This is a genomic window from Mesorhizobium sp. ESP-6-4 (genome assembly GCF_020164735.1).
GTDB lineage: Bacteria > Pseudomonadota > Alphaproteobacteria > Rhizobiales > Rhizobiaceae > Mesorhizobium.
Genome location: NZ_JAIUGS010000014.1, coordinates 56173 through 110798, shown reverse-complemented (window position 1 = coordinate 110798; position 54626 = coordinate 56173). Strand labels below are relative to the sequence as shown.

Here is a 54626-nt window from a genome sequence, read left to right as displayed (position 1 = left end):
TCACCGTCACCGTCATTGCCAATTTCGCTGCCATGGCCATGGGCCCGCCGCCCGCCTGGATCGTCTATTCGCCGTTGATTCCGCTTTTCCTGCTGCTGTTCAGCGGCCTCTATATGTTCGTGCTGCCCTATGCCGCCAGATGGCGCGGGGAGCCGGCGGGCGAGCGCACGGGATCGGCCTGATGGCAAAGACGAAATCGAAGGCTGCCGGATCCGCGGACGCCAAACCTGTCCTGCTTTCGGGCGGCAACCCGCAGATCGCCAAGGGCTATGGCGATGCTCCGGTGCAGGCCTATATCGCGGCGATGCCGGGCTGGAAGAGCGAAGTCGGGCGCCGGCTCGACCAGCTCATCATGCAGGCCGTCCCTGGTGTGCAAAAGGCTGTCAAATGGAACTCTCCCTTCTACGGCATGGAAGGCGAAGGCTGGTTCCTCGGCATCCATTGCTTCGCCAGATACATCAAAGTGGCGTTCTTCCGCGGCCTGTCGCTGAAGCCCGTGCCGCCTGTCGAATCCAAGAGCAAGGACACACGCTATTTCCACATCCACGAGAACGAGCCGATCGACGAGGCGCAGTTCGTCTCCTGGGTGAAGCAGGCAAGCCGGCTGCCCGGCGAACGGATGTAAGCGCACGAAAAATCAAGCGCCATCTCCCCGAAAGGGCCATGGTGGCGATCTCTTATCCAGCATCGAGGAGAACCGGACATGCAACAAGGCGACGTACAGGACGGCAAGTCTGCGTCCGAACTGATCGACGGACGGATCAAGGAGTTGGGCGACTGGCGGGGCGAGACGCTTGCCCGGCTCCGCGCTCTTATCAGGGAGGCAGCGCCCGAAGCCGTCGAGACATGGAAATGGCGCGGCGTCCCTGTCTGGGAGGATGCCGGCATGATCTGCACCGGCGAGACTTACAAGGCCGTCGTCAAGCTGACCTTCGCCAAAGGCGCGGCGCTGCCCGATCCCAAGAAGCTCTTCAACTCCAGCCTGGAAGGCAACACCCGGCGCGCCATCGATTTCAAGGAAGGCGACAAGATCGACGCCGACGCCCTGAAGGCGCTCGTCCGCGAGGCCGTTGCGCTCAACAAATTCAAGACCAAGCGCTGAGACGAGACTGTCGCGCGGCGCTATCGGATTGATGTTGCCGGCTTTTTCTTCCGCGCCCTCGCACCGTAACCGATATTAGGCACGAAATATCGGCATCAAGCGTGTAAGCGTCCTTCTGTTGCTGAGCAATAACTCATGAAACAAATACTGGGCAAATTTATCGACCGTTAATCCAGGCACGTTATTTGGATTGATGTCGCCAGTAACCGGACGACATGTGGGGAAGAACATCGTCTCAACCGGCGGATGAGCCAGTCGGACAGACACCGAGGGGGCCTGCGCACGCGCCATGGGAATGGGATGAAGCTCTCATCGACCGATGCCGCCCCGCGTCTCATCGGGCTGGTCTGGCCCTTCGTCGCGGTCGTCCTGATCCAGGCGCTGATTGCGACCCTCAGCCTCCACACGTTGTCAGCCGTCCGCGCCTATGTCGGCGGCGAAAGCCAATGGTCGAAGGGGCAGAAGCACGCCATCTATTTCCTCAGCCTTTATGCCGACACCGGCCGGGAAGAGTATTTCAGCGAATATCGTCAGGCCATCGCCGTGCCGCTGGCCGATCGCGCCGCGCGGCTTGCGCTCGAACAGGCTGAGCCCGACACGAATGCGGCCAGGCTTGGCTTTCTCGGCGGCAACAACCATCCCGACGATGTCGCCGGCCTGATCTGGCTGTTCCGGAATTTCCGCGGCGTCAGCTATCTCGACACGGCGATCCGCCACTGGACGGCTGCCGACGAGATGATTCTCGCCATCCAAAGACTTGGCGACGACATGCATCGCAGGCTCGAAAAAGGGCCGCCATCGTCAGCCGAGATCGCTCTCTGGAAAGTGCAAATCCACCAGATCGACCACCGGATCGGGCCGCTCGCCAAGGACTTTTCGGACAGTCTCGGCGAGGGATCGCGCTTCATCAAGACGGCGCTGACGGCGGCCAATCTCGCGACAGCCGCGCTGCTTATCCTGCTCGCCGTCTGGCGCACGCGAAAGCTGATGAAACAGCGCCAGGCATTTCAGACAGCCCTCAGCGCCGAGCGCGAGCGGGCTCAGATCACATTGGCCTCGATCGGCCAGGCTGTCATCAGCACCGATGCCAAGGGGCGGCTGGACTATATGAATGCCGGAGCGGAAAGGCTGCTTGCCTGCTCTTTAGCCGCCGCCAAAGGCAGATCGGTCGCCTCGTTGTTCCGGCTCGTGGACAAGGACAGCGGCGTCGAGGAGACCGATCTGATCCCGCGCCTGCTGGCGGGCGAGCCGCGCCGCTCCAATGTTCGCCCGCAGCTTCTGGAGCGCCCCGACGGTTCGGTCGTGCCGGTGGCGCTGAACGGCGCTCCGCTGATCGTTTCCGGCTCGATCCTGGGTTGCGTCCTGGCCCTGCAAGACATGACGCGCGAGCAGGACTATATCGAGCGCCTGTCGTGGCAGGCATCGCATGATGCGCTGACCGGTCTCGTCAACCGCCGCGACTTCGAGAAGCGTCTGGCGAGTGCGATCTCCGAAGACCCGGAGAAGTCGCGCCGGCACGCGCTGATGTATCTCGACCTCGATCAGTTCAAGCTGGTCAACGATACCTGCGGCCACGCCGCCGGCGACCAGTTGCTGCGCCAGATCTCGGCGCTGCTCGCCAACGAGCTGCCGCCCGGCGACATCCTGGCGAGACTGGGCGGCGACGAGTTCGGCGTGCTGCTCTTCGATTGCGATGCCGATTGTGCCGCCGCCACCGCCGAACGATTGCGCGCCACGGTCCAGGATCTGCACTTCTCCTGGGAAGGGCGTCCCTTCAACATCAGCGTCAGCATCGGCATGGTCGAGGTCGCCAATGTCGGCATGACGCTGGAGGAGGTGCTGCGCGCCGCCGACGTCGCCTGCTACATGGCCAAGGAAAAAGGCCGCAACCGCGTCCAGCTCCACAGCGACGGCGACAGGGCGCTGCGCGAGCGCTTCGGCGAGATGGCCTGGGTGCAGCGCCTGCATGCCGCGCTGGATGAGAACCGCTTCCGGCTGCATGCGCAGGAGATCGCGCCGCTGCGGGACGATGCTGCCGAGCCGGGCGCGCATGTCGAAATCCTGCTCAGGCTGACCGACGAGGACGGCAGCTTCGTCACCCCGCAGAGCTTCATTCCGGCGGCGGAGCGCTATGGACTGATGCCGGCGATCGACCGCTGGGTGATACGCAACGCCTTCGCCATATTGGCGTCGCGACGCACCGATCCGCGCGCGACGCCGATATCCACCTGCGCGATCAATCTCTCCGGCGCCACTTTCGGCGACGAGACGTTTCTCGGCTTCATGCGTGAGCAGTTCGCCGCGCACGCCATTGCGCCCGAAACGATCTGCCTGGAGATCACCGAGACCAGCGCCATCGCCAATCTGACCGAGGCCATGCGCTTCATCGCCGATCTGCACGGGCTGGGCTGCCGCTTCGCGCTCGACGATTTCGGCTCCGGCATGTCGTCCTTCGCCTATCTGAAACATCTGCCGGTCGACTACCTCAAGATCGACGGCGGCTTCGTCAAGGACATGCTCGACGACCGCATCGACCGCGCGATGGTCGAGATGATCCATCACATCGGCAAGGTGACGGGAAAACGCACCATCGCCGAATTCGTCGAAAGCGATGGCATCGTCGAAGCCTTGAAGGCGATCGGCGTCGACTACGCGCAGGGCTATGCCATAGCGAGGCCTCAGCCATTCGACGCGACGACGGTGCTGGGCAGCCATCCAGGTGCAAAGGCGGACGCGTGGAACGGAGTGGCAGGGGCCTTGCGCCGCAAGGCGGGTTAAGCGCTTTGCTTTCCGGATCCGGCCTGCCGTTCCAGCAGGATCGTCGGCTTCTCGTGGTAGGTGGTCCGCAAAATTTCTTTATAGCCGTTCCTTTCGGCCACCTTCTGCGAAGCGCCGTTTTCCGGATCGATGATGCAGACCGTTCTTGCCTGTCCGAACGCCTCATCGCTCCAGGCGACGATCCGCCCCACGACTTCGCTCGCAAGCCCTTGGCCATGCGCCTCCGAGGCCAGCGCCCAGCCGGCCTCCGGCACGCCTTCGAGAGACGGCACGATCTCGCGCTTGAGGTCGTGGAAGCCGGCCTCGCCGATGAAGCGCCCCGTCGCCTTGTCCTCGATCGCCCAGAATCCATAGCCGATCAGCGACCATAGGCCGGCATGGCGCAGAAAGCGCATCCAGCTCTCCTCGCGCGTGCGCGGCTTGCCGCCGATGAAACGGGTGACGGCAGGCTCCGCCCACATGGCGGCATAGGTTTCGAAATCGTCCAGCCTGTGCGGCCGCAAAACGGTGCGCGCCGTTTCGAGAAGCGGCACGCCGGCTTCCATCTTGATGCTCATGGCATTGCCCTTCATTGACCCGACAGCGCTTAGCAAAACAGCACGCTCGATCAAGAGCCAGGCCATTGCGTTGGCTCTTCCAGCCATAACGGCCATGGCACGGCTGCATCGCTATGGGCTTTTCGCCCGGCGATGCTAGTTTGCGCGCGAAGCCGACCGGAAACGCAAGTCGACCGAAGGAAGAACCATGGACACCACAGACCTGTTGCTGGCGATCGCGCATCACCTTCTGGTGTTCTCGCTGGCCGGCATCATCGGCGCCGAGTTCGTGCTGGTGCGCGGCGATTTGGCAGCGGCGACGCTGAAGCGCCTTGCCGGCATCGACCGTCACTACGGCGTCATTGCCGCGCTGATCGTCATCGTCGGCATCTGCCGGGTGTTCTTCGGGCTGAAGGGCTGGGAATTCTACGTCTACAATTGGGTGTTCTGGGCAAAGATGGCGGCCTTCGTCATCGTCGGCCTGCTGTCGATTGTGCCGACCATGCGCTTCCTCTCCTGGAACAGGCAGGCGAGCGGCAATCCGTCTTTCGCGGTGCCGGCGGCGGAATTGGCCTCGGTGAAGAACTATGTCCGCGCCGAGGGCTTTATCTTCCTGCTCATTCCAGTTTTTGCCGCGGCCATGGCGCGCGGCTACGGATATTAAAACTTTACTGAGTCAGACGGCCTCGACCGGAAACGTCTCATCCAACGGCGCGATCGGCACCAGCGGGGCGGGCACGTCGGTGGTCTTTTCCTTCGACTTGCAGATGTCGGCGATGACGCAGACCGGGCAATCGGGCTTGCGCGCCTTGCAGACATAGCGGCCATGCAGGATCAGCCAGTGATGCGCATGGCGCATATATTCGGCGGGGATGACCTTGAGCAGCCCCTGTTCGACCTGATCCGGCGTATTGCCGGGCGCCAGCCCGATACGGTTGCCGATGCGGAAGATATGCGTGTCGACCGCCATGGTATGCTGGCCGAAGGCGACGTTGAGCACGACATTGGCGGTCTTGCGCCCGACGCCCGGCAGCTTCACCAGCTCGTCGCGATCCGGCGGCACCTGGCCTGCATAATCGTCGATCAGCGCCTTGGACAGCGCGATCACGTTCTTGGCCTTGTTGCGCCACAGACCGATGGTGCGGATATAGTCGCCGACCTTGGCCTCGCCCAATGCCAGCATCTTGGCCGGTGTGTCGGCCGCGGCGAACAGCGCCTTGGTCGCCTTGTTGACGCCGGCGTCCGTCGCTTGCGCCGACAGCACCACCGCGACCAGCAGGGTGAAGGCGTTGACATAGTCGAGCTCGCCTTTCGGCTCAGGCCGCTGCACGGAAAAGCGCCGGAATATCTCATGCACCTCGGCGGGGCTGTAGAGCGACCGCGTGGCGGCTTTTCGCGGCCGTCGACCAGGCGCCCGTCCGCCGCCCGGGATAGCGGGCTGAGGTTTTTTGACAGCTGCGGATTTTTTCGACTTGGGAGGCGCCATTTCCCTCCTATAATATTCCCTCATGAGCGACACAAACGCCTCGTTCCAGGCCGACGAGCCATTTTTCCAGGCCTTGCTGACGCCGCACCGCTCGCTCGGCCGCACCGGCTTCCTGATCCTGATGGGAGCGCTTCTGTTCGGCTGGGCGGTCACCGGCGCGTTCTTCCTGGCGCATGGCGCCTGGCCGGTGTTTGGCTTCTTCGGCCTCGACGTGGTCGCCGTCTACATCGCTTTCCGCGCCAATTACCGGGCTGCGCGCGCCCGTGAGGAAATCTCGGTCTCGCGCACCAGTCTCGACATTCGCAAGACAGCGCCTTCCGGCCGCTCGGAAAACCATCGCTTCAACCCGTTCTGGACGCGGTTCTCGATCGCCCGCCATGCTGAAATCGGCATCACCAAGATGGCCGTCGAGGCGCAAGGCAAGAGTGTCGCGATTGGCGGCTTCCTCAATCCCGACGACCGCGAAAGTTTTGCCACCGCCTTTTCGCGCGCGCTGGCGACCGCCAAGACGCGCTGATACGTCCAGTGTCTTCGCCCGGATGCAAATCTTAGCCCGAGGTTGCCGCCGACCTTGAGCCTTGAGAAATCATAGTCGATCCTGCGCACCGCCTCGTCGGCAAAGCGATCCTGGAGCAGCGAATTGGCCAGCCGGCTCTCCAGCGCCTTGCCGTAGAGCGTCATCAGCAAGGTCTCTCTTGCCCCGGTCAGATCAACCTTTTCGACGGTCATGATCGTCCTCTTCGGCGCGAAGCTGACTCTATCTGGGTGCGGATGGCGGGAAGGCAAGTTTCGGGTGGTGGCAAAGCTCTGGAGGACCGATATTCGCGGTCAAGGAGATATTGCCATGAACGCTCAGATGACCATGAATACGCGGATGAAACCAACCGCGATCCTTGAGAACGACATCACGCCGGAAGGCAGCGACTACGACGTCGTGCGCCGCGCCATCGAGAAGATCAGCCTCGACTATCGCGACCAGCCCTCGCTCGAGGTGCTGGCCGAGGAAGTCGGCGAGACGCCGACCGGCCTGCAGAAACTGTTCACGCGCTGGGCCGGCCTGTCGCCCAAGGCCTTCCTGCAGGCGGTGACGCTCGACCACGCGCGCAGGCTGCTCGATTCAGGCATGCCGCTCCTGGAGACCTCGTTCGAGCTCGGCATGTCCGGTCCCGGCCGGCTGCACGACCTCTTCGTCACCCATGAGGCGATGTCGCCCGGCGACTATAAGACCCGGGGCGCGGGTCTCACCATCCGCTACGGCTATCACATCTCGCCTTTCGGCATCGCGCTCATCATGGTCACCGACCGGGGCCTGGCGGGCCTCGCCTTCTGTGACGCCGGCGGCGAGCGGGCTGCCTTCGCCGACATGTCCGGCCGCTGGCCGAACGCGACTTACGTCGAGGACATGTCCGCCACCCAGGCTTACGCCGCGCGGGTCTTCGACCCGACGCAATGGCGCGCCGACCAGCCGCTGCGCGTGGTGATGATAGGCACTGATTTCCAGCTTCGCGTCTGGGAAGCATTGCTGCGCATCCCGATGGGTAGGGCCTGCACCTATTCCTCGATCGCGGCAAGCATCGGCGCGCCAAGCGCGAGCCGGGCCGTGGGCGCGGCGGTGGGCGCCAACCCGATGTCGTTCGTGGTGCCCTGCCACCGGGCGTTGGGCAAGTCCGGCGCGCTCACCGGCTATCACTGGGGCCTGACGCGCAAGCGCGCCATCCTCGGTTGGGAAGCGGGACAAGTGACGTCCTGAAAAACAATCGATTTTTTCGCGCCTCCTTGCGAAAAACCGCGCATCAAATATAAAGCGGCACAAGCCAAACAAATAAACAGCCTTGTTCATGAAATGCAACCGGCGACAACCTCCGGTTATCGCCGCTTTCTTTGAAGTTGCTTTCCGTTGTTATTTCACTTAACGCTAAATTAACCACGATAAAGAGAAGATAACCCTACATTGAGCCGCATTATCCGGCTCGAAAGCGGGGTCTCAATGAAGTTCTTTCGCGCCGTCATGGCTGCGAGCGTGCTCGCCGCCTGCGGCGGCCAGGCAGCATCGGCCGCCACCACCGGAAATGTGCTGTTCAATGGTACGATCACCGCGACCTGCACGGTCACGATCAACTCCAACGGTACGATGACCGTCAGCAGCAATCTTCAGTCGCTGAGCTCGCATAATGCCGGCGGCTCAGCCGGCAGCGCTCAGGTCGATACCACGGGCGGCGTCTCGCTCAGCGTAGACCCGGTAACCACGACGACCGTGCCGGCTTCGGACGTTACGGCGACGACATGGACCCCCACCTTCGCCACTTCCGGCGCCCAGACGATTGCGGAAACCGGCACTGCGACGGCCCTGACGGTGCCAGGCACATCCACGGTCGCCGTCAATCTTTCCGGCACCAAGAGCGGCACGAACCGCTTCTCCGCCGGCAACTACCAAGCAACGGTGACGCTGCGCTGCGAATAGTCTTGTCGCGAAAGGAGTGATCCTTGAGAACGATTGCAATTCTGGCGGCGGGCCTGACTGCCGTGCTGTTTCCCATCGCCGCGACCGGCCAGTCGATGACGCCGATGCGGGGTGAGGTGCGATCCTTCGCGGATGCCTTCGCCGTTCGTGTCTTCCCAGGCAACCCGTATAACCAGCGCATACGTGTCGAGGTTCATGTCTATGACCAGGATTTCCAGCCGGTCGACGCCAAGATCACGCCAAGCGCCTTCCTTCTGGCCGGCCAGGCGTCGCGTCCGGTTCTGGTGGTCGTCCCGTTCGACGGCGCGAACGAGCGCAAGGTGCGTATCTGTACCGAGAGTATCCCCTTTCCAAGCGAGCAGACCCAGATAAGGGCACAGATATGCGGAAAGTTTTTCGGGCATCGCAGGTTCTGACCTTGTCCCTGCTGTCCGCCTTGGCTGTCGTAAGTCAGGGGCTTGCCGAGGACATCCTGAACCTGAATCAGAACCAAACCGGTTTCAGTCTGCCCGGCGTCAGCCTGCCTCAGGGCCAGGACGAGGTTCATGCCAGCGACGGCACGACCTGCCGCTCAGCCGTCTCCGGCAGCGGCGCCTATCTCGACCTCGGCGTCATCCGGGGCAACAACAGCAGCAATCAGGCCAATAGCGACATCGCAACATACGGCCGCGTGGTGATCCCGATCGGGCGGACGCCGAAACGCGTCGATTGCAGCCGCCTCTACGAGCTGGAAGTCGAGCGCCTGCAGCTTGAATTGAAGCTCCTGAAAATGGGCCTTGGCGCCGATGGTCAGACAACGGGGAGCACGACGGGCATCGCTGCCACGGCTTCCGAGGCTCCTACGGCTCGCTCGGCCGCATCGGCGGGATGGGCCAACGAAGGCTGGAGCATCAGAGGCACGACCGGCAATGAAAAGAAAAAGAAGAGGAAATAGCCGCGCGCTGCTTACGACGGCAGCGCTTGCCGGCTTCTGTCTCCCAGCACAGGCGGCGATCATCGGCACCTGCACCATCATGATCGGTGCCTCGGGAACGATGAAGTCGAACCCCTCTATCAACATATTCGGTTCCAAGCAGGCGGGCGGGTCGAGCGCCGGCGCCACCGTCATCGCGAACTCGACGCTGTGTTCGATCCTGAACCTGCTAGACTGCTATACCGTCTCCGCGCCGGCGCCGATCGCCTTCACCTCGGCTCCGAGCGGCGGCGACACCGACGTCTCTTTCGCCTCAGTCTTCCGCCTCGACGGCTCGGGGCTGGATAACCCAGGCGGCTCGCCGCAGCGGCTGACCAACGGCACCCATACCATCCAGGTCGATCTGACCGCCACGAAATCGCCGGGCATCTTCCCGGCCGGCAGTTACCAGGCGGAGGTCACTGTCCGTTGCGAATGATGCTGTGGGCCAGACCGCGCCAGCGACGACATGATCTGGCAACCGGCGGGCTTTGCGGCTAGCTTCGCGCCCAGCCTGCAATTCCAGGGGAAAAAACACGCCATGCATTTCCCCTGGAATTGCGCAAGAAAGCAGAAGTCTTGGAGCAGGTCCGCCTTTCAGCACAGGCTGACCCGCCTCACCGGGAGGCAGTTTTTTGATTATCGTTGTCGGTTCGATCAACCTCGACCTCATCGCCAATGTCGACCGCTTGCCGGAACCCGGCGAGACGGTGCGCGGCTCCGGCTTCTCCACCGCGCCCGGCGGCAAGGGGGCCAACCAGGCGCTGGCCGCGGCGCGCGCCGGCGCGCAAGTGCGCATGGTGGGCGCGGTCGGCAAGGATAGTTTTGCCGCCGAGGCGCTCGCCCTTCTCAGGGCCGGCAATGTCGATCTGTCCGGTGTCGGCGAGAGCTTCGCCTCCACCGGCACGGCGTTGATCCTGGTCGGCGGCGACGGCGAAAACGTCATCGCCGTCGTGCCGGGCGCCAATGATTCGGTTGTGCCGGGCGATGTCGCCAAGGCCTATCTCAAGAAAGGCGACGTCGTGCTCCTGCAGCACGAGATCCCGTTGCAGACGGTCGAGGCCACGCTCGACGCGGCGCGCGCGGCGGGCGCCGTCAGCGTGCTCAACACCGCCCCCTTCCGTGCCGAAGCCGCCGACCTCCTCGGCAAGGCCGACTATGCCGTCGCCAACGAAACCGAGTTCGATCTCTATGGCGAGGCGCTCGCGCTTTCGGGGCGCGACCGCCCGGCCCGCATGCGCGACTATGCCAAAAAGACAGGCCGCATCATCGTCGTCACGCTCGGAGGCGACGGGGTGCTGGCCGCCACACCGGGCGATTTCCTTGCCGTTCCGGCGCTGAAGATCACCCCGGTCGACACGGTGGGCGCCGGCGATACGTTTTGCGGCTATTTCGGCGCCGGCCTGTCGTCCGGTCTCTCACTTCAGGATGCGCTCACCCGCGCCGCCGCGGCCGGGTCGCTCGCCTGCCTGAAGCCAGGCGCGCAACCGGCGATCCCACTGGCCAAGGATGTCGACGCGACTTTGGCGGGCACCCGTTGAGCGATGCGCCCCGTCACAAAACATGCCGTGCCGCCGGCCGGCGATATCTTCCGCCTCTCCGCCGTTGAGCTCGCTGAAGGCATCAGACGGCGTCGCTTTTCGGTTCGCGAGGTGGTCGGCGCGTTCCTCGACCGCATCGAGGCCGTGAACCCACAGGTCAATGCCATCGTCTCGCTGCGCGAGCGCGCCGATGTCCTTGCCGAGGCCGGCAGGGCCGATGCTCATCTCGCCCGTGGCGGCGAGGCCGGATCGCTGTACGGCCTGCCGATCGCCATCAAGGACCTTGCCCAGACCAAGGGGCTCAGAACCACCTTCGGCTCGCCGATCTTTGCCGATTTCATTCCCGACACGGATGACTTCTTCGTCGAGCGCGTCCGCGAGGCCGGGGCCATCATCATCGGCAAGACCAATGTTCCGGAATTCGGCCTCGGCTCCAACACCTACAATCCGGTTTTCGGGCCGACGCTCAACGCCTTCGACCCGGCGCTGACCGCCGGCGGCTCGAGCGGCGGCGCGGCCGTGGCGCTGGCGCTCGACATGGTGCCGGTCGCCGACGGCAGCGACTTCGGCGGTTCGCTGCGCAATCCGGCGGCCTACAACAATGTCTACGGCTTCCGTCCCTCGCAGGGCTTGGTGCCTGCTGGCCCGGACGTCGATGTCTTCCATTCGCAGATGGGCGTCGAAGGGCCGATGGGCCGCAACATTCGCGACATCGCGCTGCTCCTCGACGAACAGGCCGGCTATCACCCGCATGCACCGCTTTCGCACGACAAGACGGGCTCGTTCCTTGAAGGTTTGCGGACCAAAGCGTCAGGCGGCCGCATCGCCTGGCTGGGCGACCTCGGCGGTCGCTTGCCGACGGAGCCCGGCGTGCTTGACCTTTGCGAGGCCGCGCTTGCCCGCTTCGCCGATGCTTCCTTCCACAGCGAGGCCTTGGTGCCGGATGTTGACTTCGAGGCGCTGTGGCAGGCTTTTGTCACATTGCGCCAGGCGAGCAGCGGCTGCGGGCTGAAGGCGCATTACGACGATCCGGCAAAACGCAGGCTTCTGAAGCCCGAGGCTGTCTGGGAAGTGGAGCAGGCGATGCGCCTGACCGCGCCGCAGATCCATGCCGCGACTGTCCGGCGCACGTCCTGGCACAGGACGTTGCTTGCGCTTTTCGAGCGCTTCGACCTCATCGCCCTGCCGACCGCTCAGGTCTTCCCGTTCGACGTGACCACCCACTGGCCGCGCGAGGTCGCGGGGCGGACCATGGACAGCTATCACCGCTGGATGCAGGTCTCTGCCTTTGCCACGCTGGGCGGCTGCCCGGCGCTCAACGTGCCGGCCGGCTTCGACGGCAAGGGCCGGCCGATGGGCATGCAATTGATCGGCCGCCCGCGCGGCGATCTCGCCGTGCTCAAGGCCGGCGCCGCCTACGAGGCAACCCTGCCATGGGCGGCGGGAGCTGCATGACGGGCCGCCCTGCCCGGCCAGCTTGCGCCAGCGTCAATCCCGTGCATTGATCGCGCTCCGCCCAAGTCGGCGCTGTCCTGTTCGAGAGAAATCATGTCGCTGGAACTCTACGCCACCTACGTCGTCGCCTGCATCGTCATCATCCTGGTGCCGGGACCCACGGTCACGCTGATCATCGCCAACAGCATCCGCCACGGCTCGCGCGCGGGCTTGGCCAACGTCGCCGGCACCCAGGCCGGCCTTGCCATCATGATCGCCATCGTCGGCATCGGCCTCAACACGCTGATCGCCGGCATGGGCCACTGGTTCGAATGGGTGCGGCTGATCGGCGCCGTTTATCTTATCTGGATGGGCGTGCAGATGTTTCGCGCCAAAGGCGCGCTGAACCCCGACGGCTCGGCCAAAAAGCCGCGCGGCGGCTTCTTCCTGCAGGGTTTTCTGGTGGCGATCTCAAATCCGAAGACTTTGGTGTTTTTCGGCGCCTTCTTCCCGCAGTTCATCGCGCCGCAGGGCAATTATACGCTACAGATTGTCGTCATGGGCCTGACAGCGATGATCTTCGCTGCCATGTCGGACTCGACCTATGCCCTTGCCGCAGGCCGCGCCGGCCGGCTGCTGTCGGCCAGCCGTGTCAGGCTGATGTCGCGCATCAGCGGCAGCTTCCTGGTCGGCGGCGGACTGTGGCTGGCGTTCTCGAAGGCGAAGTGAGCACCTCTCCCTTCTCCCCTTGTGGGAGAAGGTGTCGCCGAAGGCGACGGATGAGGGGTGTTCCAGGGAATGCCGACGTCTCACTCCGCTGGAGCACCCCTCATCCGTCTCGGCGCTTCGCGCCGATCCACCTTCCCCCACAAGGGGGGGAAGGAAGAAGCGGCCCTTATAGCCGCCCGAGCCGCTCCACCAGCAGCGCGAAGAAGCCGTCATGGTCGATGTCGCGCATCACCATCGCGTTCTTTTTGCGCTTGGCGACGCCCCACCAGTCGATCACCGTCATGCCCATGGTGAGCTCGGAGGTCGTCTCGACGCTGACATTGCAGTGGCGGCCCTTGAACAGCTCCGGCTTGACGAGATAGGCGATCACGCACGGGTCGTGCAGCGGTCCGCCCTCGGTGCCGTATTTTTCCTCGTCATAGCGCTCGAAGAACTCCAGCATCTCGGCGGTCGCGGTGCCGACCTTGGTGCCGAGCTTGCGGAAGGCCTGGATGCGCTCGGACGTGGTCAGCGCCTTGTGGGTGACGTCGAGCGGCATCATCACGATCGGAATGCCCGATTTGAACACCAGATCGGCGGCCTGCGGGTCGACATAGATATTGAATTCGGCGGCCGGCGTGACATTGCCGCCCTCGAAGAAGCCGCCGCCCATCAGGACGATTTCCTTGATCCGCGGCGCGATCCTGGACTCGCGGATCAGCGCCAGCGCGATGTTGGTGAGCGGTCCGAGCGGGCAGAGCGTGATGGTGCCGCTTTCCTCGCGCATCAGCGTCTCGACGATGAAATCGACGGCATATTGTTCCTGGAGCGGCATGGTCGGCTCGGGCAGCTGCGGGCCGTTCAGGCCGGTCTTGCCATGCACCTCCTCGGCGGTGACGAGTTCACGCGCCAGCGGCCGGATGGCGCCAGCATAGACCTTGATGTCGGGCCGGCCGGCCAGCTCGCATATCTTGCGGGCGTTGTTCTGGGTCAGATTCAGCGGCACGTTGCCGGCTACCGCGGTGATGCCGACGATCTCCAGCTCGGAACTGCCGAGCGCCAGCAATATGGCGACGGCATCGTCCTGGCCGGGATCCGTGTCGATGATGATCTTTCTGGACTGGGGCATTTCAATTCCTTTTGGGAAGTCTTTTTGGGCGGGTTTTAGAGCATGGTTCCCGAAAGGTGGGAACCGGTTTTCGGACGAAATCATGCTCCAATGAAAGGCTGGATGAAGATGACGGTTCGACGAAACGCCATCCTGATTTGGCGGCTTGAACTTGATCACGCGACGGACCATATCAAGACCATCGGGAAAAATGCCATCCGGGTTTTTCCAGTTTGTGTCGCTCTTCAGAGGACAGTGTAACAATGAGTCGAATGACGCCTTTCTCCAGCCCGCTTCTCCTGGGTTTTGATGCCATGGAAAAGACGCTTGAGCGTCTGGCGAAGTCCGGCGACAGCTACCCTCCGTACAATATCGAGCGCCTCAATGCCGCCGACGGCAAGGCCGAAAGGCTGCGCATCACGCTTGCGGTTGCCGGTTTTGCAGAAAGCGACCTCGATGTCACCACGGAGGAAAACCAGCTGATCGTGCGCGGTCGTCAGACCGACGACACCGAGCGCGAATTCCTGCACCGCGGCATCGCCGCGCGCCAGTTCCAGCGCTGCTTCGTGCTGGCCGACGGCATGCGTGTGATCGCGGCGGAACTGAAGAACGGTCTGCTGTCGATCGATCTCGATCGGCCGGAGTCCGAGCGGATGGTACGGAAAATAAACATATCGGTGAAAGACTGACCTTTGCCGATGGCTCTATGCGAGGCGGCCGATCCTGGCGTCCTCGCGCCAAGGAGGCTTGAAATGACCAGAACTGACGAAACGATCACCATGACCAGCGGCGAACTCGCCCATCTCGGCGAAGGTTCGGTCGCTTATCTCAGGAAAGTGTCGAGCGACGACCTGCGCGGCCGCTTCCCCGGCCTCGGCGAGATCGCACCCGGCCTGGAGCTGTGGGCGCTGTTTGCCGCCAACGGCCAGCCGATTCTGCTTTCCGACGCCCGTGACCGGGCACTGGCGGGTGCGTTGGAGAACGACCTGACCACTGTCGCCATTCACTAAGGCGATTGCTGGCAGTCTGAAATGGAAAGGGCCGCTCCCGGCGGCCCCTCTAGGGTTTCATCCCAAAAACCAGGTTCGATCCCAAAACGTCAGGCCGCGTGCGAGGCCTGCGTATCCGACAAGAGCGCGTGGATCGCCACCGCGTCGCGCGTGCCCCTGATCTTGGCCACCGTGTCGGCATCGCGCAGCACGCGTGCGATGCGCGACAGCGCCTTGAGATGGTCGGCGCCGGCACCTTCCGGCGCAAGCAGCAAAAACACCAGGTCGACCGGCTGGTCGTCCAGCGCCTCGAAATCGACTGGCGTTTCCAGCCGGGCGAAGACGCCGGCGATCCGCTTCACGCCGGCGAGCTTGCCATGAGGAATGGCAATGCCGTTGCCGACGCCGGTCGAGCCCAGCCGCTCGCGCTGCAGGATGGTGTCGAACACCTCCCGCTCCGGAATCCCCGAAATCGCCGCCGCCCTCTCCGACAGCAATTGCAGAAGCTGCTTTTTGGAATTCGCCTTCAACGCCGGCATGATCGCCGGAACGCTGATGAGATCGCTGAGATCCATGCTTGAAAAATCCCTTGCTCGCCTGCCGCGCCAGTCGTCGCCCCCTTGCGCGGTGGCTTTTATCCTTGCGCGACTTTGGTCGTCGACGGATCGATCCAGCCGATGTTGCCATCCGGCCGGCGGTAGACGATGTTGAGATGGTCGGTTCCAGCGTTGCGGAACAGGAAGACCGGGCTGTCGCTGTTGTCGAGCTCGATGACCGCCGAAGCCACCGACATGGTCCGCAGCGTCAAGCTTGATTCGGCGACGATGACCGGAGCGAAGTCCTCCGGAATGTCTTCCTCGTCATCGGTGAGGGGAGCCATCACGGTGTAGGCGATGTCGGTCGGCTCTTCGCCATTGCCGTTGCCGGTGTTGCGCGACTTCAGCCGGCGCTTGTAGCGCCGCAGCCGCGTTTCCAGGCGGTCGGCCGCCGCCTCGAAGGCAAGCGTCGGGTCCTGGGCGTCGCCGGTCGCCTGCAAAGAAGCGCCGGAATCGAGCCGGACCATGCAGTCGGCGGAGAAACGCGACCCCGATTTGATGACCGTGACATGTCCTGAAAAACCCCGATCGAAATATTTCTCGATCGCCTCGCCGACCCGGTCGTTGATGCGCGTGCGGAACGCATCGCCGATGTCCATGTGTTTTCCCGAAATGCGTAGATTCATCTGAAAACTGACCTTCCTTGCTCAGGCTTCAAACTGTTCCCGAGTTTATACCCGTGGTGCGCGCGCACAAGCTTTGCAGCGGCATGCGCGCCGATTTTAGACCCGAACTTTCCGGTTGATCACAAGTCGCCTTCTTGGCCGTCCATGGCCGTGTCTGACGGACCCATTCGCTAGCGGGCATCACCGCCCTGCTCCATGCGGGCGGGCTTCTAGACACTTCATTGCGGCTTGTCAATGAAACTCGGGAATTGTGGGAAATCAGCACCGTCTCGCACCGGCCAGGGCTTGTCGAGATTCGCATCGGCCTAGCGGCCGGCGTTCGCGAGCGCCCGCTTCTCCCGCCGCCGCTGCACCGACGAGGGAATGTTCATGCCTTCGCGATATTTCGCGACGGTGCGGCGCGCGATGTCGACCCCGCTTTCCTTGAGCATGTCGACGATGGCGTCGTCGGAAAGCACGTCGATGGGCTTTTCCTCGTCGATCATCTGCTTGATGCGGTCGCGCACGGCCTCGGACGAATGCGCTTCGCCGCCTTCCGCGGAGGCAATCGACGCGGTGAAGAAATAGCGCAGCTCGAAGACGCCGCGCGGCGTCAGCATATATTTGTTGGCGGTGACGCGGCTGACCGTCGATTCATGCATGCCGATGGCGTCGGCCACCGTACGTAGGTTGAGCGGCTTGAGGTGACGCACGCCATGGACGAGGAAAGCGTCCTGTTGCCGCACGATCTCGGACGCCACCTTGAGAATGGTCTTGGCCCGTTGATCGAGACTGCGCGTCAGCCAGTTGGCGTTCTGCAGGCATTCGGCGAGAAACTCTTTTTCCGCCTGGTCCTTGGCATGGCTCGAAATGCGGGCGAAATAGACATTGTCCACCAGCACGCGCGGCAGCGTATCGGCATTGAGCTCCACCGCCCAGCTGCCGTCATTGGCGGCGCGCACCTCGACATCGGCGACGATCGCGTCGCTCGCGCCGCCCGAAAACGCCAGGCCGGGCCGCGGATCGAGCGCGCGGATCTCGGCCAGCATGTCGAGCAGGTCCTCCTCGTCGACGCCGCAGATACGTTTCAGCGACTGGAAATCCCGCCGCGCCAGAAGCTCGAGGTTGGCGACCAGCGCCTTCATCGCCGGATCGAGCCGGTCGCGCACCGCCAGTTGCAGCGACAGGCACTCGGCAAGGTCGCGCGCGAAAAGTCCTGCCGGCTCGAAGGTCTGGCAGACGCCAAGCACCCGCGCCACCGCCGCGCCGTCCGTGCCGAGCCGAACCGCGATCTCGTCGAGTTCGGTGCGCAGGTACCCGGCTTCGTCGAGCCCTTCGGCCAGCTCACCCGCAATAAGGCGTTCGCCGGGGCTGAGGGAGGCAAGCGCGATCTGCTCGCCGACATGTTCGCGCAGCGTGATGGCGGCCGCGGCCATGTCGCCAACGTCGAACCCCTCGGACGATGCTGCGCCCGCGCCGCCCCCGGCGGCCGACTTCCATTGCGCCGTGAGATCCGGCCCCAGCCTCTCGCTGGTGCCTGGGTCGTCGGGAAACAGGTTCTCCAGGGAAGAATCGAGCTTTTGCGAGATCGCTTCCGCGCTCCACTCCATCTCGCCCTCGAACCAGTCGCCGTCGGTGCCCTTTTCCGGCGATGTCTCGCCTTTCTGGGATAGATCGCCGGCGGCATCGTCCTGCGGCTCGGCCCGTTCCAGCAGCGGATTGCGCTCGATCTCCTCGTCGATGAAGCGCTCGAGCTCGACATGGGTGAGCTGCAGCAGCCGGATCGACTGCATCAGCTGCGGCGTCATCACCAGCGACTGGGATTGTCTGAGCTGCAGTTTGGCTGCCAGCGCCATGATGGACTTCAAACGCCTCGTCTACGCGTCGACTGTTTTTCGGTCGGGCATAGAAACTGGCCCGGCTTTTGCTTGTCAAGCAAAACGCTAGCAGTTGCGGCTTACCGGAGCGTTATCGAGCGCTAAAATGACCGAAAGCCGTGACGACGCCATCCAAACCGCGTCGAAACCCACAGTCAGAGCGTGAAACCCTCGCCGAGATAGAGACGCCGCACATCGGCATTGGCGACGATCTCGTCGGCGCGGCCATGCGTCAGCACCTGACCGGCATGGATGATGTAAGCGCGGTCGATCAGGCCGAGCGTCTCGCGCACATTGTGGTCGGTGATCAAGACGCCGATGCCGCGCGCCGTGAGGTGGCGAACGAGTTGCTGGATGTCGGCGACGGCGATCGGGTCGATGCCGGCGAAGGGCTCGTCGAGCAGCATATAGGCAGGCCGCGTCGCCAGCGCCCGCGCGATTTCGAGGCGACGCCGTTCGCCGCCCGACAGCGACATGGACGGCGCCTTGCGCAGATGGCTGATGTGAAACTCCTCGAGCAGCTCGTCGAGCGTGCGCTCGCGTTCCTTGCGGCTCTTTTCCACCACCTCCAGCACGGCCCGGATGTTCTGCTCGACATTCAGGCCGCGGAAGATCGACGCTTCCTGCGGCAGATAGCCGATGCCGAGGCGGGCCCGCCGGTACATCGGCATCGAGGTGACATCGAAGCCGTCGATCTCGATCGAACCTTCGTCGACGGGAACAAGGCCGGTGACCATGTAGAAACACGTGGTCTTGCCCGCGCCGTTGGGGCCGAGCAGGCCGACAGCCTCACCGGCGCGCACGCCGAGCGTCACACCGCTCACCACCCTGCGGCCCTTGTAGCTCTTGGTCAGCCCCTTGGCGATCAGGGTGCCCTTGAACTTCGCCTTGTCGGCGCCGACCGTCGCCGGCGCAGCGGGTTGTGCGGCTGCCCGTCCCGGGAGACGGGCCAGCAGCGAAGTCACGCCGGCCATTACTTGCTCGACGCTCCCTGCTGCGCGTCCTGTTTCTGCGGCTTGAACATCATGATGACGCGAGGACAGCCTTCGACATTGCCGAGGCCGCTCTTCATCTGCACGGTGAGCTTGCAGCCCTTGAGCACATTGTCGCCCTGCGACAGCACCACTTCCTTGCCGGAAAGCACCAGCACCTGCGTCTTCATGTCGAATTTGCCGGTGTCGCCGGTGGCGATCTGGTCGTTCGATTTGATGTAGACTTTGTTCTCGACCTCGAGATGGTCGATATTGGTGGCGCCCGTCATCGCCGATGCGCCTGCCGCGGCACTTTTGCCGGCATTGGCATCCTTGACATAGTAGACCGTCATCTTGCCGGCCTTGAGCAGGGTCGGCCCCTGATTAACCGTCACATTGCCGCTGAACACGGCCATGCTTTCGGCCTGGCGGACCTCGAGCTTGTCGCTTTCGATCTGGATCGGCTGGTCACCCGACAGCTTGAGCCCGGGAATCTGGCTGGTCGCGCTCGATTGCGCGAACGAATGCGCCGTTGCCAAGAACAGCAATGCAGAAGCAGCGCCCGGAAGCCATGCGGATTTACTGCGACGCATTCTGTTCTCCACCGTTTACCCCCGCTGCCTTCAGCGCAGTTGGATCTATGTTGACGCGAACCCGGCTCTCGAAGACCACGAGCCTGCCATTGTCCTCGACCGACATCGAGTCCGCGGTGATGCGCGACCCGCCACGGCTGACGTCGACCGGATTGCTCGTCTTCATAGAGCCTTTGCCCATGTCTAGGAAGATCGATTTGAACTTCGCCATCAGGCCATCCGTCGTCGTCACGCTGACGTCGCTGGTCAGATCCATCGTGTTGGCGTCGCGATTGTAGATACCGTGCGCGGCATCGACCGACACGATGTTGTCGGTGGCGACGGGCAGTTTGGCGTTGATGCCTTCGAGGTCGATGACGGCTTGCTGGCCAACATCCTGCGTCGCCCTGGTCGCCGTCAGCGAATATGGCAGCTTCTGCTTGGTGAAGCCGTTGAGCTTCGGATTGGCCATCACCAGCTTGCCGTCGGAAAACGCCGTGCCGTCGGCCTGCACCGAGACCGACAGCGGCGCTTTGAGGTAGGAATAGACCGGAAAGGCGACGGCGATCGCGACCGCGAGCAGCGGCACCGCAAACTTCAGCACGCGCACGCGGCGCGAGTGCCGCCGGGCGCGGTTGAACGCATCGCCACGCGTGCCGCCTTGGTTCGCGGGAGCCGATGCCTCACCGGCATCGCTCGTTTCGTCAGATCGCGCCAACATGACTTTTTCTAATGGACCTTTGCCCGCCCAAACACCGCCTATAGGTGGTATGCCGGCACCTACAAGCAAGCACAAGCGGAGGAAAACTGCAAAAATGTGACAGCTGCCGCGCGCAAAATCGAAAGGAATTCGGCGAGACGGCCTGTACTTCATAGCAGATACGGACTGCTTGCGTTAATTTTTCGTGAGCCCGGCGTCACCGCCGGAGGCCGAAGCCGGGCCTTTCGGAACAGTTCCGGGAAAGCTGCGAGCGGTTTCCGACAGGAATTGCATCAGGACAAGAAAGTAGAGGGGTCACCGTTCTGTGAAGCGGATGACCCGCGCCAGGAAACGGTAGCCGTGTGTAGAAGCTTGCTTTAAAAGCGTGCTTTCCCACCACCCATGAGGCTGACAATGGCAATGAGAGCCGACGACTTGATCGACCGCCGCCGCTTGCGCCGCAAGCTGACATTCTGGCGCGTGGTCGCGTTTCTGGTTCTGGCGGCAGCGATCATCGCTTTCTCGACCTGGGTCTATGACGACAATTTTACCGGCCGGGCGGTCCCCCACATCGCCAAGGTCAAGGTTGAAGGCACCATCACCGAGGACGAGGAGCTGCTCAAAAGGCTGGAATCGATCCGCAAGTCGCCGGAGGTGAAGGGCGTCATCCTTTCGATCGATTCGCCGGGAGGCACCACGGTCGGCGGCGAGTCCACATTCGACGCCGTGCGCAAGCTTGCCGGTGACAAGCCGGTGGTGGCCGAAGTCGGCACGCTGGCGGCATCGGCCGGCTATATGATCGCAAGTGCAGCCGACCACATTGTCGCCCGCAAGACATCGATCGTCGGCTCGATCGGGGTGCTGATCCAGTATCCCGACGTCAGCGGTCTCATGGACAAGCTCGGCATCAAGCTGGAGGAGGTGAAATCGTCGCCGCTCAAGGCTTCGCCCTCGCCCTTCAAGCCGACCAATGACGACGAGCGCGCCATGGTGCGCAAGCTGATCCTCGACAGCTACGACTGGTTCGTCGGCATCGTCGCCGATCGCCGCAAGATGACGCATGAGCAGGCGCTGGCGCTGGCCGACGGTTCGATCTTCACCGGCCGCCAGGCTTTGGCCAACCACCTGGTCGACGCCGTCGGCGGCGAGCAGGAGGCGATCGACTGGCTGGCGACGAAGGGCGTGGACAGCAAGCTCAAGGTCGTCGAGTGGAAGGACAAGGACAGGCATGGCGGTTTCCTGTTTTCCCAGTCGATGGCAAAAGTGGCGGCCAAGGCGCTCGGCCTGCCGGATGCCGGCGGCGATATCATTCACGAACTTGGCGCCGACCGCTTGTTTCTTGACGGTCTCGTTTCGGTCTGGCACCCTTAAGGTGCCGTTGGGACGAGCCGAAAAAGCAATAAAATCATCCTGATAATCGGTTGCAGTGGTTTTACGGGGAATGTTCTATGATCAAATCCGAACTTGTGCAGATCATTGCTGCACGCAACCCGCACCTTTTCCTGCGCGATGTCGAAAACATCGTCGGCGCGATCTTTGACGAGATCACCGACGCGCTTGCTGAGGGCAACCGGGTCGAACTGCGCGGTTTCGGCGCCTTTTCGGTGAAGAACCGTCCGGCCCGCACCGGTCGCAACCCGCGCACCGGCGAATCCGTTGAAGTCGAGGAAAAATGGGTGCCGTTCTTCAAGACCGGCAAGGAGTTGCGCGAAAGGCTGAACGGCGGCAAATAGACGCCGGGCCGGCGGATCGAAACGGCATCTTGGCGCCTAAAGGCATGTCTCCCGAAAGTGGAGACCGGTTTCGGGACAAGGACATGCGCGCTTCAAGAAGCCTCTCCATGGAGATTTGATGTTCAATCGCTTCATCCTCGTCGTGGTCTTCGTGCCGCTGGCCGTCATCCTGATCGCGCTCGCCGTCGCCAATCGCGGCCCTGTCGCCTTCACGGTCGATCCATTTCATCCCGGCAATCCTGCGCTGACGCTGAACCTGCCGCTTTTCATCTTCCTGTTCCTGGCTTTGGCCATCGGCATGGTCGTCGGAAGCCTGGCCACCTGGGTGAAGCAGGGGCGCTATCGCAAGCTCGCGCGCCAGCGCGGCCTCGAGGCGGAAAACCTGCGCCAGGCGGTGAGCCGCACGCCCGTGGCGCCCAAGGGACCGGCGCTGCCCAGCCCGACGAACTAATGCATGTCGCCCAGAAGTGCGCAGTGGTTCTGGGACAACGCATCGAACAAAGGCTTAAAGCGCGTCGCCTGAATCCGTTTCAGCGCGACGCGCTTTGGCAATTCCAGGCAAAGTGCGTAGCGGTTTTCCGTCCGGAATTGCGTAGAAGACAGTCGAGCGTCATTTCGACACCACGGAGCTTTCAATGTTGACCATTTCGGCCGCCGAGGTCGACCGCGCGCTGACCTTTCCCGGCCTTGTCGAGACATTGCGCACGGCTTTTCGCGATGGCGCCGTGCAGCCGGTTCGCCACCATCATGGCGTCGAACGGCCGGACGGCGCCGCCTCGACCTTGCTTTTGATGCCGGCCTGGACCGACTTCAACGCCGCGGGCACCTCCGAGGGAGGCCATATCGGCGTCAAGATCGTCACCGTGTCGCCGGACAACAATGCCATCGGCAAGCCGGCGGTCATGGGCCTTTATCTTTTGCTCGACGGCGTCACCGGCGAGCCGCAAGCGCTGATCGACGGCCAAAGGCTGACGCAGTGGCGCACGACCTGCGCTTCCGCGCTCGCTGCCTCCTATCTCGCCCGCAAGGATGCCTCGCGGCTTCTGGTGATCGGTGCCGGCGCGCTGTCGCCCTTCCTTGCCAAGGCGCATTCGGCGGTCAGGCCGATCACATCCATCCGCATCTGGAACCGCACGCCGGCCAATGCCGAAAAAGTGGCGGCGGCGTTGCGCGCCGAAGGTCTTCCGGCAAATGCCGCCGGCGATCTCGACGGAGAGCTCGCCGAGGCCGATATCGTCGCCTCCGCAACAATCTCGAACACGCCGCTGGTCAAGGGCGCGCTGCTGAAGCCGGGCGCCCATGTCGATCTCGTCGGCGGCTTCACGCCGACGATGCGCGAGAGCGATGACGATGCGATCAAGCGCGCCCGGGTCTATGTCGACACCCGCGCCGGCGCCACCAAGGAGGCAGGCGACATCGTCCAGCCGCTGGCCTCCGGCGTGTTGAAGCCGGAAGCGATTGTCGCCGACCTGCACGAGCTCGCGCGCGGCGAGAAACAGGGCCGGCAAACCGATGACGAGATCACGCTGTTCAAGTCGGTCGGCGCGGCGCTAGAGGATCTCGCCGCCGGCGTGGCCGTCTACAACGCGCTCAAATAGGCAGTAGGGATTGGGCAGTAGGCAATAGGGAAGATAGACCTACTGCCTACTGCCTACTGCCTACTGCCTACTGCCCATTCGGCCAATAGACGCGCAGGCGATGATTGTCAGGATCGAGGGCGACGAAGGTGCGGCCGAAATCGAGATCTAGTGGCGCCTGAAGTACCTTAAGGCCTCTGCCAGCCCAATCCGCATGGGTGGCGTCGACCGCTGCCGCGTTCTCGACTGCCATCACGAGCTCGCCGCCACCGCCCGCTGCCGCCGCAGCCGGTTCCACCGTGTGGCGCGACCAGAGGCCGAGCTTGAACCCCTTGTCGAGCACGAACATGACGAAGGTCGGCGAGGATTCGACCGGCTCGCGTCCGAGCAGCGAAGCGTAGAACGCGCCGCTCTTTTCCGGGCTGTCGACATAGAGGATGACGAAATTCGGCGTGGTCATATCTGATCTCCAAAGTGTCTGAACCTTGGAGACGATATGCGAACCTGCTGTCAGATTCTGGCAGCAGCGATCAGCCGGAAGCGTCTTTCGCGCCGTTCCGGCCGGGCGCGTCAAGGCTCGCCCGCCACTCCTTCAGCATCGCCTGGCGGCGGCGCGGATAGCGGATGTCTGTCGCTGTCAGGCCGGACATCCGGTCGGCGCGGAAATGCCGGAAATCCTGGCGCGTTTCGCACCACGCCACCATCACCCGCACCTTGTCGAAGAAGGCGAGCGCGAACGGCCAGACCAGACGCTTCGATGCCGCTCCCCCCGCGTCACGGTAGAGGAAGCCAAGCTTGCGCTCGTCCCGGATCGCCTGCCGCACCATGCCGAGGTCGATCGCTTCGGCATTTTCCGAGCGCGGCCCGACGAGCAGTGTCGTCGCGCCGAGATCGTCGCGCAGATCATCCGGCAGCACCGCCGCGATCTTGGCCAGCGCATCCGCCGCGGCGGCCGCCAGCCTTTTGTCCGGCTGCTTCGCCACCCAGCGCGAGCCGAGCACGATTGCCTCGATCTCCTCGTCGCTGAACATCAGCGGCGGCAGCATGAAGCCGGGCTTCAGCACATAGCCAAGCCCCGCCTCGCCTTCGATCGGCGCGCCCTGCCCCTGCAGCGTCGCGATGTCGCGATAGAGGGTGCGGATCGACACGCCGATTGCGTCCGCAAGCGTGCGGCCGCTCACCGGCCGGCGGTGGCGGCGAAGGATCTGGACGAGGTCGAGCAGGCGGGCTGAACGGGACATGAATGGCTAACCGGCGTGCCGGACAATAGGGCTGGCCTGCACATCGCGGCAAGCGACCTTCTGCCACGGAACGCCCGCGTCCCGTTCCCGTTCTCCCCACAATGGAGATGCGCGGGACCCTGCTGTTCTGGTCGGTGCTGACCGCTTTCGTCGCGGCGCTCAGCCTTGGGCCGTCCTTTGCCCATGTGCTGGAATCGCTGCCCAGGCTGACGAAATGGTCGCCGGCGCTCTGGCGAGAGGCGACGGTCTTCAACGGTCAGTTCCTGCTCTTTGCCGTCATTGGAGCGCCGCTCGATATCGCTGCGATCCTCTGCCCGGCGCTGCTTGCCTGGATGCTGCGCGGCCAAGCGACAGCCTTCTGGCTCGTGCTCGCCGCCACACTGCTTTATGCCGTCTCGCTGGCGCTCTGGTTCGGACTGGTCAAGCCGGCCAACGACATTCTTGCGACCTGGGCGCCCGGACCGATCCCGGACAATTTCGAGGCCGTCCGGCTGCGTTGGGAGACCGGCCACATGGCGGTGGCCGCGGCGAAGGCGCTTGGCTTCGTTTCGCTTTGTTTCGGCCTGCTCGGCATCCGGCATAGTTGATTACAGCACCATTGAATGAGCCAGGCTTTGTTGCGCCGGTGGGCTGAGCTGTGGCAGAAGCGGGCCGAACCGCCGGAGATGACCTTTCTTGAAATCTTTTCGCGACAAACGCCGCGATGGCCGACCGCATCCCGCAAGGGCGGAACAGTCCCGCCCGCGTGATGCGTTCGCGGCCGGACGGCAGCAGGCCGCACCTGCCGAGCGCCGTGAAACGAAACCGGCGGAGCGGCAGGAAGCCAAGCCGGCGCCGCGCGTGCTCGCGCGCCGCGAAGGCGCGTTGCCTGCCGAGCGCCTGCCGTTGATCCTCGAAGTCGCGCCAAACGCCGATTACGCCCTGCTTGACAGCGGCGCCGGTGAGAAGCTCGAGCAATACGGCCCGTACCGCATCGTGCGCCCCGAGGGCCAGGCAATCTGGCAGCGGGCCCTGCCGGCGAAGGAATGGGAGCGCGCCGACGCCATCTTCACCGGCGACACCGACGAAGAAGGCATCGGCCGCTGGCGGTTTCCCAAAACGCCGCTCGGCGAAACCTGGCCGATGAAGCATGACGGCATCGATTATCTCGGCCGCTTCACCTCGTTTCGCCATGTCGGCGTCTTTCCGGAGCAGGCCTCGCATTGGGACCATATGGCGGGATTGATTGCGTCGGCGAGACGCCCGGTCAAGGTGCTTAACCTGTTCGGCTATACCGGCCTCGCTTCGCTGGTGGCGGCTCGCGCCGGCGCCGAGGTCACCCATGTCGATGCCTCGAAGAAGGCGATCGGCTGGGCGCGCGAGAACCAGGAGATGGCCGGCCTTGCCGACAAGCCGATCCGCTGGATCGTCGAGGACGCGATGAAATTCGCCGAGCGCGAGGAACGCCGCGGCAGCCGCTACGACATCGTGCTGTTCGATCCGCCGGCCTATGGCCGCGGACCCAAGGGCGAGGTCTGGCAATTGTTCGAGGACCTGCCGGGCCTCACCGAGCTTTGCCGCTCGATCCTGACGCCGAAACCGCTGGCCGTCGTCCTCACCGCTTATTCGATCCGCGCTTCCTTCTTCGCCATCCATGCGCTGATGCGCGATACCTTCGCCGGTATGGGCGGCACGGTCGAATCCGGCGAGCTGATCATTCGCGAGAAATCCGCCGGCCGCGCGCTGTCGACTTCGCTGTTCTCGCGCTGGGTGGCTTGAATGACGGCACATGACGGCGCTCGCCCGGTCGGGCAGGTCAAGGAAGTCACCAGCCTTGCCAATCCCCTGGTCAAGGACATCAAGGCGCTGGCGCTCAAGAAATTCCGCGACCAGCAGAACGCCTTCATGGCCGAGGGCCTGAAGCTGGTCATCGATGCCCTCGACCTCGGCTGGTCGATCAGGACCTTGGTCTTCGCCAAGGCCGGACGCGGCAACCCGGCCGTCGAAAAAGTCGCAGCGCGGACCGTTGCCGCCGGCGGCATGGTGCTCGAAGTTTCCGAAAAGGTGCTCGCTGCCATCACCCGCCGTGAGAACCCGCAAATGGTGGTCGGCGTCTTTGCGCAGCAGACGGTGCCGCTGAAGGACATCCGCGCCAGGGACGGCGATGTCTGGGTGGCGCTCGACCGGGTGCGCGACCCCGGCAATCTCGGCACCGTGATCCGCACCGTCGACGCCGTCGGCGCCAAGGGCGTCATCCTGGTCGGCGACACCACCGACCCGTTCTCGCTGGAGACGGTGCGCGCCACCATGGGCTCGATCTTCGCCGTGCCGGTCGCCAGGGCGACCGAGCAGGCCTTCCTCGCCTGGCGCCGCGATTTCTCCGGCCTTGTCGCCGGAACCCATCTCAAGGGCGCGGTCGACTATCGCTCGGTCGATTTCTCCAGGGGACCGGTCCTGCTGCTGATGGGCAACGAGCAGCAGGGCCTGCCGAACAGTCTCGCCGAAAGCTGCGACCGGCTGCTCAGAATTCCCCAGGCAGGCCGGGCCGATTCGCTCAATCTGGCGGTCGCCACCGGCGTGATGTTGTTCGAGATCCGGCGCGGCGCGTTGAAGCTCGAGCCTGCCAATGACATCCGATGAGAACCGCCAAATGAAATACTGGTCGCCTTACGTCGTGCTGGTCGTCATCGCCATTGCGCTCGACCAGTGGATCAAGCAGCTGGTCGAGAACGGTCTCGCCTTTCAGGAGAAGGTCGATCTGCTGCCATTCCTGGCGCTGTTTCGCACCTACAACACCGGCATCGCCTTCTCGATGTTCCAGTCCTTCGGCGATACCGGCCTGGTGGTCATCGCCGTGCTCGTCGTCGCCTTCGTGCTCTATCTCGCCACGCGCACGTCGGCCGGCCATGTCGTCGCTCGTATCGGCTTTGCGCTGATCATCGGCGGCGCGCTCGGCAACATCATCGACCGCGCCGTCTACGGTCACGTCATCGACTACATCCTGTTCCACACGCCCGTCTGGTCCTTCGCGGTCTTCAATCTCGCCGACACCTTCATCTCGGTCGGCGCAGCGCTTGTCGTCTTCGACGAACTGATCGGCTGGCGGCGCGAAGCCAAGTCCCAGGACCTTGGCAATTGACCTCACGCTGTTGAAACCGCAGACTTCCTCATCAGACAGAGGCGAGGAGAAAATCATGCCCGACACCTTCAAAGCCATCCTCGTCTCGCGCGATGCGGACAAGAAACAGTCCGTCGATGTCGTCGACCTCACCGAGGCCGACCTGATGGAAGGCGATGTCACCGTCGCCGTCGAGGCGACGACGGTGAACTACAAGGACGGGCTCGCCATCACCGGCAAGGCCCCGGTCGTGCGCCGCTGGCCGCTGGTTCCAGGCATCGATTTCGCCGGCACCGTGATCTCCTCCTCGCATGCCGACTGGCGCAAGGGAGACAAGGTGATCCTCAACGGCTGGGGCGTCGGCGAGACGCATTACGGCGCCTATGCCGGCCGCGTCCGCGTCAAGGGCGACTGGCTGGTGCCGCTGCCCGAGGGCATGAGCGCGCATGATGCGATGGCTGTCGGCACGGCGGGCTACACGGCAATGCTCTCGGTCATGGCGCTGGAGCGGCACGGAATCGTGCCGGACCGCGGTCCCGTGGTGGTGACGGGCGCTGCCGGCGGCGTCGGCTCGGTCGCCATCTCGATCCTGTCGAGCCTCGGCTACCATGTCATCGCCTCGACCGGCCGCAACGCCGAGAGCCCCTATCTGATCGACCTTGGTGCGGCCGAGGTGATCTCGCGCGAAGAGCTCAGCCAGCCCGCGAAACCGCTCGCCAAGGAGCGCTGGGCAGGCGGCGTCGACTCGGTCGGCAGCCATACCTTGGCCAATGTGCTGTCGATGACCTCCTATGGCGGCGCGATCGCCGCCTGCGGCCTGGCCGGCGGCATGGACCTGCCGGGAAGCGTCGCGCCCTTCATTCTGCGCGGTGTCTCGCTGCTCGGCATCGATTCGGTGATGGCGCCGAAGCCGGTACGCCTGGAAGCATGGCGCCGCATCGGCACCGGCCTCGACTCCAAGAAGCTGTCGACATTGTCCCGCACGATCGGTTTCGACGGCATTGTCGCCGCCGCGCGCGATATCGTCGAAGGCAAGGTCAGGGGGCGCGTCGTTGTCGATATGTAGCTCGCAACGACCTCGCGAAGCTCGGTTTCGCCCGCGCGTGCGGACAGCCGGAATCCGCTCAAATAGCTAAAATTCGAACGATCCCTCCCAGCCTTCCATAATTTCTGTCTGGCATGATCTGCGCATGGTCGCGGACTCCCACATCAGACAGGACAGCAAAGCCGCCGGCGCTCACAGGCTCATCGCCGATGCGCCGAAGCGGCAGGTGCTCGTCGCGCCGCCGTTGGCTCCCGAATTGCCCGCGGCCAGCCACCAAGGCTTGCCGTTCCTGACGATCGTTGCCATCGCCATCATGGCGGGGCTCGCGCATCTCACCGGAGCGCCGCTCATCATCACCGCCGGTCTCGCCGCCATAGCCTTTGCGGGCTTGGCCATGCATCTGCGCAGCCGTCGCGATGAGCGCCGCACCGCAGCGCTTCTCGACGAGACCGCCGCGCGCAGCCGCGCCGAGATCGAAACCCTCGCCGACCGCATGTGGGAGATGCAGGAGAGCGAGGAGCGCTTCCGCGGCCTGATCGACGCGCTGGGCGACCTCGTCGTCCATCGTGATCGCGACGGCCACATCGTTTATGCCAACAGCGTCTTTGCCTCGCTTGTCGAGCTCGATGCGCGCGATCTTGCCGGCAAGACCTTGTCCGAGCTTGGCATCGATGTCGGCATCGTTCCCGACGCCGCCTTCTCCGATCATGAATGCCTGAGCTCGACGGATGTCGCGATCCGCACCCCGAACGGACCACGCTGGTTCTCCTGGATCGAATTGTCGGTGCGCGACAAGGACACGGGCGCGGTCTCGCACCGGGCGATCGCCCGCGACATCACCGCCCGCAAGCGCGCCGAATCCTCGTTGATCACCGCGCGCGAACGGGCCGAATATGCCAGCCAGGCCAAGTCACGCTTCCTCGCCACCGTCAGCCATGAGATCCGCACGCCGATGAACGGCATCATGGGCATGGCGAAGCTGCTTGCCGATACCGACCTCTCGCCCGAACAGCGCACCTATGTCGGCGCCGTTTCCACCTCGGCCAGCGCGCTGCTCGCGCTCATCGAGGACCTGCTCGACTATTCCAAGATCGAGGCCGGCCGCTTCGAACCCGAGCCCCAACCGACCTCGCTGCGCGAGATCGCCGACAACATCATCGAACTTCTGGCCGCAAAGGCTTTCGCCAAGAACATCGGCCTCGGCTGCCATGTCGAGCCCGATGTGCCGCAGATGATCACCGCCGATCCAGGCCGCGTGCGCCAGGTGCTGCTCAACCTCATCGGCAATGCGGTGAAGTTCACCGACACGGGCGGGGTGCTGCTCACCGTGGCGCGCGCCCGCAGCGAAACCACCGACCGTATCTGCTTCACCATCGCCGACACCGGCCCGGGCCTGCGCGAAGAGGACATGGAGCGCATTTTCGAGGAATTCGAGCAGTCCGACGGCACCTCGACCAGGGTGCATGGCGGCGCCGGCCTCGGGCTTGCCATCTCGAAGCGGCTGGCGACGGCGATGGGCGGCTCGATCTCGGTTTCGAGCCGGCTCGGCGAAGGATCCGAATTCGTCCTGGAGCTTCCGGCGGTCGCCGCGACCGAGCCGCCGCCGCATCGCCACAACATCCTTGCCGACCGGCGGGCCGTAATCGTGTCGAAAAACGCCATCGAGGCCGATGCCATCGCCCGCGCGATCAAGGCCCATGGCGGCATCGTCGAGGTTGCCGCGACACCGGGCCAGGCCGCCACCTTCGCTGCGGGCTGCAACGTCCTTTTGATCGATGCCGCGCTCGAAAACAGCGACGGGAGGCTGCTCAAGCGGCTGCGCGATTCTGGCTTTGCCGACTGCGAGGCCATCACCCTGATTGCGCCGACGGATCGCGGCATGCTCGGCGAATTCCGGGCCAGCGGCTATGCCACCTTCCTGGCCCGGCCGGTACGGGGCGAGACCCTGCTGCGCGTGCTGTTGACCAGCCATGGCTCGGCGCTAGCCAAGCCGCTGCCGAAGCCGCGCGGCGCCCCCTCGGTGCGCAAGCGCGACCAGGGCCTGTCGGTGCTGATCGCGGAAGACAACGACATCAACGCCATGCTCGCCCGCGCCACGCTGCTCAAGGCCGGACACCGCGTCAAGATCGTCGGCAACGGCAAGGCCGCGGTCGATGCCGTTACCGATGCCGGCCTCAAGTTCCGCTTCGATGTGGTGCTGATGGACCTGCATATGCCTGTCATGGACGGGCTGGACGCGATCGCCGCCATACGTCGCCATGAAGAGTCCCTGGCCATGCCCCCGATTCCGATCATGGTGCTTTCGGCCGACAGCCAGGAAAAGACCCGGCATGCTGTGCTTGCCCATGGCGCCAGCGGTTTCGTGACCAAGCCGCTTGACCCGGACGCGCTCGTCCAGGCGGTCGAGGGCCAGGTTGCCGCCTGAGGAAATTTCTAACCGTTGAACGCCTTGGCTTGCTTGGCTTTCGCGATCACAAAATAGCCGGTTGAGTGTATTGCCCAGCCGACAAAGTATTGCCCGCCACGTCGTATCACGGTACTGTCACAATCCTGTTGCACCTACACCGTATCCCCGTGCCAAGAGGGATGGCTCGAAGGAGAATCACTCGTGCATACAGTCGTGCCTGAATGTGACACTCGGCCGAATGCCGGCGGCGCCCTGCTCGCCGCTCGTACCGCCGACGCCGTCGCAAGCGGCGCTCCGCTGGGCCGCATCGGCAATCTCGAAGTGCGGCTCGCGCGCAACGAGGCCGAGATCGCCGCCGCCCAGGAAGTGCGCTACCGGGTATTCTACGACGAGCTTGGCGCGAGGAAGGACCTGTTCCAGGCGCAGGACCGGCGCGACGCCGACCGGTTCGACCCGCTCTGCGATCACCTTCTGGTGTTGGACAATTCCCTTCCCGGCCCTGAGCACCGCCGCATCGTCGGCACCTACCGCCTGCTGCGGCAGGAAATCGCCGCGACGGCCGGCGGCTTCTATTCCGAGGGCGAGTTCGAGCTTACCAAGCTGATTGCGCGGCATCCCGGCCAGCGCTTCCTCGAACTCGGCCGTTCCTGCGTTCTGCCGGAATACCGCTCCAAACGCACCATCGAGGCGCTCTGGCAAGGCATCTGGGCCTATATCAACCACTACGACATCGGCGTGATGACCGGCTGCGCCTCGTTCCATGGCATCGTGCCGGCGGCGCATGCCGAGGCGCTGACCTATCTCGCCCATCATTGCCGCACCAACTCCGCCTGGGATGTTCGCGCGGTTCCGGGACGCTACTGTTCGATGGACCTGATGCCGATCGAGGCGGTGAACGCCAAGGCGGCGATCGCCGCCATGCCGCCGCTGGTCAAGGGCTATCTGCGCGTCGGTGCCCGCATCGGCGACGGCTGCGTCATCGACCACGAATTCTCGACCGTCGACGTCTTCGTCGTCATGCCGGTCAAGGAGATCGGCGCCCGCTACGTCAACTACTATGGCGGTGAAGGGCAGCGTTTCGCGGCATAGCGAATAGCGAATAGCGAATAGCGAATAGCGAATAGCGAATAGCGAATAGCGAATAGCGAATAGCGAATAGAAGAAAGTGGCGGGATCTGTTCCGTTCAACCCCTATTCGCTACTCCCTATTCGCTACTCGCTCCCTCAGGGAATATCCTCCGGCCTTCGCCCCGGCCGGCTTTTATAGGCCGGAAATGACCAGCCGAATTTAAGCGCTCCGCCGCGCACCGCGAATGCGCCCGCGAAGCCGAGCAGGCTGGACGCCAGCGCCGGCAGGCCGGCAAGATCGCCAAGGGTGAAGATGGCGGCGCCGGCAAGCGCGGCCGTGACATAGATCTCGGGCCTGAGCAGCACCGATGGCTCGCCGGCAAGCAGGTCGCGCAGAATGCCGCCGAAGGTCGCCGTCAAGACGCCGGTGATGACCGACACGACAGGCGAGCCGGTGATCGCCAGCCCCTTGGCCGCGCCCATCACCGAAAAAGCGGCAAGGCCGACGGCATCGAGCCACAGCAGCAGCTTGTAGCGGGATTCGAACCGGTGGGCGCTGAAGAAGACCAGCACCGCGACGACGGCGCAGATCAGCACATAGCCGCTGTTTGCGACCCAGAACACCGGCAGGTTGAGGATGACGTCGCGCAGCGTCCCGCCGCCGATGCCGGTGACGCTGGCCAGGAACAGAAAGCCGATGATGTCGAGTTCTTTGCGCGATGCGGCAAGCGCGCCCGTCGCCGCGAAGACGGCCACGCCAGCATAGTCGAGCAACGCGATGGGATTCATGGGCGAGCGAGTAGTGAGTAGCGAATAGTGAGTAGGGAAATAGCACGAAGCCGCGGATAAATATCAGCCCCTACTCACTACTCCCTATTCGCTACTCCCTCTCACGCATCCTTCTCGGCCTGCTCGTTCACCGGGCCCGGCTCGACCTTGGCCTCGGCGGCCGCCTTCGGGCCGCCCTTGGCGACACCGACCATCGCTGGCCGCAGCACGCGCTCGCCGATGGAATAGCCCGGCTGCACCACCTGGACGACAGTGCCTGCGGGAACATCCGGATTGGGGATCTCGAACATCGCCTGGTGGAAGTTCGGATCGAACTTCTCGCCTTCGGGCGCGAGTCTCTTCACGCCGTGGCGCTCCAGCGCCGAAAGCATGGCGCGCTCGGTAAGGTCGACCCCTTCGATCAGCGATTTGAAGCCGGCGTCGCCGCTGGCCTTTGCCTCGGCGGGAATCGCGTCCAGCGCGCGGCGCAGATTGTCGGACACCGACAGCATGTCGCGCGCGAAATTGGCGACGGCATAGGCGCGGGCGTCCTGGACGTCGCGCGCGGTGCGCCGCCGCAAATTCTCCATTTCGGCCGCCGCGCGCAGCGCGCGGTCCTTCAGTTCCTCGTTTTCCTTCAGCAGCCGCACCAGCGCTTCGTAGTCGCCGTCGACGCCGCCCTCCGCACGCTCGCCGGAAGCCTCGGCGGCTTCGATCTCTTCGGGCGTGCGTTCGTCTTTTGCCTGGTCGCTCATCGCGTTTCCCGTCATTTCGAATTGCTCTGGATTTGCGCCCGATATCGAGGTTTGGAGGGCAAAAATCAAGGGGCAAGCGCAGGCGGCTGGTGGCAGGCTGCCGTTCCAAATTAATTCAAACTTTACCGTATCACGCAGCTTTGCTTGCTCTCGAGCACTGCCACGGGAACCATGAACCGCCCGCGGGAGTTTCGAAGCCGACACAGGATTTTGGGACGATGAACGGCAACAGCGGCAACAGGCGCGCCGACTTGGCCAACGATATCAGGCGGCAGGCGGGCAGCGAAGCGACGAAGCGCTTTCTGCGCACCTTGCCGGTATTTCGCCTGGAAAGGGAGATGCCCCGGCAGTTGACCGACCTGCTTGACCGCCTCGACGGCGCCGAGGCGGAGAACGCGGACGACCCGCGGCGTCAGTAGCCGCGCGCCGCAACCGACAAGTTTCAGGCCGCCTTTCTGTCGTCGCGCATCAGCACTTCGCCGTGACGGATCTCGGTGCCGAGCACCTTCAGGCATTCCCGCATGAAGGCGGCTAGGCCCGGCCAGCCCTTGGCTGAAACCAGATTGCCGTCGACATGGGCGCCGGTCGGCGCGACATCGATATAGATGCCGCCGGCAAGCGTCACTTCCGGCTCGCAATAATGCAGCGCCGCCACTTCCTTGCCGCGCACCACGCCGTCGACCGCGATCAGGATCTGCGCGCCATGACAGATGGTGAAGATCGGCTTGCCGGTTTCATGGAAATGCCTGACCAGCGCCTGCACGCGCTTGTCGATGCGGATGTATTCCGGCCCGCGGCCGCCCGCCGCATAGACAGCATCGTAGTCGGCAGGGTTCACTTCGGCGAATGTCTTGTTGAGGATGTAATCGTGACCGGGTTTTTCGGTATAAGTCTGGTGGCCCTCGAAGTCGTGCAATGAGGTCTTGAGCACGTCGCCGGCCTTCTTGTCCGGGCACACGACATGGACGGTGTGGCCGACCGCGTGCATGGCCTGCTCGAAGACGAAAATCTCGTATTCCTCGCTGAACTCGCCAACGAGCATCAATATCTTCTTGCCTGCCATGCTGCTTCCTCCCTTAGCTGGCCATTATTTCGTGGTACGAAGTAATGGCCTATCCTAAGGGCAGGTCGGCCGAAGCGGAAGCCCGAATCGCCAATGTGGTCTGACCAGACCAGCGCAGCGCGCTTTCCAAACCTATCTTGAGCTGGGCTGACCAACAAAATGCGTGACGCTGGTCGGACCACAGCGTTTCATTTACCCTATGAAATGCCGCGTCAGCTGGGGCGCTTGCGCCGCCAGGAATATTTTGGACCCTTGGCCTCCGGTTGGACGGCCGGCTGATAGTAAAGCGGCAAGCCGCCGGTGCGGCCTTCCTCCAGCCGCTTCAAGAGCACCGGATTGGAGACCTCAAACTCGTCGAAGCCGAGCCGCAGCATATGCGGCAGCTGGTCGACCAGCACCTGCCCGGTGGCGCGCACCGCGCCCTTGAATTGATGCCGAGCGCGCAGCAATTCGCCCTTGGAAAAAGAGCGGCCGTCATTGAAGGCCGGGAAGGCCAGCGCCACCAGCGACAGCTGGTCGAGCAGGCCAGTTATCTTGTCCAGCTCGTCGCCGGGCTGCAGCAGGACGCCGAGACGCTCCTTGGCTGACTTGCGAACGTCTTCATCCAGCCCGAGAAAGGCCTGCAGAGGCAGGATGAAACGGCCGTTGCCGGCAAGCGCCTCGGCGCTTTCGGCGTGGGTCCACTCATCCTCGCGAAAACCGTCACGGGTCCAGAGGCGGGTCCCCGCTGTCGTCGATCCAGTCATCAAAATTCCTAAAGTTCCAAAGAGTCCCAAGGGATATGTCGAGATTCAGGTCAGGCCGAGCCGAAAATGGTGGCTTCCGAGAACCGGAGCGGAGCGTACTTGAAGTACGTGAGCACCGGAAGCGCAGGAAGTCGCCATTTGCAGGCCGGCATCACCTGAATATCGGCGTATCCTAAAGTGAGGCGTCGGTCAGCGACTTTTCCAGCCCCGACAAATGAATGCCGCACTCGGTCTTGGCGTGCCCCGCCCAGCGGCCGCTGCGCGCATCCTCGCCCGGCTGCACCGGCTGCGTGCAGGGGAAGCAGCCGATCGAGAGATAGCCATAGGCGACCAGCGGATTTTCGCGCAGCGCATGCGCCCGCATATAGTCGGCCTGGTCCGATGTCGTCCAATGCGCCAGCGGATTGATGCGGATGCGCGAGCCGACGGCCTCGAAGACGGGCAAAGCCGTGCGCGTCGAAGCCTGGAAGCGCTTGCGCCCCGTGAACCAGGCGCGGAACGGTTCGACGCCGCGCGCCAGCGGCTCGACCTTGCGCACATTGCAGCAGGAATCGGTGTCGGTCTCGTGCAGCCTGCCGGTCGGATCGACGCGTTGGAGCGCGGTCTCTTCCGGCTTGATCACCCTAATGTCGGTGAGGCCGAAATCGGCGACCAGCGCGTCGCGATAGCCGAGCGTCTCCTCGAAATGCTTGCCGGTGTCGAGGAAGATGACCGGCAGCGCGCGGTCGATCTCCGAAATCATGTGCAGCAGCACGGCGGAGTCCGCGCCGAAGGAAGACACCGCAGCGACCGCGCCGCGGAATTCGTGCGCCGACCGTTCGATGATCTCGATCGGCTTCAGATGGCCCAACAGCGCGTCGAGCCCCGCTGCCTCGGCGGCAACGCCGGTCTCGACTTCGCCTGTCCGGTCAAGCGGCCTTGGTTTCGCCAGCATAGAGCGCCTCCTTGAACGGCGCGGGACCGACACGGCGGTAGGCGTCGATGAAACGTTCGTCAGGACTGAGCCGAAGGCCGAGATAGGTATCCACGATCTGCTCGATGGCATCGGTGATCTCATCCGAGGAGAAGCCGCGGCCGATGATCTCGCCGACGGATGTGTTTTCGTCGGCCGAACCGCCGAGCGTCACCTGATAGAGCTCGGTGCCTTTCTTCTCCACGCCCAGAATGCCGATATGGCCGACATGGTGGTGGCCGCAGGCATTGATGCAGCCGGAGATCTTCAGCTTCAACTCGCCGATCTCGCGCTGCCGCTCCAGCGAGGCGAAGCGGCGCGAGATTTCCTGCGCTACCGGGATCGAGCGCGCCGTGGCCAGCGCGCAATAATCGAGCCCCGGGCAGGAGATGATGTCGCTGATCAGATTGGAATTGGCTGTCGCCAGGCCGATCTCGACCAGCGCGTCGTAGACCGCCTTGAGGTCGGCGCGCGCCACATGCGGCAGGATCAGGTTCTGTTCGTGGCTGACGCGCAATTCGTCGAAGGCGTATTTCTCGGCGATGTCGGCAACCGCTTCCATCTGGCTGTCCGTTGCGTCGCCGGGCACCTCGCCGATGCCCTTGAGCGAGATGGTCACCGCCGCATAGTCGGGATGGCGATGCGTCACGACATTCTGGTCGAGCCATTCCGAAAAGCTCTTGGAATCGAGCCTGGCCTGTTTCACCGCGTCATCGCCTTCCGGTCGGGAAACCAGCGCCGGCGGCGCGAAATAGGCGTTGATCGCCTGGATATCGGCTTCCGGCAACTTGAGCTCGGCGTCCTTCAGCGCCTGCCACTCGGCCTCGACCTGGCGGGTAATCTCCTCCACGCCGGTCTCGTGCACCAGGATCTTGATGCGCGCCTTGAACTTGTTGTCGCGACGGCCGTAGAGGTTGTACACGCGCAAGATGGCCGTGCAGTAGGACAGCAACTCCGCCTCCGGCAGGAAGTCGCGGATCTTTCTCGCCACCATCGGCGTGCGGCCCTGGCCGCCGCCTATGTAGACGGCAAAGCCCAGCTCGCCGGCCGCGTTCTTCTTCAGATGCAGGCCGATGTCATGCGTCTGGATGGCGGCGCGGTCGCGCTCGGCGCCGGTCACCGCGATCTTGAACTTGCGCGGCAGGTACGAGAACTCGGGATGCACCGACGACCATTGGCGCAGGATTTCCGCATAGGGACGCGGATCGGCGACCTCGTCGGCGGCGGCTCCCGCGAAATGGTCGGCGGTGACGTTGCGGATGCAGTTGCCGCTGGTCTGGATGGCGTGCATCTCGACGCTCGCCAGATCGGCGAGGATCGCAGGGATGTCCGACAGGGCCGGCCAGTTGAACTGGATGTTCTGGCGCGTGGTGAAATGGCCGTAGCCCTTGTCGTATTTGCGCGCGATGTGGCCGAGCATGCGCAATTGCCTGCTGTTCAACGTGCCGTAGGGCACGGCGATGCGCAGCATATAGGCGTGCAGCTGCAGATAGACGCCATTCATCAGCCTGAGCGGCCGGAACTGGTCCTCGGTGATCTCGCCGGCAAGCCGGCGCTGCACCTGGTCGCTGAACTCGGCGACACGGGCCTGTACGAAATCCTGGTCGAACTCGTCGTAACGGTACATGCTTCGTCTTTCAGGGCGCGTCCGCCCGCTGCTTTTCTTGGGGTTAAGCCGCCCGCGCCGCTTCCGGGCTTGCCTGCTTGCCGAGATCGGTGCGGATGGTCGGGCCCGCGGCGCGGATCTTTTCGCGCAGCCGCACCGGCTCGACCAATCCGTCGACGATCGCAACATCGATGATGTTGACGTCGACCACCTCATTGTTGGCGGCGGCCGCGGCGCCGATCGCTTCCAGCCGGTCCTCCGCCGCCTTGTCGTGCGCGATATCGGCATGGCCGACCGTCTCCGCCCAGCCGCCGGCGGCGTACCAGACGGCGATGCCGTCGGAGAGCCTGTTCGCGGTGAGAACCTTCATTGCTCAACTCCTTCGGCGACGGTTGAAGCCGCGCCCTCATGCCTATGTGCCGCGAGCGGCTCGGATTGTCCGAAATTGGCGCCGGCGACGGCGTCGCCGATGATCGTCATCACCGGTCCGGTGAGATCGGCGCGCGCCTCCAGCGACGGCAGATCGGCAAGCGTGCCGTGGAAACGGCGGCGGCCGGCGAGGCTGGCGTTCTCGACGACGGCGACCGCGGTGTCCGGCGACAGCCCCGCTTCGATCAGTCGGCCCGCGACTTCCGCCGCGACTGAACGGCCCATATAGACGGCGACCGTCGCGCCGGAGATGGCAAGCTTTGCCCAGTCGGGCAGCGAGTTGCCCTTGAGGTCGTGGCCGGTGGTAAACACCATCGAGGACGAAACGCCGCGCAGCGTCAGCGGCAGCTCGAAGTCGGCGGCGGCGGCGAAGGCGGCGGTGACGCCCGGAACCACTTCATAGGCGACCCCGGCCTCGCGCAGCGCCGCCATCTCTTCGCCGGCACGGCCGAACACCAGCGGATCGCCGGACTTCAGCCGCACCACGCGCTTGCCGGCGCGGCCCAGCTCGATGAGCAGCGCGTTGATCTCTTCCTGGCTCTTGGAATGGCAACCCTTGCGTTTTCCCACCGGCAGGCGCTCGGCGTCGCGGCGGCCCATGGCGACGATCGCCTCCGGCACCAGCGCGTCGTAGACGATGGCGTCGGCCTCCAACAGCAGGCGATGCGCGCGCAAGGTCAAAAGGTCCTCCGCACCCGGACCGGCGCCGACCAGCGCGATATGTCCCTCGACCGGAGCATCGTGAGCCAAAAGCTCGAGCGCCGCGTCATGCGCCTCGGCGAGGTCGCCGGCTTCGATGGCCTTGGCCGGCGTACCGGCGAAGAAATCGCTCCAGAAGCGGCGGCGCCGATTGCCTTTCGGCAGCGTCTCGGCGGCGGCGCGGAAAGACGCGGCAAGTGAAGCCAGCCGGCCGAGCGACGGCGACAGCATGCGGTCGACGCGCCCGCGCAGCATCTGCGCCAGAACCGGTCCGACGCCCTCTGTGCCGATGGCGATCGCCACCGGCGCCCGATTGACCAATGCGGGCGTGAAGAAATCGCACAGCTCCGCACGGTCCACGGCATTGACCGCAATGCCCAGCCGCCGCGCGTCCTCGACGACGCGGCGATCGAGCGCCTCGTCGCCGCTGGCGGCGAACACCAGGGCGGCACCTTGGAGATGCGCGGCCTGATAGGCTGCGTTGATGTGAACAGCGCCGGCCGACGCGATGAAATCCAGCAGGCCGTCGCTGGCATCGTCGGCAACGATGCGCAACACTGCGCTCGATTGCGAAAGCAGCCGCGCCTTGGCGAGCGCCTCCTCGCCATTGCCGATGATGGCTACGGCTTCGCCGTCGACCCGCATGAAGACGGGAAAGGCATTGAGCTTGGCGTTGGCTGACGACATGGCAATGAGCAATATTGGAATAGTTTGGCAGTTTTACGCGGCCACGCCCAAAATCAGAAGGCAAGCACTCGCGCGTCACCGAACGGCAGGCAATCGCTTTTTCGCAACTGCGAAGGCCAAGAGAAAAAAATTCTACTTTGACGGTGAGACGGCCGGAGCGGCATAAGAAACAGCCTTGATCCGTCGTAATTTTTAGCGCCTGACCGAGAAAGCCGCAAAACAGTTTATTCTAAATTCTACTAAGTTAGTAGATTAAAGCTGACCCTGCGGGATAGGCGCTCGACCGAGTCTGCCGGAAGCGATCGCGACGCCATCGCCGGATCGGAACAATCATGCCTCGCGGCTCGTTTGCCTAGCAATCCATTTGCGGATCCCAAGCTCCATCTATCGGCAAGCAGCAAGCAAGGAGGAACGCCATGAGCATCAAGCTGAAACACGGACTGTGGGTCATCGTGGCTGATGGCGAAAAGGCGCTTTTCCTGCGCAACCAGGGCGACGCCAAGTTCCCGAACCTCGAAGTGGTGCAGGAGATGGAGCAGGAGAACCCCGCCACGCGTGAGCAAGGCAGCGACAAGCCGGGCCGCCAGAGCAACGAGGGTCCGCGCAGCGCCGTCGAGGAAACCGACTGGCACCGTCTCGGCAAGGAGCGCTTCGCCGTCGAGATTGCCGACCGGCTCTACAAGCTGGCGCACCGCGGCGCGTTCGACGCGGTCGTGCTGATTGCGCCGCCGCAGGTGCTTGGCGAGATGCGCCAGAAGCTGCACAAGGAGGTTTGCGAGAAGGTGCAGGCGGAAATCCCGAAGACACTCACGAACCATACGATTCCCGACATCGAGAACCTGTTGCAAGCGGCATAAGGCTCCGAAAAAAAGCGGCTTCGAGGCTGGGTCGCGTCCCGAAGCCGTCTCTTTGTCGGCGCGGCGCCGATTTCCGGTGCGCGCCGCCTTCAGCGTCGAATTCTGCGCGGCGGCGGTTGCATCATCGCCGCTGCGTCAATCATATTGCCGAAGGCGACGGCCTCGGCGGGCGCCCATCCGACATCGTGAATTTTCGAAAGGCGCGCAAAAGACAATGCCGCATGACACGCCCCTTATCGCCACCATCGTCGCCGGTCTGGGGCTTGCATTCGTCTTCGGGGCGCTAACCAACCGTTTCCGCATCCCGCCGCTCGTCGGCTATCTTGTCGCTGGCGTCCTTGTCGGTCCGAACACGCCCGGCTTCGTCGCCGAGGCCAGCCTTGCCAATGAACTCGCGGAAATCGGCGTCATCCTTTTGATGTTCGGCGTCGGCCTGCATTTTTCGCTGAAGGACCTTCTGTCCGTCCGCGCCATCGCCGTGCCGGGCGCCATCGTGCAGATCGGCTTTGCGACCTTGCTCGGCGTCGGACTTGCCTGGCTGCTCGGCTGGTCGCTGGGCGCCGGCCTGGTCTTCGGCCTGGCGCTTTCGGTCGCCTCGACCGTGGTGCTTTTGCGCGCCATGCAGGAGCGGCGGCTGATCGAGACCGAGCGCGGCCGCATCGCCGTCGGCTGGCTGATCGTCGAGGATCTGGCCATGGTGCTGGCGCTGGTGCTCTTGCCGGCGCTCGCCGGCGTGCTTGGCGGCCAGCCCCAGGTCGACGACCATGCGAGCCTGCTTTCGCTGCCCGCCAGCTATGGCATTTGGGGCGTGGTCGGCGTCACGCTCGCCAAGGTCGCCGCCTTCGTCGTGGTCATGCTGGTGGTCGGCCGCAGGGTCATTCCGTGGATCCTGCATTACGTCGCTCACACCGGCTCCCGGGAATTGTTCCGGCTCGCAGTGCTGGCCATCGCGCTCGGCGTCGCCTTCGGCGCGGCGAAGCTGTTCGGCGTCTCGCTGGCGCTCGGCGCCTTCTTCGCCGGCATGATCATGAGCGAATCCGAGCTCAGCCACCGCGCGGCGGAAGAATCGCTGCCGCTGCGCGACGCCTTTTCGGTGCTGTTCTTCGTCTCGGTCGGCATGCTGTTCGACCCGTTCAGCCTGATCAGCAACGGCCTGCCGATTCTCGCCACCTTGGCCATCATCATTATCGGCAAGTCGATCGCCGCTTTCGTTATCGTCATCGCCTTCCGCTATCCGATCGCGACCGCGCTGATGATTTCGGCGAGCCTTGCCCAGATCGGCGAATTCTCCTTCATCCTGGCCGAGCTTGGCGTCGGCCTGAAACTGTTGCCCGAGCAGGGCCGCGACCTGATCCTGGCTGGCGCCATCCTCTCGATCCTGCTCAACCCGCTGATGTTCCTCGTTGTCGACTGGATGAAGCCGTGGCTGGAAAAGCGCGCCGGCAAGGCCGCGCCGGCCGAAGAGCAAAGGCCTATCGGCCCGGCGACCGAGCCCGGCCAGGTCGCTTCGGTGTCGGCGGCTCCAGAAAAGGAAGACGGCCCGCCGCCGAAGACGACCCTCGCCGGCCATTCCATCCTCATCGGCTATGGTCGGGTCGGCAGCCTTGTGGGCGCTGCGCTGAAAGAAGCCGCCCTACCCTTCCTGGTCATCGAGGACGCCGACAAGACGCTGGCCAAGCTGCGCGACGACGGCGTCGAGACCATCGCCGGCAACGCCGCCAATGCGGACGTCTTCGCGGCCGCCAACCCGGAGGGCGCCAAGCGGCTGATCCTCGCCATTCCCAACGCCTTCGAGGCAGGACAGATCGTGCTTCGGGCCCGCACGGCCAATCCGGCGATCAACGTCATTGCCCGCGCTCATTCCGATGCCGAGGTCGAGCATCTCAAAGGGCTCGGCGCAGACATCGTGATCATGGGCGAGCGCGAGATCGCCCGCGGCATCGTCGAGGTGGTGACCGGCAAGACCACCGATTGGGCCGGGCCTGCCATGGAGATCGATCCGCAGCCCGCTTGATGGATGTCAGGCCAGGAACGCGGAGCCGCCATTCTGCGCGATATCGCTGAGGTATTTTGCCGGCGGCTTGCCCAGCGCCTTTTTGAACATGGTGATGAAAGCGGTCACGGATTCATAGCCGAGATCGCCCGACACCTGCTGCACGCTGGCGCCGGAAGACAACTCCCTAAGTGCCACGATCAGATGCAGCTGCTGGCGCCAGCGTCCGAAACTCAGGCCCGTCTCCTTCACAACGAGCCGCGCCAGGCTGCTCTCGCTGAGCGCGACGCGGCCGGCCCATTGCGGCAACGTGCTGCGATCGGCGGGGTCGTCGGCCAGCGCTTCGGCGATCCGCCGCAGCCGCGGCTCGGCCGAGATCGGCAAATGCAATTGCTGCACAGGCATACGCGGCAGTTCCGCGAGCAGCACGCTTCCCAGGAAGTTGCCGCGTGCATCGTTCGGCGCGCACTCCGACAGTTCGATGATCAACTCGCGCAGCAGCGGCGAGATCGAAAGCGTGCAGCACCGGTCCGGCAGGTCGGCGGCGCCGGGCTCGATATAGACGAAGAAAATCCGCGCATTCGCCGTCGCGATGTTGCTGTGTTCCATGCGGCTCGGCACCCACACGCCGCAATGCGGCGGCACCATCCAAAGCCCGCTCGGAACGCGGCAGGTGACGCCGCCGCCGAGCGCGAAGACGAGCTGCCCCTTGCGGTGCCAATGCTCACGCGCCTCGGCCCTAGTCTCGGTGACATCGACGCCAACGGCCATCGCCGGCGCAGCCACATCGTCGACGTCGAAATCCAGCCACGGCCAACGGAGTGGCTGTCTCATATCTGATGTCTTTTAGCGATCACCTGGCTTTATCTCTAAATTCTTCGAGATCGAAAGTCGATAGGCTGCAGCCGTTCTGTCAATCGATCGCGACTCCCAAAGCCGATTTCAAAAGGAGGGGCCTGTGCTCGCTCTCGCCATTTCTTCCGACAGCCCCAACCGGTTGAAGCTCACCAGAGCCGAGGAGCCAAACTGCAATGGAAATGAAGCATTGGTGGCAGTTCATGCAATCTCGTTGAATCGTGGCGAACTGCGCCTGCTCGGCATACGTCCCGACGGCTGGATCCCTGGTCAGGACATCGTCGGCATTGTCGAGCGCGCGGCGGCCGATGGCTCGGGCCCGACCGCGGCCACGCGCGTTGCCGCCTTGGTCGACCAGGCCGGCTGGGCTGAACGGGTCGCCGTTCCGACCGACCGCCTCGCCGTCATACCCGACGGAGTCAGCTTCGCCGCTGCCGCCACGCTTCCGGTGGCGGGCACGACGGCGCTGAGGACCTTGCGCCACGGCGGCGATCTCGCCGGACAGCGGGTCCTGATCACCGGCGCGAGCGGCGCGGTCGGTCGTTTCCAGGTCCAGATCGCCCGCGAGCAAGGCGCTTCGGTGACAGCGGTCGCTTCGGCCCGGCACCACGATGATCTTCGCGATCTGGGCGCCGGGCAGGTCGTCGAGTCGATCGAACTGGCCGAGGGACCTTTTTCGCTGATCACCGAGTCGGTCGGCGGCAAAAGCCTCGCCGATGCGATCGAACGCATTGCGCCCGGCGGGACCATCGTCATATTCGGTTCGAGCAGCGGCGAGCTCACGCCGATCGGCTTCCGCCAATTCGTTCCCGGCCACGAAGGCGCGCGGCTACAGACCTTCGCCTATTACACGTCCGGTTCAGCCATCGGCGCCGACATCGCCGCGCTGCTCGATCTCGTCGCGGCCGGCAGGCTCGAAACGCGCGTGGCCATGACCGTGCCGTGGACGGACATCGGCCAGGCCCTGGACGCTTTGCGGCAGCGCAGCTTCAGCGGCAAGGTCGTTGTCACCATGACCTGAAGTCAGCCAATCAAACGTGCTGGCCGCCATTGATGTGGATTTCCGAGCCGGTCACGTAGGACGCCTGGCCCGAGCACAGGAAGAAGATGATGTCGGCAACTTCCGAAGTGGCGCCCAGTCGCCTCAGCGGGATCGTCTCGACTATTCTGTCGGTGCCGGGCGAAAGGATCGCGGTGTCGATCTCGCCCGGCGCAATGGCATTGACGCGGATGCCGTGCGGGCCGAAATCATGCGCCATCTCGCGCGTCAGCGAGCCCAGCGCCGCTTTCGATGTGGCATAGGCCGTGCCGGCGAACGGATGCACGCGGGTGCCGGCGATCGAGGTGACGTTGACGATCGAGCCCTTGGCAGCGGCGAGTTCCTTGAACAGCCCCCTTGCCAGCATGATCGGCGCGAAGAAATTGACCTGGAACACGTCGCGCCAGACATGCATCGGCGTCTCGATCGAGTCCATGCGCCTGCCGTCTTTCAGCTTCGGCGAAATGCCGGCATTGTTGACCAGCGCGTGCAGCTGTCCGCCATGCGCCTCAAGCCGGTGACGGATTTCCGAAACGGCGATACCGACATCCTCCTGGTCGGCGAGGTCGACCTTGATGTGGTCCTCGGGACCGGCCGGCCATGGACAGTCCTCGGCGAAGGCCTGGCGCGAGCAGGTGATGACGCGCCAGCCCTCGCGCGAAAAGCGCTTCACCGTCGCATGGCCGATGCCGCGGCTGGCGCCGGTGAGCACGATTGTTTTTCTGCTGTCGGTCTCGGCCATGGCTTGATCTCCGGCCGGACATGTAGCCGAAGGCGCTTGCCATTGCGAGAGGCGAAGTTGCCGCTCTAACCCCCGCCCAGAATATCGAGGATCGAAGTCTGGCGCTTTTTCGTCGGGCCGCCGACATTGCCGGGCGGCACCGGATGCTTGATCGAGGCGGTTTCGCCGCTATCGCTCGGCATGCCGAAGCCGGCGGCATCGACGGTCTCGGCAGGTCGCGCGGTCCGCACCGGACGCGCGGGCGCCTGGGCGACAGGCTGCGATGGACCAGCAGGCTGTGACTGGCCGACAGCCGCGGGCGGCGCAGGCGGCGGCTGCGAGGCATCGGCCGACGGGATCTCGTCCGGCACGATCGTGTCGGACGGCGTCGACTTCCAGGTGCCGGGCAGCGGCCGCACAGGCACGCCCTCATGCGCGGCCACCATGAATTCGTGCCAGGCCTGCGCCGGCAGGGCGCCGCCGGTGACCTTCTTCATCGGGCTGCCGTCGTCATTGCCGAACCACACGCCGGTGGTGAGATTGGCGGTGTAGCCGACGAACCAGGCGTCGCGCGAGTTCTGGCTGGTGCCGGTCTTGCCGGCCGACGGCCAATTGAAGGCCGCCTTCTTGGCGGTGCCGATCTCGACCGTGCCGGTCATCATCGAATTCATCATGCCGACGGTGTCGGCCTTGACCACGCGCGGCGCGCTGCCGCCGCTGTTCTCGTAAAGCACCTTGCCCTCGCCGGTGGTGATGCGCCGAATGAAATGGACGTCCGGCTTGTAGCCGCCATTGGCGAACGGAACGTAGGCGGAAGTCAGCTCCAGCGGCGTCACCTCCGAGGTGCCGAGCGCGATTGAGGTGTTGGCCTGCAGATCGGACTGGATGCCCATGCGATGCGCGGCTTCCACCACCGCGTCGGGCCCGACTTCCATGGTGAGCTGCGCCGCCACCGAGTTCAGCGACTTGGCCAGCGCCGTCGCCAGCGTCACCTTACCGTAATATTTGCCGCCGTAATTGTCCGGCGTCCATTTGCCGATTTTGATCGGCGCGTCGTTGCGGATGCTGTCCGGCGTGCGGCCGGCCTCCAGCGCCGCCATGTAGACGAACGGCTTGAAGGCCGAGCCCGGCTGCCGGCGCGCTTCCGAGGCGCGGTCGAACTGGCTGGTCGAATAATCATAGCCGCCGACCATGGCGCGCACCGCGCCGGAATCATCGATCGACACCAGCGCGCCTTGGCTGACGTTGAGCTTCTTGCCGCTTTCGTCGATCAGCCGGCGGATCGACTGTTCGGCAAGCTTCTGCAGGGTCAAGTCGACAGTGGTGTCGACGACGATGTCGCCCCGCACCTCGCCGATGAGATCGGGAAGCTCCTCCATCACCGTGTCGGCGACATAGTTCTCGGAGCCGGTCCAGTAGGACGGCGCGCGCGTCGCCGGCGCGCTCAGCGCCACCTTGTATTCCTTGTCGCTGATCTTGCCTTCCGCGCGCATGGCCGCGAGCACGAGCTGCGCCCGCTCCTCGGCCGCCTTCGGGTCGCGCGCCGGCGAAAGCTTGGACGGCGCCTTGAGCAGGCCGGCCAGCAACGCGGCCTCCGAAAGGCTCACGTCGCGCGCGCTCTTGCCGAAATAGCGCCGCGAAGCCGCTTCCACGCCATAGGCTCCGGATCCGAAATAGACTCGGTTGAGATACATTTCGAGGATCTGGTCCTTGCTGTGCTTGTGCTCGAGCCACAGCGCGAGCAGCACTTCCTGCACCTTGCGCTCCAGCGTGCGGTCCGGCGTCAGGAACAGGTTCTTCGCCAGCTGCTGCGTCAGCGTCGAGCCGCCCTGCGAGAAATGACCGCCGAGAACGTTGGTGACCATGGCGCGTGAAAGCCCGATCGGGTCGATGCCGAAATGCGAATAGAAGCGGCGGTCCTCGATGGCGACGACGGCTTGCGGGATATAAGGCGACATTTCGTGCAGGCCGACGGCCTCGCCGCCCGACATGCCGCGATTGGCGATCAGCCCGCCATCGACCGACACGATCTTGATGTTGGGCGCGCGGTCGGGGATCGACCAAGTGGTCGCCGCCGGCATCTTAGCACCGTAATAGACGACGATGCCGGCCGCCGCGATGCCGCCCCAAATACAAAGCACGAAGCACCAGTAGACCAGGCGGGTTGCGATGCCGAGCAAGCCCCGCCGGCTGCGGTCGCGGCCGCGACCGCGTGATTTCTTTGCGGATCTGCCCTTTGCAGTGGATTTACGGCTGCGCGGCACGACGCGATCCTCCTCGCTCACCGAAAAGCCTTCGGAGGATTTCGCGCGCGGCGCCTCCTCGAAGCTCGGTTCGATGCGACTGTCTCTGCGGTTCGCCATGCGCTCTTGCTAACCTGCCCCGGGTGCCGATGGCGTTCGGGTTGAAGACTAGATGCGGCGGTTTAAAGGCGGGTTAAAGCAGGGTTTATGCGGCGTTTTGAAAACCCTTAGGATTTTCTAAATCCAACGGCATCGCACTATCCTTCGCTGTCGAATTCGCGCCTGCGGGACGCCGTATCATCGCGGGTGGACGGTTGCTCAAAGTCCCGCTGCCTTGGCCAGGTAGGGAGCCAGCGCCAGCGCGTAGGTTGCCGTGAGATGATGGTTGTCGCGCAGCACGACGATGTTGCCGACCACCGCCGGGCAACTGTCCTTGCCGCAGAGCGCATCGTTCATGTCGACCACGGTCACCCCGGCCACGGACCGGGCGGCGAGCGCGTAGATGTTTTCCCGTTCGACCTCGGCGCGCGGGTTGATGCATTTGGCCGGGTCCGTGCCCAGGCAGGTGCGCGGGTCGAACAGGCTGAAAGGTGTGTTGCGGATGGCGACGACGCGCACGCCCTGACTTGTGAGCTCGCCCCAGACGCTGCGCAATCCCTCAATCATCGCGCCCTGGGCAACGCTGGTATAGTTGCTCTGGCTGGTGATCACGAAATCGGGCTTCAATTTGGCGATTTCAGCGAGAACTTTCTCCCGCCACAGCGCGCATTGCTGATACGGCTTGCCGTCGTCAAGGATAGTGACCCGGGTTACCGGGCATGCCGCCTTGGTGAAGGTGACGAGCCTCCATTTTCTGTCTTTGGCGATTTTGTCGACTGCCGGCACCCATTGCGCCGCGTGGGAATCGCCCATCACGACAATGGTCCTCGTCCCCGCCGGGTCGCCGAGCTGGCAACCGGTCGCGTCGGTTCCCTTCTGCTGCTGATGACACTTCATCCTGTAGATGACGGGCACGTCGCTGCCGATCTTGCTCAAAGGCGGCAACGGCTTGACGCCCTGGGGTACGACAGCGTTCGCCAGCAAGGCCGCAGGTCCTGGATAATTCGGCGTTCCGATCAGTCCGGTGTCGATGGGCTGCCGGTCGATCGCGTAGACGAGTCCGCCGGCCACCGCCACGCACAACCCCACCGCCACCGTGCCGTCGATCAGTGGCCGCCATGCCGGGGACGAGCGCGAATGGCGATAGGGCTGTTCGACGAATCGGTAGGAGAGTTCGGAAACCACTAGGATGGCGACGATCAGCAGAACACCATCGGCAAGGCCGATCGCGCCGCGTTGCGCGGCATAAAAAATGATCAGCGGCCAATGCCACAGGTAGATCGAATAAGAGCGATCGCCGACATAGCGCAGCATGGCGATGTCGAGGCCGCGAAAGCGGCCCATGCGTACATTGCCGGCCGCAATGATCAAGGCCGTGCCGAGTGTCGGCAGCAGCGCCTTGAAACCCGGAAAATCGGTCGAGCTTGAAAACAGCATCGCCGATGCGAGCGCCGCCAAGATGCCGGCGACAGCCACCGCTGTCCGCACGCGGCCGTTTGGCCGGAAGCGGTCCGAGGTCAGCGCCAGCAGCCCGCCGAGGGCCAGTTCCCAGACCCGCGTATGGGTGACGAAATAGGCCCAAGCCGGATCGGAACGGGTGAGAGCGACGGAAGCCGCGAGCGAGCCCGCCATGACCACGCCGAGTACGAAGACGAGCGTCTGCATCGGCGAACGTCCGCGGCGCCTGGCCCACCACAGGGCCGCCATCATCAGCAGCGGCCAGACGATGTAGAACTGCTCCTCGATCGACAGCGACCAGAAATGCTGCACGGGGCTCGGCGCGTCCTCGGCGCCGAGATAATCCACGGCCTGTTCGGCAAGCCGCCAGTTCTGCATGTAGATCGCGCTTGCAATCACCTGTTTGGCGGTTTCTTCCCACCATGCGTCCGACACGAACAGCAGCGTTCCCGCGAGCGTGACCAGGAGGGCGACGATCGCCGCGGGCAGCAGCCGCCTGACCCGGCGCGTGTAAAAGCCGACCAGCGAGATGCCGTCCTCGCTGAGCGCCATGCGGGTGAGCAGGCCGGTGATCAGGAAGCCGGAGATGACGAAGAAGATGTCGACCCCGACATAGCCGCCGGGAAGCGCTGCCGGCCAGACGTGGAAAATCACCACAAAGGCGACGGCAAGCCCGCGCAGCCCCTGTATCTCCGGCCGAAATCCCCCCGGCGCAATGTCGTCTCGCAAAGCCGGTCTAGCCCCTCACCGCGCCGGTCTCCCGGCTGGCCACATGGTCAATTCTGCTGGATCGAAATGCCTTTGTCGTCGATCTTGAGTTCGACGCCTTTCGGCCTGGTCTGCTCGCGATAGACATAGATGCCGAGCGCGATGACAACCGCGACCAGCGCCCCGATGATGAGATAGAGCGTGTTCTGTCTCATTGCGCCCCCTTGTTGCGGCCAAGCCTCGCACCCGCCCTGAAATTGTCAGGTGAGGATCGCCTACTGGCCGTCGTCCCCATCATCGGTTGCCGGCCGCCAGCTCGTCGGTTCGACTTTCTTCTGCGTGTCGCTGTCGGTGTAGACCCACCAGCCGCCGTCGCGATATTGCCCGACGGATTCGTTGACGACGCCGTCGCGGTCCTTCCACATGATCGTTACCTTGGAGCCGTCCTTGGGCGCGCTCGCGATCGGTTTGCGCTCTGCCATTTCACTTCTCCACGGGCTGGGTCGACGGACCTTCGTCCCTCAACTATGCGCGAAAATATCTTCCTCCGCCCAGCCCATCAGGTCGAGCTTGGCGCGCGTCGGCAGGAAACGGAAGCAGGCGTCCGCCTCCTTGGTGCGGTTCTCGCGCGCCAGGCGCGCGCCCAGCACCTCGCGCAACCTGTGCAGGTAGAGCACGTCCGAGGCGGCATATTCGAGCTGTTCGGGCGAGAGCGTCTCGGCCGCCCAGTCGGAGGATTGCTGCACCTTGGACAGCCCGATGCCGAGCAGTTCGCCACAGAGATCCTTCAGCCCGTGGCGGTCGGTATAGGTGCGGGTGAGCCGTGAGGCGATCTTGGTGCAGAACACCGGCTCGGCCATCACGCCGAAGGCATGGTAGAGCACGGCGATGTCGAAGCGGCCGTAGTGAAACAGCTTGGTGATCGTGTTGTTTCTCAGCAGGCTGGCGAGGTTCGGCGCCTCCTTCTGGCCTGGTGCGATCTGGATGACATCGGCGCTGCCGTCGCCGGGCGAAATCTGCACCACGCAGAGCCGGTCGCGATGCGGGTTGAGCCCCAGCGTTTCCGTGTCGATGGCCACCGCCCCGACATTGTATCGCGACAGGTCGGGCAGATCGTTTTTGTGGAAACGGATATCGGTCATTCTCTTCTCCGGGTCGCGCCTGCGGCGTTGGGGCATCCTCGCAACACCGCAGCACTTCGCGCTAGCTAATTCGTCCTCGCCGCGATCCGGAGAAAAATCAACAGAAAGTTGAATCTCAAGGCTTTCGTGATTTTCGCTCAGCGGGTCAGCGCGTCGAGAATGCGCGCCCAGGACCGCTGCCCCTTGTGGAACGAGGTCAGCTCATACTTCTCGTTCGGCGAATGGATGCGGTCGTCGTCGAGGCCGAAGCCGACCAGCAGCGATTCCATGCCGAGATAGGTCTGGAAATCGCCGACCACGGGAATGGAGCCGCCGCCGCCGGTGGTGACCGCCTGCTTCTCCCATTCGTCGGACAGTGCATCCTTGGCCTTGGCCAGGAACGGCGAGTCGTAGGAGAGCTGGATCGCCGGCGAGCCGCCATGCGGGTGGAATTCGACCGAGCAGTCGCCGGGGATACGTTCGCGTACGAAGGCCTGGAAGGCGGCGCGGATCTTCTTTGGATCCTGCTTGTGAACGAGCCGGAACGACACTTTCGCCGACGCTTGCGCCGCGATTACCGTCTTGAAACCCTTGCCGGTATAACCGCCGATGATGCCGTTGAATTCCGCGGTCGGCCGCGCCCAGGTGAGCTCGAGCACCGAGCGGCCCTTCTCGCCGGCGGGAATGGAAAGGCCGACCGGTCCGAGGAAGGTCTCGGCCGTCTCGCCAAGTCCCTCCCAGGATTTCAGCACCTGCGAGGGCGTCTCCTCGACGCCGTCATAGAAGCCCGCAATGGTGACGCGGCCGTCCTTGTCGTGAATATCCGCCAGCACCTTGGCCAGGATGCGGATCGGATTGGCGGCCGGGCCGCCATAGAGGCCCGAATGCAGGTCGCGGTTGGCCGCCTTGACGGTGACCTCCTCGCCGACCATGCCGCGCAGCGACACGCAGATCGACGGTGTCTCGCGGTTCCACATGCTGGTGTCGCAGACCAGCGCGAAATCCGCCTTCAGCTCGGCCGCGTTGGCTTCCAGGAACGGCTTCAGCGACGGCGAGCCGGATTCCTCCTCGCCTTCGAACAGGATGGTGACGCGGCAAGGCAGGTTGCCATGCACCTGCTTCCACGCGCGGCAGGCCTCGACGAAGGTCATCAGCTGGCCCTTATCATCGGCCGAGCCGCGGCCGGTGATCACTTTGCGGCCGGGCTCGATCTCCTTGATCGACGGCGCGAACGGATCGGTTTCCCACAATTCGATCGGATCGACCGGCTGGACGTCATAGTGGCCGTAGAACAGCACATGCGGCGCGCCCGCCGGTCCCTCGTGATGCGCCACCACCATCGGATGTCCGGGCGTATCGCGCACACTGGCGTCGAAGCCGATCAGCTTGAGCTCGGCGACCAGCCATTCGGCGCCCGCGCGGCAATCGGCGGCAAAGGCCGGATCGGTGGAGATCGACTTGATGCCGAGCAGGCCGAACAGCCGCTCCAGGCTCTGGTCGAGATTCTGGTCGAGACGGTCGAGGACGGGGGAAATTCTGGACATGCTTTTTGCCTTTCGATTTTGGGCAGACCCTAAAGGGCCATGCCGAAAACGAAAAGCCCGCGATCATTGGACCAAGCGGCAAAGGCTTGCCTGAAGGCAAAAAAGAACCGCCGTGGTGGAGGGGGAACCACGGCGGTCTCTACTCGAAACGTTGCGGCAGCCCGGAGAGGGGGGATAGGCTGCCGCAGTTTGCCCGGGATAGGCGGGGGACGGGCCTTACTCCGGACTTCGGCGAAAAACTGCCGATGACGTGTATTTGGGTCTGTGAACATGGCGATTCAAGGGCACGAAAATTACACTTTTGTAACATACCCGTGAGCGGCAAATTTCCAGCCGGACAAGATGTGTCAGGGGTGTTGCCCGAACCGGTGGGTTCCACAGCCTTAGCCATGGACCGCGAAGCCGGGCCGCGCTATCCCTGCCGGCATGAAAAAAGGCGATCACCTCTTCCTCGTCGACGGCTCCGGCTACATTTTCCGCGCCTATCACGCGCTGCCGCCGCTCAACCGCAAATCCGACGGCCTGCCGACCAGCGCCGTGCTCGGCTTCTGCAACATGGTGTGGAAGCTGATGCAGGACGCCCGCAACACCGATGTCGGCGTGGTGCCGACGCATTTCGCCGTCATCTTCGACTATTCGTCGAAAACCTTCCGCAGCGATCTCTACCCCGAATACAAGGCCAACCGCTCTGCGCCGCCGGAAGACCTGATCCCGCAATTCGGCCTGATCCGCCAGGCGACCGCAGCCTTCAATGTCCCTTGCATAGAGACGGAGGGTTTTGAAGCCGACGATATCATCGCGACTTATTGCCGGCTGGCTTGCGAAGCCGGCGCTGATACCACCATCATCTCCTCCGACAAGGATCTGATGCAGTTGGTCGGTCCGACGGTCGGCATGTACGACCCGATGAAGGATCGCCAGATCGGCATTCCCGAGGTGATCGAGAAATGGGGCGTGCCGCCCGAAAAGATGATCGACCTGCAGGCGCTGACCGGCGACTCGGTCGACAATGTTCCGGGCGTGCCGGGCATCGGCCCGAAGACCGCGGCGCAATTGCTGGAACAGTTCGGCGACCTTGACGGGCTGCTGGCGCGCGCTTCGGAGATCAAGCAGGAGAAACGGCGCGAGACCATCATCGCCAATGCCGATAAGGCGCGCATCTCGCGCGAGTTGGTGACGTTGAAGAACGACGTGCCGCTGAAGGAAGGGCTGGACGATCTTGTCCTGCATGCGCCGGATGGCCCGAAGCTGATCGGCTTCCTGAAGACGATGGAGTTCACCACACTGACCCGACGCGTCGCCGAAGCGACCGCAACCGACATTGGCGACGTCCAGGCCACCGCCGTCACCATCGAGCGCGCCGATACCGCGCATGGCCCCGATGTCGGCGCCGGCGCCCCGCCGGTGCCAAGGCCGGCGGCCGCTCCGAACGATGCCGCAAAGCCGGCGGCGCCGGTCAGGGGCGAGGACGCGCCGCCACAAGGCGATACCCCATCGCTCCTCTCTGCCCTGCGGCTGGAGCAGGCGGCCGCTCGCAAGATCGACCCTTCGGCCTATGCCCCCATCCGCGACACGGCCGCGCTCGAGGCCTGGATAGCCGAAGCCCGCGACGCCGGTGTCCTTGCGTTCGACGCCGAGACCAGCTCGTCCGACCCGATGCGGGCGGACCTGATCGGCCTGTCCATGGCGCTCGCGCCTG

The 54626-nt window shown here is 64.2% G+C and carries 59 protein-coding genes (2 of these 59 only partly in view); 32 read left to right on the top strand and 27 right to left on the bottom strand.

The genetic code is table 11. From position 1 onward, the window contains the following. The 4 genes from LB523_RS22060 to LB523_RS22045 form a co-directional block, all read left to right on the top strand. A protein-coding gene (locus LB523_RS22060; RefSeq protein WP_095769283.1) for a hypothetical protein crosses the window boundary here: on the top strand, positions 1–182 show its 3' portion. The gene continues 52 nt to the left of window position 1, outside the view; only the last 182 of its 234 coding nucleotides appear in the window; the start codon falls outside the window, past its left edge; it ends in the stop codon at positions 180–182. Next, complete coding sequence (locus tag LB523_RS22055) at positions 182–625, top strand: DUF1801 domain-containing protein (RefSeq protein ID WP_224606931.1); 444 nt, start codon at positions 182–184, stop codon at positions 623–625. Before LB523_RS22060 ends, LB523_RS22055 begins: the two co-directional genes overlap by 1 nt. A 78-nt stretch (positions 626–703) precedes the next feature. Further along, positions 704–1102: a DUF1801 domain-containing protein gene (locus LB523_RS22050; RefSeq protein WP_224606929.1), complete on the top strand. Its 399-nt coding sequence runs from the start codon at positions 704–706 to the stop codon at positions 1100–1102. Between the two features lie 300 nt (positions 1103–1402). Beyond that, entirely contained in the window at positions 1403–3880 is a 2478-nt protein-coding gene (locus tag LB523_RS22045; protein WP_224606927.1) for an EAL domain-containing protein, read from the top strand. Here the strand turns inward: LB523_RS22045 and LB523_RS22040 are convergent. Continuing rightward, positions 3877–4437 (bottom strand): GNAT family N-acetyltransferase, encoded by a 561-nt coding sequence (locus tag LB523_RS22040; protein WP_224606925.1) that lies wholly within the window; start codon positions 4435–4437, stop codon positions 3877–3879. The two genes, LB523_RS22045 and LB523_RS22040, sit on opposite strands and share 4 nt — an antisense overlap. Before the next feature lie 187 nt (positions 4438–4624). On the opposite strand from LB523_RS22040, the gene LB523_RS22035 reads away from it, so the two are divergent. Then, complete coding sequence (locus LB523_RS22035) at positions 4625–5080, top strand: DUF2214 family protein (RefSeq protein WP_224606923.1); 456 nt, start codon at positions 4625–4627, stop codon at positions 5078–5080. A gap of 12 nt (positions 5081–5092) precedes the next feature. Here the strand turns inward: LB523_RS22035 and nth are convergent, their stop codons facing one another. Then, a complete protein-coding gene (gene nth, locus LB523_RS22030; RefSeq protein ID WP_224548041.1) occupies positions 5093–5902 on the bottom strand; it encodes an endonuclease III in 810 nt (269 codons plus the stop codon). A gap of 22 nt (positions 5903–5924) precedes the next feature. On the opposite strand from nth, the gene LB523_RS22025 reads away from it, so the two are divergent. The 9 genes from LB523_RS22025 (at position 5925) to LB523_RS21985 (ending at position 13019) form a co-directional block, all read left to right on the top strand. Next, complete coding sequence (locus LB523_RS22025; protein WP_140846281.1) at positions 5925–6419, top strand: DUF2244 domain-containing protein; 495 nt, start codon at positions 5925–5927, stop codon at positions 6417–6419. Positions 6420–6746: 327 nt separating this feature from the next. After that, positions 6747–7652: a methylated-DNA--[protein]-cysteine S-methyltransferase gene (locus LB523_RS22020; protein WP_176477139.1), complete on the top strand. Its 906-nt coding sequence runs from the start codon at positions 6747–6749 to the stop codon at positions 7650–7652. 237 nt (positions 7653–7889) lie between these two features. Then, a complete protein-coding gene (locus tag LB523_RS22015) occupies positions 7890–8363 on the top strand; it encodes a hypothetical protein (RefSeq protein ID WP_224548052.1) in 474 nt (157 codons plus the stop codon). 23 nt (positions 8364–8386) lie between these two features. After that, positions 8387–8779 (top strand): hypothetical protein, encoded by a 393-nt coding sequence (locus tag LB523_RS22010; RefSeq protein WP_140546269.1) that lies wholly within the window; start codon positions 8387–8389, stop codon positions 8777–8779. Then, a complete protein-coding gene (locus tag LB523_RS22005) occupies positions 8746–9297 on the top strand; it encodes a hypothetical protein (protein ID WP_095769275.1) in 552 nt (183 codons plus the stop codon). Before LB523_RS22010 ends, LB523_RS22005 begins: the two co-directional genes overlap by 34 nt. Then, positions 9272–9754: a hypothetical protein gene (locus LB523_RS22000; protein ID WP_224606922.1), complete on the top strand. Its 483-nt coding sequence runs from the start codon at positions 9272–9274 to the stop codon at positions 9752–9754. Before LB523_RS22005 ends, LB523_RS22000 begins: the two co-directional genes overlap by 26 nt. Before the next feature lie 196 nt (positions 9755–9950). Continuing rightward, positions 9951–10856, top strand: a complete 906-nt coding sequence (locus LB523_RS21995; protein WP_224606920.1) for a ribokinase — start codon at positions 9951–9953, stop codon at positions 10854–10856. A 3-nt stretch (positions 10857–10859) separates the two neighbouring features. Continuing rightward, positions 10860–12311, top strand: coding sequence for an amidase (locus LB523_RS21990; protein WP_224606918.1), 1452 nt, complete (start codon positions 10860–10862; stop codon positions 12309–12311). A gap of 93 nt (positions 12312–12404) precedes the next feature. Beyond that, complete coding sequence (locus LB523_RS21985; RefSeq protein ID WP_224606916.1) at positions 12405–13019, top strand: LysE family translocator; 615 nt, start codon at positions 12405–12407, stop codon at positions 13017–13019. 166 nt (positions 13020–13185) lie between these two features. Here the strand turns inward: LB523_RS21985 and LB523_RS21980 are convergent, their stop codons facing one another. After that, positions 13186–14127, bottom strand: coding sequence for a nucleoside hydrolase (locus tag LB523_RS21980; RefSeq protein WP_224606914.1), 942 nt, complete (start codon positions 14125–14127; stop codon positions 13186–13188). A 242-nt stretch (positions 14128–14369) separates the two neighbouring features. On the opposite strand from LB523_RS21980, the gene LB523_RS21975 reads away from it, so the two are divergent. Together LB523_RS21975 and LB523_RS21970 are read left to right on the top strand one after the other, a co-directional pair. Continuing rightward, positions 14370–14795, top strand: coding sequence for an Hsp20 family protein (locus LB523_RS21975; RefSeq protein WP_095769269.1), 426 nt, complete (start codon positions 14370–14372; stop codon positions 14793–14795). Between the two features lie 63 nt (positions 14796–14858). Further along, the gene (locus LB523_RS21970; protein WP_036257920.1) at positions 14859–15116 is read left to right on the top strand and encodes a DUF1150 family protein; all 258 of its coding nucleotides are present in this window, start codon (positions 14859–14861) and stop codon (positions 15114–15116) included. 89 nt (positions 15117–15205) lie between these two features. Here the strand turns inward: LB523_RS21970 and ptsN are convergent, their stop codons facing one another. From ptsN to lptC, 6 genes are all read right to left on the bottom strand, one after another. Further along, entirely contained in the window at positions 15206–15670 is a 465-nt protein-coding gene (ptsN, locus tag LB523_RS21965; protein WP_042641064.1) for a PTS IIA-like nitrogen regulatory protein PtsN, read from the bottom strand. A 59-nt stretch (positions 15671–15729) separates the two neighbouring features. Then, complete coding sequence (hpf, locus tag LB523_RS21960; RefSeq protein WP_095769268.1) at positions 15730–16317, bottom strand: ribosome hibernation-promoting factor, HPF/YfiA family; 588 nt, start codon at positions 16315–16317, stop codon at positions 15730–15732. Positions 16318–16622: 305 nt separating this feature from the next. Further along, positions 16623–18152 (bottom strand): RNA polymerase factor sigma-54, encoded by a 1530-nt coding sequence (gene rpoN, locus LB523_RS21955; protein WP_224606912.1) that lies wholly within the window; start codon positions 18150–18152, stop codon positions 16623–16625. Positions 18153–18328: 176 nt separating this feature from the next. After that, on the bottom strand, positions 18329–19147 hold the full coding sequence (gene lptB / locus LB523_RS21950) for an LPS export ABC transporter ATP-binding protein (protein ID WP_224606910.1): 819 nt from the start codon (positions 19145–19147) through the stop codon (positions 18329–18331). Beyond that, positions 19147–19737 (bottom strand): LptA/OstA family protein, encoded by a 591-nt coding sequence (locus LB523_RS21945; RefSeq protein WP_224606907.1) that lies wholly within the window; start codon positions 19735–19737, stop codon positions 19147–19149. Before LB523_RS21945 ends, lptB begins: the two co-directional genes overlap by 1 nt. Further along, positions 19724–20437, bottom strand: coding sequence for an LPS export ABC transporter periplasmic protein LptC (gene lptC, locus LB523_RS21940; protein WP_224606905.1), 714 nt, complete (start codon positions 20435–20437; stop codon positions 19724–19726). Before lptC ends, LB523_RS21945 begins: the two co-directional genes overlap by 14 nt. A 393-nt stretch (positions 20438–20830) precedes the next feature. Between lptC and sppA the strand changes: the two genes are divergently transcribed. The 4 genes from sppA (at position 20831) to LB523_RS21920 (ending at position 23747) form a co-directional block, all read left to right on the top strand. Next, entirely contained in the window at positions 20831–21787 is a 957-nt protein-coding gene (gene sppA / locus LB523_RS21935; protein ID WP_224606902.1) for a signal peptide peptidase SppA, read from the top strand. Positions 21788–21864: 77 nt separating this feature from the next. Beyond that, entirely contained in the window at positions 21865–22149 is a 285-nt protein-coding gene (locus tag LB523_RS21930) for an integration host factor subunit beta (RefSeq protein WP_027165368.1), read from the top strand. A gap of 118 nt (positions 22150–22267) precedes the next feature. Next, positions 22268–22600, top strand: a complete 333-nt coding sequence (locus tag LB523_RS21925) for a LapA family protein (RefSeq protein ID WP_224606899.1) — start codon at positions 22268–22270, stop codon at positions 22598–22600. 184 nt (positions 22601–22784) lie between these two features. Then, complete coding sequence (locus LB523_RS21920) at positions 22785–23747, top strand: ornithine cyclodeaminase family protein (protein ID WP_224606896.1); 963 nt, start codon at positions 22785–22787, stop codon at positions 23745–23747. 67 nt (positions 23748–23814) lie between these two features. Here LB523_RS21920 and LB523_RS21915 read toward each other — a convergent pair whose 3' ends face one another. Continuing rightward, positions 23815–24186, bottom strand: coding sequence for a VOC family protein (locus LB523_RS21915; protein ID WP_224606893.1), 372 nt, complete (start codon positions 24184–24186; stop codon positions 23815–23817). Positions 24187–24256: 70 nt separating this feature from the next. Next, the gene (locus LB523_RS21910) at positions 24257–24967 is read right to left on the bottom strand and encodes a helix-turn-helix transcriptional regulator (RefSeq protein WP_224606890.1); all 711 of its coding nucleotides are present in this window, start codon (positions 24965–24967) and stop codon (positions 24257–24259) included. A 101-nt stretch (positions 24968–25068) separates the two neighbouring features. Here LB523_RS21910 and LB523_RS21905 point away from each other — a divergent pair, with 101 nt between their 5' ends. The 7 genes from LB523_RS21905 to LB523_RS21875 all read left to right on the top strand — a co-directional run bounded on the left by LB523_RS21905 (position 25069) and on the right by LB523_RS21875 (position 32605). Continuing rightward, positions 25069–25554 carry a DUF1772 domain-containing protein gene (locus LB523_RS21905; RefSeq protein WP_224606887.1) on the top strand — a complete coding sequence of 162 codons (486 nt, stop codon included), beginning with the start codon at positions 25069–25071 and terminating at the stop codon, positions 25552–25554. A gap of 88 nt (positions 25555–25642) precedes the next feature. Further along, the gene (locus LB523_RS21900; protein ID WP_224606885.1) at positions 25643–26725 is read left to right on the top strand and encodes a class I SAM-dependent rRNA methyltransferase; all 1083 of its coding nucleotides are present in this window, start codon (positions 25643–25645) and stop codon (positions 26723–26725) included. Further along, positions 26726–27586, top strand: coding sequence for a TrmH family RNA methyltransferase (locus tag LB523_RS21895; protein WP_224606883.1), 861 nt, complete (start codon positions 26726–26728; stop codon positions 27584–27586). Positions 27587–27596: 10 nt separating this feature from the next. Next, on the top strand, positions 27597–28085 hold the full coding sequence (lspA, locus tag LB523_RS21890; RefSeq protein WP_224606881.1) for a signal peptidase II: 489 nt from the start codon (positions 27597–27599) through the stop codon (positions 28083–28085). A gap of 55 nt (positions 28086–28140) precedes the next feature. Then, complete coding sequence (locus LB523_RS21885) at positions 28141–29130, top strand: MDR family oxidoreductase (protein ID WP_224606879.1); 990 nt, start codon at positions 28141–28143, stop codon at positions 29128–29130. A gap of 124 nt (positions 29131–29254) precedes the next feature. Further along, positions 29255–31534: a PAS domain-containing hybrid sensor histidine kinase/response regulator gene (locus LB523_RS21880; RefSeq protein WP_224606877.1), complete on the top strand. Its 2280-nt coding sequence runs from the start codon at positions 29255–29257 to the stop codon at positions 31532–31534. Positions 31535–31717: 183 nt separating this feature from the next. Beyond that, positions 31718–32605 (top strand): GNAT family N-acetyltransferase, encoded by an 888-nt coding sequence (locus LB523_RS21875; protein WP_095769253.1) that lies wholly within the window; start codon positions 31718–31720, stop codon positions 32603–32605. 135 nt (positions 32606–32740) lie between these two features. Here LB523_RS21875 and LB523_RS21870 read toward each other — a convergent pair whose 3' ends face one another. Both LB523_RS21870 and grpE read right to left on the bottom strand, forming a co-directional pair. Continuing rightward, entirely contained in the window at positions 32741–33373 is a 633-nt protein-coding gene (locus LB523_RS21870; protein ID WP_224606875.1) for a trimeric intracellular cation channel family protein, read from the bottom strand. 101 nt (positions 33374–33474) lie between these two features. Next, on the bottom strand, positions 33475–34107 hold the full coding sequence (grpE, locus tag LB523_RS21865) for a nucleotide exchange factor GrpE (protein WP_224606873.1): 633 nt from the start codon (positions 34105–34107) through the stop codon (positions 33475–33477). A 218-nt stretch (positions 34108–34325) separates the two neighbouring features. On the opposite strand from grpE, the gene LB523_RS21860 reads away from it, so the two are divergent. Next, a complete protein-coding gene (locus tag LB523_RS21860; RefSeq protein WP_224606869.1) occupies positions 34326–34526 on the top strand; it encodes a hypothetical protein in 201 nt (66 codons plus the stop codon). Positions 34527–34549: 23 nt separating this feature from the next. Here the strand turns inward: LB523_RS21860 and LB523_RS21855 are convergent, their stop codons facing one another. The 6 genes from LB523_RS21855 to cysG form a co-directional block, all read right to left on the bottom strand. Further along, positions 34550–35170 carry a DJ-1/PfpI family protein gene (locus LB523_RS21855; protein ID WP_095769249.1) on the bottom strand — a complete coding sequence of 207 codons (621 nt, stop codon included), beginning with the start codon at positions 35168–35170 and terminating at the stop codon, positions 34550–34552. Between the two features lie 212 nt (positions 35171–35382). After that, entirely contained in the window at positions 35383–35916 is a 534-nt protein-coding gene (locus tag LB523_RS21850) for a DUF934 domain-containing protein (RefSeq protein ID WP_224606866.1), read from the bottom strand. A gap of 172 nt (positions 35917–36088) precedes the next feature. Next, positions 36089–36850: a phosphoadenylyl-sulfate reductase gene (locus LB523_RS21845; RefSeq protein WP_095769247.1), complete on the bottom strand. Its 762-nt coding sequence runs from the start codon at positions 36848–36850 to the stop codon at positions 36089–36091. Beyond that, positions 36825–38495, bottom strand: a complete 1671-nt coding sequence (locus LB523_RS21840) for a nitrite/sulfite reductase (RefSeq protein ID WP_224606863.1) — start codon at positions 38493–38495, stop codon at positions 36825–36827. Before LB523_RS21840 ends, LB523_RS21845 begins: the two co-directional genes overlap by 26 nt. Before the next feature lie 43 nt (positions 38496–38538). Continuing rightward, the gene (locus LB523_RS21835) at positions 38539–38844 is read right to left on the bottom strand and encodes a DUF2849 domain-containing protein (RefSeq protein ID WP_224532235.1); all 306 of its coding nucleotides are present in this window, start codon (positions 38842–38844) and stop codon (positions 38539–38541) included. Further along, positions 38841–40289, bottom strand: a complete 1449-nt coding sequence (gene cysG / locus LB523_RS21830; protein WP_224606860.1) for a siroheme synthase CysG — start codon at positions 40287–40289, stop codon at positions 38841–38843. The genes LB523_RS21835 and cysG overlap by 4 nt, the downstream gene beginning before the upstream one ends. A 416-nt stretch (positions 40290–40705) precedes the next feature. Here cysG and LB523_RS21825 point away from each other — a divergent pair, with 416 nt between their 5' ends. Further along, a complete protein-coding gene (locus tag LB523_RS21825) occupies positions 40706–41146 on the top strand; it encodes a host attachment family protein (RefSeq protein WP_095769243.1) in 441 nt (146 codons plus the stop codon). A 214-nt stretch (positions 41147–41360) separates the two neighbouring features. Further along, a complete protein-coding gene (gene ybaL, locus LB523_RS21820; RefSeq protein ID WP_224606857.1) occupies positions 41361–43160 on the top strand; it encodes a YbaL family putative K(+) efflux transporter in 1800 nt (599 codons plus the stop codon). A gap of 6 nt (positions 43161–43166) precedes the next feature. Here ybaL and LB523_RS21815 read toward each other — a convergent pair whose 3' ends face one another. Next, a complete protein-coding gene (locus LB523_RS21815; protein ID WP_224606854.1) occupies positions 43167–43973 on the bottom strand; it encodes an AraC family transcriptional regulator in 807 nt (268 codons plus the stop codon). A 124-nt stretch (positions 43974–44097) separates the two neighbouring features. Between LB523_RS21815 and LB523_RS21810 the strand changes: the two genes are divergently transcribed. Then, on the top strand, positions 44098–45015 hold the full coding sequence (locus LB523_RS21810) for a zinc-binding dehydrogenase (RefSeq protein WP_224606851.1): 918 nt from the start codon (positions 44098–44100) through the stop codon (positions 45013–45015). A gap of 10 nt (positions 45016–45025) precedes the next feature. Here the strand turns inward: LB523_RS21810 and LB523_RS21805 are convergent, their stop codons facing one another. The 7 genes from LB523_RS21805 to LB523_RS21775 all read right to left on the bottom strand — a co-directional run bounded on the left by LB523_RS21805 (position 45026) and on the right by LB523_RS21775 (position 52927). Continuing rightward, positions 45026–45775: an SDR family NAD(P)-dependent oxidoreductase gene (locus LB523_RS21805; RefSeq protein WP_095769240.1), complete on the bottom strand. Its 750-nt coding sequence runs from the start codon at positions 45773–45775 to the stop codon at positions 45026–45028. Positions 45776–45840: 65 nt separating this feature from the next. Beyond that, positions 45841–48117, bottom strand: a complete 2277-nt coding sequence (locus LB523_RS21800; protein WP_224606847.1) for a transglycosylase domain-containing protein — start codon at positions 48115–48117, stop codon at positions 45841–45843. A gap of 198 nt (positions 48118–48315) precedes the next feature. Next, complete coding sequence (locus LB523_RS21795; protein WP_224606845.1) at positions 48316–50283, bottom strand: acyltransferase family protein; 1968 nt, start codon at positions 50281–50283, stop codon at positions 48316–48318. A 47-nt stretch (positions 50284–50330) separates the two neighbouring features. Continuing rightward, on the bottom strand, positions 50331–50477 hold the full coding sequence (locus LB523_RS21790; protein WP_140644594.1) for a hypothetical protein: 147 nt from the start codon (positions 50475–50477) through the stop codon (positions 50331–50333). Between the two features lie 60 nt (positions 50478–50537). Further along, positions 50538–50744, bottom strand: coding sequence for a hypothetical protein (locus LB523_RS21785; protein ID WP_095769236.1), 207 nt, complete (start codon positions 50742–50744; stop codon positions 50538–50540). A gap of 39 nt (positions 50745–50783) precedes the next feature. Beyond that, positions 50784–51404 carry a ribonuclease D gene (locus tag LB523_RS21780; protein WP_095769235.1) on the bottom strand — a complete coding sequence of 207 codons (621 nt, stop codon included), beginning with the start codon at positions 51402–51404 and terminating at the stop codon, positions 50784–50786. A gap of 137 nt (positions 51405–51541) precedes the next feature. Further along, the gene (locus LB523_RS21775; protein WP_224606843.1) at positions 51542–52927 is read right to left on the bottom strand and encodes a M20/M25/M40 family metallo-hydrolase; all 1386 of its coding nucleotides are present in this window, start codon (positions 52925–52927) and stop codon (positions 51542–51544) included. A gap of 426 nt (positions 52928–53353) precedes the next feature. Between LB523_RS21775 and polA the strand changes: the two genes are divergently transcribed. After that, positions 53354–54626, top strand: the 5' end (the start) of a protein-coding gene (polA, locus tag LB523_RS21770; RefSeq protein WP_224606841.1) for a DNA polymerase I. It continues 1691 nt past the right edge of the window; the window shows 1273 of its 2964 coding nt (coding positions 1–1273); it begins with the start codon at positions 53354–53356; its stop codon lies off the right edge, out of view.

Bases quoted from the DNA above. Each gene is read 5' to 3' on its own strand.
- LB523_RS22055 (WP_224606931.1), top strand. From the start codon at position 182: ATGGCAAAGACGAAATCGAAGGCTGCCGGATCCGCGGACGCCAAACCT.
- LB523_RS22050 (WP_224606929.1), top strand. From the start codon at position 704: ATGCAACAAGGCGACGTACAGGACGGCAAGTCTGCGTCCGAACTGATC.
- LB523_RS22045 (WP_224606927.1), top strand. From the start codon at position 1,403: ATGAAGCTCTCATCGACCGATGCCGCCCCGCGTCTCATCGGGCTGGTC.
- LB523_RS22040 (WP_224606925.1), bottom strand. From the start codon at position 4,437: ATGAGCATCAAGATGGAAGCCGGCGTGCCGCTTCTCGAAACGGCGCGC.
- LB523_RS22035 (WP_224606923.1), top strand. From the start codon at position 4,625: ATGGACACCACAGACCTGTTGCTGGCGATCGCGCATCACCTTCTGGTG.
- nth (WP_224548041.1), bottom strand. From the start codon at position 5,902: ATGGCGCCTCCCAAGTCGAAAAAATCCGCAGCTGTCAAAAAACCTCAG.
- LB523_RS22025 (WP_140846281.1), top strand. From the start codon at position 5,925: ATGAGCGACACAAACGCCTCGTTCCAGGCCGACGAGCCATTTTTCCAG.
- LB523_RS22020 (WP_176477139.1), top strand. From the start codon at position 6,747: ATGAACGCTCAGATGACCATGAATACGCGGATGAAACCAACCGCGATC.
- LB523_RS22015 (WP_224548052.1), top strand. From the start codon at position 7,890: ATGAAGTTCTTTCGCGCCGTCATGGCTGCGAGCGTGCTCGCCGCCTGC.
- LB523_RS22005 (WP_095769275.1), top strand. From the start codon at position 8,746: ATGCGGAAAGTTTTTCGGGCATCGCAGGTTCTGACCTTGTCCCTGCTG.
- LB523_RS22000 (WP_224606922.1), top strand. From the start codon at position 9,272: ATGAAAAGAAAAAGAAGAGGAAATAGCCGCGCGCTGCTTACGACGGCA.
- LB523_RS21990 (WP_224606918.1), top strand. From the start codon at position 10,860: ATGCGCCCCGTCACAAAACATGCCGTGCCGCCGGCCGGCGATATCTTC.
- LB523_RS21985 (WP_224606916.1), top strand. From the start codon at position 12,405: ATGTCGCTGGAACTCTACGCCACCTACGTCGTCGCCTGCATCGTCATC.
- LB523_RS21980 (WP_224606914.1), bottom strand. From the start codon at position 14,127: ATGCCCCAGTCCAGAAAGATCATCATCGACACGGATCCCGGCCAGGAC.
- LB523_RS21975 (WP_095769269.1), top strand. From the start codon at position 14,370: ATGAGTCGAATGACGCCTTTCTCCAGCCCGCTTCTCCTGGGTTTTGAT.
- LB523_RS21970 (WP_036257920.1), top strand. From the start codon at position 14,859: ATGACCAGAACTGACGAAACGATCACCATGACCAGCGGCGAACTCGCC.
- ptsN (WP_042641064.1), bottom strand. From the start codon at position 15,670: ATGGATCTCAGCGATCTCATCAGCGTTCCGGCGATCATGCCGGCGTTG.
- hpf (WP_095769268.1), bottom strand. From the start codon at position 16,317: ATGAATCTACGCATTTCGGGAAAACACATGGACATCGGCGATGCGTTC.
- rpoN (WP_224606912.1), bottom strand. From the start codon at position 18,152: ATGGCGCTGGCAGCCAAACTGCAGCTCAGACAATCCCAGTCGCTGGTG.
- lptB (WP_224606910.1), bottom strand. From the start codon at position 19,147: ATGGCCGGCGTGACTTCGCTGCTGGCCCGTCTCCCGGGACGGGCAGCC.
- LB523_RS21945 (WP_224606907.1), bottom strand. From the start codon at position 19,737: ATGCGTCGCAGTAAATCCGCATGGCTTCCGGGCGCTGCTTCTGCATTG.
- lptC (WP_224606905.1), bottom strand. From the start codon at position 20,437: ATGTTGGCGCGATCTGACGAAACGAGCGATGCCGGTGAGGCATCGGCT.
- sppA (WP_224606902.1), top strand. From the start codon at position 20,831: ATGGCAATGAGAGCCGACGACTTGATCGACCGCCGCCGCTTGCGCCGC.
- LB523_RS21930 (WP_027165368.1), top strand. From the start codon at position 21,865: ATGATCAAATCCGAACTTGTGCAGATCATTGCTGCACGCAACCCGCAC.
- LB523_RS21925 (WP_224606899.1), top strand. From the start codon at position 22,268: ATGTTCAATCGCTTCATCCTCGTCGTGGTCTTCGTGCCGCTGGCCGTC.
- LB523_RS21920 (WP_224606896.1), top strand. From the start codon at position 22,785: ATGTTGACCATTTCGGCCGCCGAGGTCGACCGCGCGCTGACCTTTCCC.
- LB523_RS21915 (WP_224606893.1), bottom strand. From the start codon at position 24,186: ATGACCACGCCGAATTTCGTCATCCTCTATGTCGACAGCCCGGAAAAG.
- LB523_RS21910 (WP_224606890.1), bottom strand. From the start codon at position 24,967: ATGTCCCGTTCAGCCCGCCTGCTCGACCTCGTCCAGATCCTTCGCCGC.
- LB523_RS21905 (WP_224606887.1), top strand. From the start codon at position 25,069: ATGGAGATGCGCGGGACCCTGCTGTTCTGGTCGGTGCTGACCGCTTTC.
- LB523_RS21895 (WP_224606883.1), top strand. From the start codon at position 26,726: ATGACGGCACATGACGGCGCTCGCCCGGTCGGGCAGGTCAAGGAAGTC.
- lspA (WP_224606881.1), top strand. From the start codon at position 27,597: ATGAAATACTGGTCGCCTTACGTCGTGCTGGTCGTCATCGCCATTGCG.
- LB523_RS21885 (WP_224606879.1), top strand. From the start codon at position 28,141: ATGCCCGACACCTTCAAAGCCATCCTCGTCTCGCGCGATGCGGACAAG.
- LB523_RS21880 (WP_224606877.1), top strand. From the start codon at position 29,255: ATGGTCGCGGACTCCCACATCAGACAGGACAGCAAAGCCGCCGGCGCT.
- LB523_RS21870 (WP_224606875.1), bottom strand. From the start codon at position 33,373: ATGAATCCCATCGCGTTGCTCGACTATGCTGGCGTGGCCGTCTTCGCG.
- grpE (WP_224606873.1), bottom strand. From the start codon at position 34,107: ATGAGCGACCAGGCAAAAGACGAACGCACGCCCGAAGAGATCGAAGCC.
- LB523_RS21860 (WP_224606869.1), top strand. From the start codon at position 34,326: ATGAACGGCAACAGCGGCAACAGGCGCGCCGACTTGGCCAACGATATC.
- LB523_RS21855 (WP_095769249.1), bottom strand. From the start codon at position 35,170: ATGGCAGGCAAGAAGATATTGATGCTCGTTGGCGAGTTCAGCGAGGAA.
- LB523_RS21850 (WP_224606866.1), bottom strand. From the start codon at position 35,916: ATGACTGGATCGACGACAGCGGGGACCCGCCTCTGGACCCGTGACGGT.
- LB523_RS21845 (WP_095769247.1), bottom strand. From the start codon at position 36,850: ATGCTGGCGAAACCAAGGCCGCTTGACCGGACAGGCGAAGTCGAGACC.
- LB523_RS21840 (WP_224606863.1), bottom strand. From the start codon at position 38,495: ATGTACCGTTACGACGAGTTCGACCAGGATTTCGTACAGGCCCGTGTC.
- LB523_RS21835 (WP_224532235.1), bottom strand. From the start codon at position 38,844: ATGAAGGTTCTCACCGCGAACAGGCTCTCCGACGGCATCGCCGTCTGG.
- cysG (WP_224606860.1), bottom strand. From the start codon at position 40,289: ATGTCGTCAGCCAACGCCAAGCTCAATGCCTTTCCCGTCTTCATGCGG.
- LB523_RS21825 (WP_095769243.1), top strand. From the start codon at position 40,706: ATGAGCATCAAGCTGAAACACGGACTGTGGGTCATCGTGGCTGATGGC.
- ybaL (WP_224606857.1), top strand. From the start codon at position 41,361: ATGCCGCATGACACGCCCCTTATCGCCACCATCGTCGCCGGTCTGGGG.
- LB523_RS21815 (WP_224606854.1), bottom strand. From the start codon at position 43,973: ATGAGACAGCCACTCCGTTGGCCGTGGCTGGATTTCGACGTCGACGAT.
- LB523_RS21805 (WP_095769240.1), bottom strand. From the start codon at position 45,775: ATGGCCGAGACCGACAGCAGAAAAACAATCGTGCTCACCGGCGCCAGC.
- LB523_RS21800 (WP_224606847.1), bottom strand. From the start codon at position 48,117: ATGGCGAACCGCAGAGACAGTCGCATCGAACCGAGCTTCGAGGAGGCG.
- LB523_RS21790 (WP_140644594.1), bottom strand. From the start codon at position 50,477: ATGAGACAGAACACGCTCTATCTCATCATCGGGGCGCTGGTCGCGGTT.
- LB523_RS21785 (WP_095769236.1), bottom strand. From the start codon at position 50,744: ATGGCAGAGCGCAAACCGATCGCGAGCGCGCCCAAGGACGGCTCCAAG.
- LB523_RS21780 (WP_095769235.1), bottom strand. From the start codon at position 51,404: ATGACCGATATCCGTTTCCACAAAAACGATCTGCCCGACCTGTCGCGA.
- LB523_RS21775 (WP_224606843.1), bottom strand. From the start codon at position 52,927: ATGTCCAGAATTTCCCCCGTCCTCGACCGTCTCGACCAGAATCTCGAC.